At 71.5% G+C, this 55,209-nt stretch carries 54 protein-coding genes (2 of these 54 cut by a window edge); 28 read left to right on the forward strand and 26 right to left on the reverse strand.

Features of this window, described 5'->3' with window-relative positions; genetic code table 11:
* Positions 1-104: the end of a hypothetical protein gene (locus ACZ4TR_RS32395; RefSeq protein ID WP_465291336.1), read on the forward strand. 166 nt of this gene lie to the left of the window's left edge; the window shows 104 of its 270 coding nt (coding positions 167-270); its start codon lies off the left edge, out of view; the stop codon is at positions 102-104.
* Here ACZ4TR_RS32395 and ACZ4TR_RS32400 read toward each other — a convergent pair.
* Together ACZ4TR_RS32400 and ACZ4TR_RS32405 are read right to left on the reverse strand one after the other, a co-directional pair.
* Positions 85-312, reverse strand: coding sequence for a hypothetical protein (locus tag ACZ4TR_RS32400; protein ID WP_465291338.1), 228 nt, complete (start codon positions 310-312; stop codon positions 85-87). The genes ACZ4TR_RS32395 and ACZ4TR_RS32400 overlap by 20 nt on opposite strands.
* A 74-nt stretch (positions 313-386) precedes the next feature.
* Positions 387-1,130: a zf-HC2 domain-containing protein gene (locus ACZ4TR_RS32405; protein ID WP_465291339.1), complete on the reverse strand. Its 744-nt coding sequence runs from the start codon at positions 1,128-1,130 to the stop codon at positions 387-389.
* A 56-nt stretch (positions 1,131-1,186) separates the two neighbouring features.
* Here ACZ4TR_RS32405 and ACZ4TR_RS32410 point away from each other — a divergent pair, with 56 nt between their 5' ends.
* Positions 1,187-1,759 (forward strand): sigma-70 family RNA polymerase sigma factor, encoded by a 573-nt coding sequence (locus tag ACZ4TR_RS32410; protein WP_465291341.1) that lies wholly within the window; start codon positions 1,187-1,189, stop codon positions 1,757-1,759.
* Between the two features lie 178 nt (positions 1,760-1,937).
* On the opposite strand, the gene ACZ4TR_RS32415 is transcribed toward ACZ4TR_RS32410, so the two are convergent.
* Both ACZ4TR_RS32415 and ACZ4TR_RS32420 read right to left on the reverse strand, forming a co-directional pair.
* Complete coding sequence (locus ACZ4TR_RS32415) at positions 1,938-2,915, reverse strand: SMP-30/gluconolactonase/LRE family protein (RefSeq protein ID WP_465291343.1); 978 nt, start codon at positions 2,913-2,915, stop codon at positions 1,938-1,940.
* Between the two features lie 52 nt (positions 2,916-2,967).
* A complete protein-coding gene (locus tag ACZ4TR_RS32420; RefSeq protein ID WP_465291344.1) occupies positions 2,968-4,599 on the reverse strand; it encodes a PQQ-dependent sugar dehydrogenase in 1,632 nt (543 codons plus the stop codon).
* Between the two features lie 342 nt (positions 4,600-4,941).
* Between ACZ4TR_RS32420 and ACZ4TR_RS32425 the strand changes: the two genes are divergently transcribed.
* The 3 genes from ACZ4TR_RS32425 to ACZ4TR_RS32435 all read left to right on the forward strand — a co-directional run bounded on the left by ACZ4TR_RS32425 (position 4,942) and on the right by ACZ4TR_RS32435 (position 7,775).
* Entirely contained in the window at positions 4,942-5,514 is a 573-nt protein-coding gene (locus tag ACZ4TR_RS32425; RefSeq protein WP_465291346.1) for a TetR/AcrR family transcriptional regulator, read from the forward strand.
* Between the two features lie 340 nt (positions 5,515-5,854).
* On the forward strand, positions 5,855-7,126 hold the full coding sequence (locus ACZ4TR_RS32430; protein ID WP_465291348.1) for an MFS transporter: 1,272 nt from the start codon (positions 5,855-5,857) through the stop codon (positions 7,124-7,126).
* 94 nt (positions 7,127-7,220) lie between these two features.
* Complete coding sequence (locus ACZ4TR_RS32435; protein ID WP_465291350.1) at positions 7,221-7,775, forward strand: DUF305 domain-containing protein; 555 nt, start codon at positions 7,221-7,223, stop codon at positions 7,773-7,775.
* A gap of 124 nt (positions 7,776-7,899) precedes the next feature.
* On the opposite strand, the gene ACZ4TR_RS32440 is transcribed toward ACZ4TR_RS32435, so the two are convergent.
* Entirely contained in the window at positions 7,900-8,895 is a 996-nt protein-coding gene (locus tag ACZ4TR_RS32440) for a DUF1996 domain-containing protein (protein ID WP_465291351.1), read from the reverse strand.
* Positions 8,896-9,830: 935 nt separating this feature from the next.
* Positions 9,831-11,063 (reverse strand): hypothetical protein, encoded by a 1,233-nt coding sequence (locus ACZ4TR_RS32445; protein ID WP_465291353.1) that lies wholly within the window; start codon positions 11,061-11,063, stop codon positions 9,831-9,833.
* Positions 11,064-11,243: 180 nt separating this feature from the next.
* Here ACZ4TR_RS32445 and ACZ4TR_RS32450 point away from each other — a divergent pair, with 180 nt between their 5' ends.
* Positions 11,244-12,149, forward strand: a complete 906-nt coding sequence (locus tag ACZ4TR_RS32450; protein ID WP_465291355.1) for an NAD-dependent epimerase/dehydratase family protein — start codon at positions 11,244-11,246, stop codon at positions 12,147-12,149.
* Positions 12,037-12,555: an SRPBCC family protein gene (locus ACZ4TR_RS32455; protein WP_465291357.1), complete on the forward strand. Its 519-nt coding sequence runs from the start codon at positions 12,037-12,039 to the stop codon at positions 12,553-12,555. Before ACZ4TR_RS32450 ends, ACZ4TR_RS32455 begins: the two co-directional genes overlap by 113 nt.
* A 130-nt stretch (positions 12,556-12,685) precedes the next feature.
* On the opposite strand, the gene ACZ4TR_RS32460 is transcribed toward ACZ4TR_RS32455, so the two are convergent.
* On the reverse strand, positions 12,686-13,441 hold the full coding sequence (locus ACZ4TR_RS32460) for an MBL fold metallo-hydrolase (RefSeq protein WP_465291358.1): 756 nt from the start codon (positions 13,439-13,441) through the stop codon (positions 12,686-12,688).
* A gap of 17 nt (positions 13,442-13,458) precedes the next feature.
* Positions 13,459-14,244, reverse strand: coding sequence for an alpha/beta fold hydrolase (locus tag ACZ4TR_RS32465; protein WP_465291360.1), 786 nt, complete (start codon positions 14,242-14,244; stop codon positions 13,459-13,461).
* Between the two features lie 92 nt (positions 14,245-14,336).
* Between ACZ4TR_RS32465 and ACZ4TR_RS32470 the strand changes: the two genes are divergently transcribed.
* The 5 genes from ACZ4TR_RS32470 (at position 14,337) to ACZ4TR_RS32490 (ending at position 21,849) form a co-directional block, all read left to right on the forward strand.
* Complete coding sequence (locus ACZ4TR_RS32470) at positions 14,337-14,759, forward strand: MarR family winged helix-turn-helix transcriptional regulator (RefSeq protein WP_465291362.1); 423 nt, start codon at positions 14,337-14,339, stop codon at positions 14,757-14,759.
* Between the two features lie 165 nt (positions 14,760-14,924).
* Positions 14,925-15,713, forward strand: coding sequence for a CmcJ/NvfI family oxidoreductase (locus ACZ4TR_RS32475; RefSeq protein ID WP_465291364.1), 789 nt, complete (start codon positions 14,925-14,927; stop codon positions 15,711-15,713).
* Positions 15,714-15,998: 285 nt separating this feature from the next.
* Complete coding sequence (locus tag ACZ4TR_RS32480; protein ID WP_465291365.1) at positions 15,999-18,983, forward strand: hypothetical protein; 2,985 nt, start codon at positions 15,999-16,001, stop codon at positions 18,981-18,983.
* A gap of 11 nt (positions 18,984-18,994) precedes the next feature.
* Positions 18,995-20,845, forward strand: coding sequence for a LodA/GoxA family CTQ-dependent oxidase (locus tag ACZ4TR_RS32485; RefSeq protein ID WP_465291367.1), 1,851 nt, complete (start codon positions 18,995-18,997; stop codon positions 20,843-20,845).
* Positions 20,842-21,849, forward strand: a complete 1,008-nt coding sequence (locus ACZ4TR_RS32490; protein WP_465291369.1) for an NAD(P)/FAD-dependent oxidoreductase — start codon at positions 20,842-20,844, stop codon at positions 21,847-21,849. Before ACZ4TR_RS32485 ends, ACZ4TR_RS32490 begins: the two co-directional genes overlap by 4 nt.
* Before the next feature lie 50 nt (positions 21,850-21,899).
* On the opposite strand, the gene ACZ4TR_RS32495 is transcribed toward ACZ4TR_RS32490, so the two are convergent.
* Positions 21,900-22,160, reverse strand: coding sequence for a hypothetical protein (locus ACZ4TR_RS32495; RefSeq protein ID WP_465291371.1), 261 nt, complete (start codon positions 22,158-22,160; stop codon positions 21,900-21,902).
* Positions 22,161-22,938: 778 nt separating this feature from the next.
* Here ACZ4TR_RS32495 and ACZ4TR_RS32500 point away from each other — a divergent pair.
* Positions 22,939-23,289 (forward strand): helix-turn-helix domain-containing protein, encoded by a 351-nt coding sequence (locus ACZ4TR_RS32500; RefSeq protein WP_465291373.1) that lies wholly within the window; start codon positions 22,939-22,941, stop codon positions 23,287-23,289.
* 216 nt (positions 23,290-23,505) lie between these two features.
* Here the strand turns inward: ACZ4TR_RS32500 and ACZ4TR_RS32505 are convergent, their stop codons facing one another.
* Entirely contained in the window at positions 23,506-24,591 is a 1,086-nt protein-coding gene (locus ACZ4TR_RS32505) for an acyl-CoA dehydrogenase family protein (RefSeq protein WP_465291374.1), read from the reverse strand.
* A gap of 87 nt (positions 24,592-24,678) precedes the next feature.
* Between ACZ4TR_RS32505 and ACZ4TR_RS32510 the strand changes: the two genes are divergently transcribed.
* Positions 24,679-25,659 (forward strand): AraC family transcriptional regulator, encoded by a 981-nt coding sequence (locus tag ACZ4TR_RS32510; RefSeq protein WP_465291376.1) that lies wholly within the window; start codon positions 24,679-24,681, stop codon positions 25,657-25,659.
* A 216-nt stretch (positions 25,660-25,875) separates the two neighbouring features.
* Here ACZ4TR_RS32510 and ACZ4TR_RS32515 read toward each other — a convergent pair whose 3' ends face one another.
* On the reverse strand, positions 25,876-26,034 hold the full coding sequence (locus ACZ4TR_RS32515; protein WP_465291378.1) for a hypothetical protein: 159 nt from the start codon (positions 26,032-26,034) through the stop codon (positions 25,876-25,878).
* Between the two features lie 114 nt (positions 26,035-26,148).
* Here ACZ4TR_RS32515 and ACZ4TR_RS32520 point away from each other — a divergent pair, with 114 nt between their 5' ends.
* Positions 26,149-27,645 carry an MFS transporter gene (locus ACZ4TR_RS32520; RefSeq protein WP_465291380.1) on the forward strand — a complete coding sequence of 499 codons (1,497 nt, stop codon included), beginning with the start codon at positions 26,149-26,151 and terminating at the stop codon, positions 27,643-27,645.
* A 12-nt stretch (positions 27,646-27,657) separates the two neighbouring features.
* On the opposite strand, the gene ACZ4TR_RS32525 is transcribed toward ACZ4TR_RS32520, so the two are convergent.
* Both ACZ4TR_RS32525 and ACZ4TR_RS32530 read right to left on the reverse strand, forming a co-directional pair.
* Entirely contained in the window at positions 27,658-28,509 is an 852-nt protein-coding gene (locus tag ACZ4TR_RS32525) for a helix-turn-helix domain-containing protein (RefSeq protein WP_465291381.1), read from the reverse strand.
* A 55-nt stretch (positions 28,510-28,564) separates the two neighbouring features.
* The gene (locus ACZ4TR_RS32530) at positions 28,565-29,467 is read right to left on the reverse strand and encodes a LysR family transcriptional regulator (protein WP_465291383.1); all 903 of its coding nucleotides are present in this window, start codon (positions 29,465-29,467) and stop codon (positions 28,565-28,567) included.
* Positions 29,468-29,554: 87 nt separating this feature from the next.
* Here ACZ4TR_RS32530 and ACZ4TR_RS32535 point away from each other — a divergent pair, with 87 nt between their 5' ends.
* Positions 29,555-30,343: an SDR family NAD(P)-dependent oxidoreductase gene (locus ACZ4TR_RS32535; RefSeq protein ID WP_465291385.1), complete on the forward strand. Its 789-nt coding sequence runs from the start codon at positions 29,555-29,557 to the stop codon at positions 30,341-30,343.
* On the opposite strand, the gene ACZ4TR_RS32540 is transcribed toward ACZ4TR_RS32535, so the two are convergent.
* On the reverse strand, positions 30,294-31,244 hold the full coding sequence (locus ACZ4TR_RS32540) for a LysR family transcriptional regulator (protein WP_465291387.1): 951 nt from the start codon (positions 31,242-31,244) through the stop codon (positions 30,294-30,296). The genes ACZ4TR_RS32535 and ACZ4TR_RS32540 overlap by 50 nt on opposite strands.
* A gap of 119 nt (positions 31,245-31,363) precedes the next feature.
* Between ACZ4TR_RS32540 and ACZ4TR_RS32545 the strand changes: the two genes are divergently transcribed.
* From ACZ4TR_RS32545 to ACZ4TR_RS32560, 4 genes are all read left to right on the forward strand, one after another.
* Positions 31,364-32,071, forward strand: coding sequence for an SDR family NAD(P)-dependent oxidoreductase (locus ACZ4TR_RS32545; protein ID WP_465291389.1), 708 nt, complete (start codon positions 31,364-31,366; stop codon positions 32,069-32,071).
* A gap of 4 nt (positions 32,072-32,075) precedes the next feature.
* Entirely contained in the window at positions 32,076-32,423 is a 348-nt protein-coding gene (locus ACZ4TR_RS32550) for an SgcJ/EcaC family oxidoreductase (protein WP_364513936.1), read from the forward strand.
* A 13-nt stretch (positions 32,424-32,436) separates the two neighbouring features.
* Positions 32,437-32,736, forward strand: coding sequence for a muconolactone Delta-isomerase family protein (locus ACZ4TR_RS32555; RefSeq protein ID WP_364513939.1), 300 nt, complete (start codon positions 32,437-32,439; stop codon positions 32,734-32,736).
* 232 nt (positions 32,737-32,968) lie between these two features.
* Positions 32,969-33,565, forward strand: coding sequence for a hypothetical protein (locus ACZ4TR_RS32560; RefSeq protein WP_465291391.1), 597 nt, complete (start codon positions 32,969-32,971; stop codon positions 33,563-33,565).
* 15 nt (positions 33,566-33,580) lie between these two features.
* On the opposite strand, the gene ACZ4TR_RS32565 is transcribed toward ACZ4TR_RS32560, so the two are convergent.
* The 5 genes from ACZ4TR_RS32565 to ACZ4TR_RS32585 all read right to left on the reverse strand — a co-directional run bounded on the left by ACZ4TR_RS32565 (position 33,581) and on the right by ACZ4TR_RS32585 (position 41,317).
* The gene (locus ACZ4TR_RS32565) at positions 33,581-34,462 is read right to left on the reverse strand and encodes an aminoglycoside phosphotransferase family protein (RefSeq protein WP_465291393.1); all 882 of its coding nucleotides are present in this window, start codon (positions 34,460-34,462) and stop codon (positions 33,581-33,583) included.
* Positions 34,463-34,480: 18 nt separating this feature from the next.
* Positions 34,481-34,825 (reverse strand): hypothetical protein, encoded by a 345-nt coding sequence (locus ACZ4TR_RS32570; protein WP_465291395.1) that lies wholly within the window; start codon positions 34,823-34,825, stop codon positions 34,481-34,483.
* 30 nt (positions 34,826-34,855) lie between these two features.
* Complete coding sequence (locus ACZ4TR_RS32575) at positions 34,856-37,321, reverse strand: PEP/pyruvate-binding domain-containing protein (protein ID WP_465291397.1); 2,466 nt, start codon at positions 37,319-37,321, stop codon at positions 34,856-34,858.
* A 68-nt stretch (positions 37,322-37,389) separates the two neighbouring features.
* Positions 37,390-40,275, reverse strand: a complete 2,886-nt coding sequence (locus ACZ4TR_RS32580) for a helix-turn-helix transcriptional regulator (RefSeq protein WP_465291399.1) — start codon at positions 40,273-40,275, stop codon at positions 37,390-37,392.
* A gap of 112 nt (positions 40,276-40,387) precedes the next feature.
* Positions 40,388-41,317, reverse strand: a complete 930-nt coding sequence (locus ACZ4TR_RS32585) for an NADP-dependent oxidoreductase (protein WP_465291401.1) — start codon at positions 41,315-41,317, stop codon at positions 40,388-40,390.
* Between the two features lie 111 nt (positions 41,318-41,428).
* On the opposite strand from ACZ4TR_RS32585, the gene ACZ4TR_RS32590 reads away from it, so the two are divergent.
* Positions 41,429-42,211 (forward strand): AraC family transcriptional regulator, encoded by a 783-nt coding sequence (locus ACZ4TR_RS32590; RefSeq protein ID WP_465291403.1) that lies wholly within the window; start codon positions 41,429-41,431, stop codon positions 42,209-42,211.
* Here ACZ4TR_RS32590 and ACZ4TR_RS32595 read toward each other — a convergent pair.
* Positions 42,182-43,300, reverse strand: coding sequence for an FAD-dependent oxidoreductase (locus tag ACZ4TR_RS32595; protein ID WP_465291405.1), 1,119 nt, complete (start codon positions 43,298-43,300; stop codon positions 42,182-42,184). The two genes, ACZ4TR_RS32590 and ACZ4TR_RS32595, sit on opposite strands and share 30 nt — an antisense overlap.
* An 82-nt stretch (positions 43,301-43,382) precedes the next feature.
* Between ACZ4TR_RS32595 and ACZ4TR_RS32600 the strand changes: the two genes are divergently transcribed.
* Both ACZ4TR_RS32600 and ACZ4TR_RS32605 read left to right on the forward strand, forming a co-directional pair.
* Positions 43,383-44,093 carry a TetR/AcrR family transcriptional regulator gene (locus ACZ4TR_RS32600; protein ID WP_465291407.1) on the forward strand — a complete coding sequence of 237 codons (711 nt, stop codon included), beginning with the start codon at positions 43,383-43,385 and terminating at the stop codon, positions 44,091-44,093.
* 179 nt (positions 44,094-44,272) lie between these two features.
* The gene (locus ACZ4TR_RS32605) at positions 44,273-45,793 is read left to right on the forward strand and encodes an amidase (RefSeq protein ID WP_465291409.1); all 1,521 of its coding nucleotides are present in this window, start codon (positions 44,273-44,275) and stop codon (positions 45,791-45,793) included.
* A 291-nt stretch (positions 45,794-46,084) separates the two neighbouring features.
* Here ACZ4TR_RS32605 and ACZ4TR_RS32610 read toward each other — a convergent pair whose 3' ends face one another.
* A complete protein-coding gene (locus tag ACZ4TR_RS32610; RefSeq protein WP_465291411.1) occupies positions 46,085-46,432 on the reverse strand; it encodes a nuclear transport factor 2 family protein in 348 nt (115 codons plus the stop codon).
* 70 nt (positions 46,433-46,502) lie between these two features.
* Between ACZ4TR_RS32610 and ACZ4TR_RS32615 the strand changes: the two genes are divergently transcribed.
* A complete protein-coding gene (locus tag ACZ4TR_RS32615; RefSeq protein WP_465291413.1) occupies positions 46,503-47,306 on the forward strand; it encodes a MerR family transcriptional regulator in 804 nt (267 codons plus the stop codon).
* Positions 47,307-47,385: 79 nt separating this feature from the next.
* Positions 47,386-47,838 carry a hypothetical protein gene (locus ACZ4TR_RS32620; RefSeq protein WP_465291415.1) on the forward strand — a complete coding sequence of 151 codons (453 nt, stop codon included), beginning with the start codon at positions 47,386-47,388 and terminating at the stop codon, positions 47,836-47,838.
* Positions 47,839-47,996: 158 nt separating this feature from the next.
* Here ACZ4TR_RS32620 and ACZ4TR_RS32625 read toward each other — a convergent pair whose 3' ends face one another.
* Together ACZ4TR_RS32625 and ACZ4TR_RS32630 are read right to left on the reverse strand one after the other, a co-directional pair.
* Positions 47,997-48,467, reverse strand: a complete 471-nt coding sequence (locus ACZ4TR_RS32625; RefSeq protein ID WP_465291416.1) for a YdeI/OmpD-associated family protein — start codon at positions 48,465-48,467, stop codon at positions 47,997-47,999.
* 64 nt (positions 48,468-48,531) lie between these two features.
* Entirely contained in the window at positions 48,532-49,971 is a 1,440-nt protein-coding gene (locus ACZ4TR_RS32630; RefSeq protein ID WP_465291417.1) for an FAD-dependent monooxygenase, read from the reverse strand.
* A 117-nt stretch (positions 49,972-50,088) separates the two neighbouring features.
* On the opposite strand from ACZ4TR_RS32630, the gene ACZ4TR_RS32635 reads away from it, so the two are divergent.
* Complete coding sequence (locus ACZ4TR_RS32635; RefSeq protein WP_465291418.1) at positions 50,089-51,054, forward strand: Lrp/AsnC family transcriptional regulator; 966 nt, start codon at positions 50,089-50,091, stop codon at positions 51,052-51,054.
* 18 nt (positions 51,055-51,072) lie between these two features.
* Here the strand turns inward: ACZ4TR_RS32635 and ACZ4TR_RS32640 are convergent, their stop codons facing one another.
* From ACZ4TR_RS32640 to ACZ4TR_RS32650, 3 genes are all read right to left on the reverse strand, one after another.
* A complete protein-coding gene (locus tag ACZ4TR_RS32640; protein ID WP_465291420.1) occupies positions 51,073-51,216 on the reverse strand; it encodes a hypothetical protein in 144 nt (47 codons plus the stop codon).
* A 172-nt stretch (positions 51,217-51,388) separates the two neighbouring features.
* Positions 51,389-51,919, reverse strand: coding sequence for a hypothetical protein (locus ACZ4TR_RS32645; protein ID WP_465291422.1), 531 nt, complete (start codon positions 51,917-51,919; stop codon positions 51,389-51,391).
* A 113-nt stretch (positions 51,920-52,032) separates the two neighbouring features.
* On the reverse strand, positions 52,033-52,455 hold the full coding sequence (locus ACZ4TR_RS32650) for a zinc-binding dehydrogenase (protein WP_465291423.1): 423 nt from the start codon (positions 52,453-52,455) through the stop codon (positions 52,033-52,035).
* Between the two features lie 184 nt (positions 52,456-52,639).
* On the opposite strand from ACZ4TR_RS32650, the gene ACZ4TR_RS32655 reads away from it, so the two are divergent.
* Together ACZ4TR_RS32655 and ACZ4TR_RS32660 are read left to right on the forward strand one after the other, a co-directional pair.
* On the forward strand, positions 52,640-52,774 hold the full coding sequence (locus ACZ4TR_RS32655) for a hypothetical protein (protein WP_465291425.1): 135 nt from the start codon (positions 52,640-52,642) through the stop codon (positions 52,772-52,774).
* Between the two features lie 546 nt (positions 52,775-53,320).
* Positions 53,321-55,209: the 5' portion of an ATP-binding protein gene (locus ACZ4TR_RS32660; RefSeq protein WP_465291427.1), read on the forward strand. Its footprint extends 298 nt past the window's final position; the window shows 1,889 of its 2,187 coding nt (coding positions 1-1,889); the start codon lies at positions 53,321-53,323; its stop codon lies off the right edge, out of view.

The following is a 55,209-nucleotide window of genomic DNA, read 5'->3' on the forward strand; positions in this document are numbered from 1 at the left end:
CGGGCGCCCGGGTCGCCATGGTCGGCGTCGCGATGTCGCTGTCATCGGTCCTGGTGGTGTCCAACAGCCTGCGGCTGCGGTCCTTCAGCCGGCCGACGGAGTGAGGACCTTGTCCAGCACACCGGCCTTCACGTCCGCGACGAGCACCTCGAGCTGTTCGAGGCTCATCTCGATCCGCTGGCCGAAGTCGTCGGTGATGACGATCGCGCGCTCGGGCGGAGCGCCTTCGGCCACGTAGAGCTCAGGGCAGCCGCAGTTGCACTGGCCGCAGAAGGTCGCGATGTGACGGAGGTCAGCGGGCTGTGAGGTCATCGTCGGCTCCTCGGGAGTTGAGTTGCTCTCCCGGTAGTCGTCCGGCGAGCCGGGTTGGTTCCCGGCGATCACTATCAGGCCGCGCGACGACGGCTGGCCGGCAGGTGCGGGAACCGGTGGCGCCGGCCCTGGCCGCCGTCTTCGGCCCGAAGCTGCCGGCCGAGCGTGACCTCGTCGTGCGCCGCGGGCTCGACGCGGGTGCTCGGGCCCGGTGTCGACCTGCGGTGGTGCTGGCGGCGGACGCCGTAGAGGAGCCCGACTCCGGCCACGAGCAGGACGTGCGACAGCACCCGGGACACGGTGACCTGGCCGTCGAAGAGATCGATGCCCGACACGAGACCGAGAACGGCCACGAAACCGGCCAGGGCGGGCAGCAGCCCCGACGCCGTCGCCGGGCGCATCGCCGCCCAGAGCAAACCGAACCCCACCGCGAGGTTCCAGGCCGCGCTCTCGTTGCCGAGGTGCACCGCCATCGCCGCCATCCCGCCGTGCTCGGCGTGGCCCACGTCCATGCCGAGCAGTTCGGCGAGGCCGAGGCCGCTCTGGACGAGCGCGACGAGGGTCAGGGCGATGCGCAGGCCCCAGCGCTGCGCCGACGGGGCCGGGACCTCGGTGAGGATGCGTTCGGTCAGGTCCGGCACCCGCGGCGCTTCGCGGACCAGCATCAGCCGCCGCAGCCGGACGGCGTCGTCGTGCCAGGCCCGGCAGTGCGGGCAGCCCGCGCGGTGGCGGTCCACCACCGAGTCCGGCAGTGAACCCGCTTCACCGTCGATCCGGGCCGAGAGTGCTTCACGGAAGTCGGAGCAGTTCACGTCCACATAGTCGCGCGGAGACCCGTCGGAGTTCCCGGCGGCGTGGGTTACGGTGTCGTGTCGTGAACTCCAGCCGGGATCGTGACGACGAACGGATCACCGCCCTCGCCCTCGCCGCGGCGCGCGGTGACCAGCGCGCCTACGAGGACTGGGTGCGCTCGACCCAGGCCGACGTGTGGCGGTTCGTGGCCCACCTGACCGACTCGGCGGTCGCCGACGACCTGACGCAGGAGACGTACGCCCGCGCGGTGGTCTCGCTCACCCGGTTCGCCGGGCGGTCGTCGTCGCGCACCTGGCTGCTGTCGATCGCCCGGCGGGCCGTGGTCGACCACTTCCGGGCGCGCTCGGCGCGGCCGCGGCTGTCCGGCCAGGACTGGACGGCGGCCGTCGAGGAGGAGTCGGCCCGCAGCCGTGCGGGTTCTTCGGGGTTCGAAGAGGTCGTCGAGGTCGGCTTGCTGCTGGCGGGCTTGGACGGCGAGCGGCGCGAGGCGCTCGTGCTGACCCAGCTGCTCGGGTACACCTACGCCGAGGTCGCGGAGATCTGCGGCTGTCCGATCGGGACGGTGCGCTCCCGGGTCGCCCGGGCCCGCGACGACCTGCTGACCGCGCGCGACGAGCGCGGCAACGTCATTTGATGGTCCACAGTGGATTGATGGCTGCCAATCCGGGGGTGCGGCAACTGCGTCGGTGGCTCCGGCGACCGTGACGACACGGTAGCGCGCCAACGGTCGCGAGCAAGCACGCTGCGACGGACGCCCGGTCGAAAGGACGGAGATCGGCGCGAACTCGCCCGGGCTGCGCTGTCAGGCGCCTTCAGTACGGGTTGCCGGGCACGTTGAGGCGCACCTGGTAGAGGCCGAACCCGCCACCGGAAACACCGGAGGTGAGGTACAGGGTCCGGCCGTCCGGTCCGCCGAACGCCGCGTTGGTGGTGTTGCGGCCGGCGGAAATGGTGCCGAGCTGCTCGCCTGACGGTGAGAAGACGTGGACGAGCCCTTCGTCGTAGGAAGCCCAGTACAGGTTGCCCGCGCAGTCGACCGTCGCGCCGTCGGGCGTCCGCATGCTCGCGAACTTCGTGCGGTTGCCGGTGGTGCCGTCGGGGAAGACGGTGTACTTCATGATCGCGTCGGCGCCGGTGGCCCCCACGTAGAGCGTCTTGCCGTCGGGGGACAGGACGACGCCGTTCGGCTGCGGCAGCGTGTCGTCGACGAGGCCGACCACGCCGTCGCGGACGCGGAAGACGCTGGTGCGGCCGCCTTGCTCGTCGGCGCGGTTGCCGCGCTGGTAGTTCGGGTCGCTGAAGTAGGTGGTGCCGTCGCGGCCGGTGGTCAGGTCGTTCGGCGAGTTGAACGCGCGGCCGAGGTAGCCGGCCGCGACGGTCGTCCGGGTGCGGTCGGTCAGGCTGTAGGAAGAAACGGTGCGGTTGTCGTGGGTGGCGGCGAGCACCCGCGTGCCGTCGGCGGTGATCGCCAGGCCGTTGCTGCCGGAGTCGGCGATGAACGTCTCGAAGGTGGCCGGCGGCGTGTACCGGAGCACCGCCGACGGCTGGACGCCCTGGGGGCCGGTGGGGTTCTGCATGTTCGACAGCAGCAAGGTGCCCGTGCGCTCGTCCCACGTGGGCCCTTCGAGGAAATTGAACCCACTTCGGATGAGCTGGGACGCCACCGACTGGCTCGGCAACGGCGGACCGTAGGTCCCGTCCGGTGCGCACGGTGAGGTCGTGGTGGCGCCGGACGCGGCGGGCGTCACCACGCCCGTGATGACGATCGCCGCCGCCGTCACCGTCCACATGCGACGGAGTGTCCTGCGGTGAGCCATGACGGCTCTCCTTTCGTGAGGGGGTTCACCGTCCGAGCTCGACCTTGAAGATGCTTTCGTCGCTGTTGCCGGCGATGCTGTCCTTGTCGCCGTGGTTGCTGGTGGTCAGCCACAAGCCGCCGTCCGCGGACGGTTCCACCGTGCGCAGCCGCCCGTACGTGCCGTTGAGGTACTGCTGGACGTCGGTCAGGCTGTCACCGGAAATCGCGGCCCGGTACAGCCGCGCTCCGCGCAGGCAGGCGATGTAGAGAGCGTCGCGGACCACGGCGATGCCGCTGCACGAACCTTCGGCGACGGGGTAGGTGCGCTTGGGCGCGATGAAGCCGGCTTCGGCGCAGCTGCCCGTGGTGCCCTCGCAGCGGGGCCAGCCGTAGTTGCCGCCGCGGACGATCAGGTTGGTCTCGTCCATGACGTTGTTGCCGAATTCCTGTTCCCACAGCCGACCTCGGGAGTCGAAGGCCAGGCCCTGGGGGTTGCGGTGGCCGTAGCTCCACACCGGGGTGCCGAAGGGGTTGTCCGAGGGGATGCTGCCGTCGGGGTTGATGCGCAGGACCTTGCCGGCGAGGTTCGCGAGGTCTTGGGCCCACTCGCCGTTCTGGCCGTCGCCGGTCGAGATGTAGAGCTTGCCGTCGGGACCGAAGCGCAGCCGGCCGCCGTTGTGGTACTTGTTGCGCGGGATGCCGGTGAGCAGCACCTGCGGGGTGCCGGTGAGCACGCCGCCGGTGTAGCGGACGCGCACCACCCGGTTGTCGGTCGAGCTGGTGTGCATGACGTACAGCCACGGGTCGGCCGCGAAGCCGGCGGCCACCGCGAGACCCAGGACCCCGCCTTCACCGTCGGTGCCCGCCACGTCCGGCAGCCGCCCGGCCACGGTCTTCGTGCCGGTGGCGGGGTCGAGGCGGACGATTTCGAAGGCGTCGCGGCGGCCGTAGAGCACCTGTCCGTCGGGCAGGGTGGTCAGGCCCCACGGCAGGTCGGTTTCGGTGGTGACCCTGGTGACCGAGCACAGCGCCGTGGTGCAGGCGGTGCCGGTGGTGACCGCGATCGCCGTGCTCGGGGCCGAGCGGTTGGCCTGGGCGTCGCGCGCCCGCACCTGGTACCGGTAGCGGGTGTTGGCGGCCAAGCCGCTGTCGGTGAACGACGTCGTCGCCGCGCCGCTGGTGGACCCGGCGACTGTGCCGTCGCGAAGCACCTCGTAGCCGGTGACGCCGACGTTGTCGGTGGCCGGCGACCAGCGCACGGTGACCGTGGTGCCCGACGCGGTCGCCGTCACGCCGGTGGGGGTGCTGGGCGGCTCGGTGTCGGCCTGGCACTGCGGCACGCTGACGGTGACCGTGGGACTGGCCTGGGAGACGTTGCCCGCGGCGTCGCGGGCGTTGGCGTACAGGCCCCAGGTGGCTCCCGGCACGGCGGTCAGCTCGGCCGACAGCGCCGTGCCCGGCACCGAGGTCATGAGCTGCCCGTCGTGGTAGATGTCGTAGAAGGCCACGCCGACGTCGTCGGACGACGCCGACCACGAGAACGTCACGCCGGTGCACGTCAGGTTCGAGGTGCGGGGATCGGCCGGCGCGGTCGGTGGGGTGGTGTCGGCGTCCGCGGCCGACGCGGCCGGGGACGGAAGCACGACACCCAGGCCCAGCAGCACCACGGTGGTCACCGCCCGGAGGCCCGTGCGGGTCCTTCTCGGAGTAGCTCGCATGGTGTTCCTCTCTCAGGGACGCGAAGCCACTGGGAGCGCTCCCAGGCACCGTAGCGCACCCGGTTCGCCGCCGACAAGACCGGTGAGCGGTTTTCCAACCACAGTCAGATCCAGCCGCGTCGGGTGGCTTCCATCGCGATCCGGAACCGCGTCCGGGCCCCGGTCCGCTGTATCGGCTTGGTGACGTGGCGCTGCACCGTCCGCTCACTCCAGCCGAGCGCCCCCTTGTTTTGCGATACGATCGGATTGTAAAGAGGCGGCGGGTCGGTTCGCAAGCCGACCGTATGGGAAAGGGGACGTGTGCCGAAGGTCGTCGATCACGAGGAGCGCCGCAGGCGGATCGCGGCGACGCTGCGCCGCATCGCCGCCGAGGAGGGCCTCGAGGCGGTCAGCCTGGGCCAGGTCGCGGCGGCCGCGGGTATCTCGAAGGGGCAGGTGCAGCACTACTTCCCGAACAAGGACGAGATGCTGCGCTACGCTGTCCGGACGCTGCGCGACCAGGTCGAGCGCCAGGTCGCGGCGGGGACCTCGGACGCGCCACCGGACCTACGGGCGGTCCTGGTGGCGCTCCTGCCCCTCGACGACCAGAGCCGGACGGAAGCGTTGGTGGCCAACGCGTTCGTCTGGCGCGCGTTCAAGGACGACGAGATCGCGGCGTGGTTCCGCGCCGGGTACGAGCAGCTGCGCGAGGCACTCGCCGCCTTCGTGGCAGCCGAGCACGGCCTGACCGGCCTCGACGCCGCCCGCGAAGCGGATCTGCTCTTGGCGCTGACAGCCGGCTTGGCCGACGCGGTCCTGCTCGGTCACCGGACCGGCGAGGAGGCCATCGAGCTGATCGACCTCCAGCTACGGCGGCTCACCGATGGCGGTTGAGCTGCCTTGCTCCACCAACCGGGGTTCCGGCGCTGCGGCTGACGCAGCGCGAGCTGATCGAGCACTCGGCATCGCCTCTGGACCCCTGGCCGCCCGCACCGTCCGCGTTCGGGTCGGGACTGGCGTCGCACCGGCGGTCGGCTTGGGGTGCGAACGCCCCTACCCGGTGACGCACGAAAACCTCGGCGAGGACGTCGCGGACGAGCTGATTTCGCTGATCGAGCAACGGTCAATCGATCGACTGCGCGCACGGCGAGATAATGAACGCCGAGCCGGTTCTGAGCATCGGTGAAATTGGTTCCGACGTGTTCGGAACGCCTGACCGAAGGAAGTCCTGGAAGTGCGTACAGAGGAACAACAAGGTGACGCCAAGGTAAGACTCGGCGGCCGCTTCCACCGGCTCTTCGCTGCCACGCTCGTGTCGGCCACGGGCACCGGTATGCACGTGGCCGCGTTACCCCTGCTGGTCCTCCAGTCCACCAGCAGCCCGGTCGCGCTGAGCCTGGTGGTCGCGGCGGTCGAGATTCCCTGGGTGCTGGTTTCCCTGCACGCCGGTGTCGCCGTCGATCGGCTGGATCGCCGGCGGGTCATGGTGTGGGCGGACGCCGGCCGGTTCGCGGTCCTGACTGTGCTCGTGGTACTTGTCCTGACTGGGCGGGTGAATCTCGCCTGGCTCGTGCTCGCAGCGTTCATCCTCGGCGTCGGGCAGGTCTTCTTCGACATCGCCGCCCAGTCGGCCATTCCCGATTTCGTGTCACGGGACCCACAGCACCTGTCCGCCGCGAACGGGCGGATCGCCGCAGCGGACATCAACGGTGAGCAATTCGTGGGGCCGCCGCTGGGCTCCGCGTTGTTCGGCGTGTGGAGCGTCCTGCCGTTCGCCGGCAACGCCCTCTCCTTCGCCGTCAGCGGCGCGCTGATCCTCTCGATCCGGCCGGAGGCCCAGGCCAAAGAGGAGTCCGGCACTCCACGCAAGAGTATCCGGATGGAAATCGCCGAAGGCATTCGGTGGCTGCTCGGGAACCGCGTCCTTCGGGCACTGGCCGCGATCACCTGCCTGAGCAACGTCGTCGCGTCGGCTCAGTTCGCGATGCTGGCCCTCCTGGCCAAGCAGTTCCTCGGGCTACCGGACTTCGGGTTCGGCTTGTTGCTGACCGCCACCGCGATGGGTGCAACGGCCGGGGGACTGGCGAGTTCGGTCGTGAGCAAACGATTCGGCCCCGGCACGGTATTGCTCGCGGGGAAGGCCGGTGTGGGCATGGCCGTTCTGGTACTGGGACTCGTCGCCAATGCCTGGGTCGCCGCTCTCATGATGATGGCGACCGGTGCGCTGACGACCGCGCAGAACGTCGTGACCAGTACGCTGCGCCAGCAGATCGTCCCTCGTCGTCTCTTGGGGAGGGTGCTCTCGTCGAGTAGAATGGTGGTGATGATCGGGGGACCGATCGGCGCGATACTCGGCGGCGTTCTCGCCGGCGCGTTTTCCGTTCAAGTCACGTATGTTGCAGCCGGTGTCTTCCTCATCCTGGTGACGCTCGCGGCCTATCCCAGACTGAACAACCGAGCGCTGGCCGGCGCCGCCGACGAGTCGGCCGTGCCGCCGCGACGGTAGTCGCGGAGAACCTTCTCGTCCCATGTGCCGTCCTCGCACGCGGTAAAACAAAGACATGTTGACTTCGCCGGTCGGCATGGCATGTAATCAGTGCATGCGCATTTTTCTCGGATTGGGCATCCTGGGCATGATATGCGTCGGCGGCTGCGCCACCGGACTCCACAATCACTCCAGCGACCCATCCACAAGTACCTCCGTCCCCGTTGCGGCGTCGTCGTTCACTGCCACGGACCGCGCTTGGATCGAGATCACCATGGCTATGGACGAGCAGCTCGTTCCCCTGCTCGACCTTGTCGACAGCCACACCGGATCCGCGGCTGTCCGCGACCTCCGTAAAAAAGCCGACGCATCGACAAAGGCGGAGCTGTCGGAGCTGCGGCGGCTGCATGATCAGGCCGGCCTTCCGGCGGAAAACCCCCACCAGGGGATGGAGATGCCCGGGATGGTCTCCGCGAACCAGGTCGCGCGCGCCGGCGCTTTGCGCGAGGCGGATTTCGACGACTACTTCAAAAAGTGCCTGCGCGATCACCTGGCTCAAACTGGACGTTTGGCGCTCGGCGAGAAGTCGTCCGGCAAAGAGCCACAGACCGTGAGCCTGGCTTCGCGAGTCCTGCAAGAACAAGACCATCTCTCGGCGCTGGTCAAATAGCGCACCGGTGGGATGCGCCGGCGCGATCAGGTCGAACGGGAGTCATTCTCCGTGAAGTTCGAGACGAAGGCCGCCGTGTCGGCCGATCGGAACGACACGGCACGGCGGCTGCTCACCGTCGCTCTCAGCCGCCGGTGAAGCTCGGGGTGGTCCCGCACTTCGCGTTCTGGTTCAGGCAGGTCTTGACCAGTGCGGCCAGTTTGACGTGGTCCCAGCCGTTCATGAAGTCACCGTGCATCGACGACGCCATTCCCGACGACAACGCGAGGCCGTCGCCGCCCAGGATGTCGTAGTTGAGCATGTACGACAGGTTCGGCACCGCGACCGGGTAGTTTCCCTGGCACTTGCCGGCGACCGCGTCCCCCATGTGTGACTTGTGGTCGGGCGAGTCGATGTGCTTGCCGTCCCAGCAATCCTTGAACGTGAGCTGGTAGATCAGGTTTCCGCCAGGGGCGCAAACCGGCCAGTTCCCGTCGGCGCTCCGCCCGACCTCGGCGCTGCCCGCGCACCAGAACTGGTTTCCCTGCCCCTTCTGGGTGGGTACCTGCAGCTTGGCATCACCCTGCACCATCACCAGCCCGGGCGGGAACGGCCGGACGGCCGCCGGGTCGGGGAGCCGCGAACCGTAGTAGACGCGCATGCTCTTGAACGGAACGGCCACGCCGTTCCTCTGCAGTTGCGGCACCCAGTAGGCGGCGTTGTCGCCCGGGGAGTTGCACGTCGTCGCCCCGGCGGCGAGAAGCGTTTCCGTAGTCATGAAGGCGTCGTTCCTCGGCCCGAAGAACGTGTGCATGTGGGAGGCGCCGGGCAGGCGGGGGAAGACGATCGCATCGTCCTTGGCTTCGTTCGCGATCGTGCAGTCGGTGTGGAACTCGGGGACCCTCGTCGTCCCGGCCGGCACCGGTGGCGGCACGATGCCCTGGTAGTCGGCCAGTTCGCGCTGGTACCGGGCCTGGTCCACATCCACCCAGCCGGCCTCCGCCGCGACGGAGTTGCCCGAAGCTCCGGCGGCAGCGGATCTCGGTCCGTCGGTTTCGCTCGCGCCGGCCACGAAGGCCGTACTCCCGGCCAGTGCCAGAGCGAGGGCCGCGGTGAGGACGGCCCGGGTCCGAAGCCGCAACTGCCGAGGTCGACGACCAGCAGCCCAGTTCGACATATTTCGCATGTGAACATCCTTACTTTCGGCCGGCATTTCTTTGAAGCATGGGGACGTGTCACGAAATCTGAAGTAAGGCAATCGCGGAGACGTCGTAGTTGCCGGTGAAGTGCACGATTGCGCTGAGCAGCCGAACGCGTGCGTTCTACGCGTCCGCGGCCGCCGATCTCGCGATCGCCGCAGTAGGACCGGATCGTCTCGGACGCCTAGGCCGGCGCACCATTGTTCGCGGTGGAGTCCGCAGCCGCACAGGAGTCCCGGGGCAACGGCTCGATGCCGCGGACACGGGGCAAGACGCGGGCGGAGCGGGCGGCAGATACACCTGCGGCCGCGCTCGGTGGTGCTGTGGTCCGTCGTGGTCGGGAGAACGTCCTTGATCTCATCGAGCCCACCTGGTCAGTCGTGATCCATCGTGTCGCGCACTACGCGCGTCACGATGCGAGCGCACCGCTCGCATCGGCATTCGGATGATGTAGCAGACTTACCACTGAAACTTGGTCACGCCCCATCGGCGAACCGACGGGTATGACGTTCGAAGCAGTGGGGCATCAACCAACCCGAGATGCTGGAGTGGTCCAGGTGGCGGCCGCGGAACCGGTTCCATCGAGGCAACTGTCAGTAAACCGTGTCGATTGGGTGACGTCAAGACACGTGCCTGCAATTTCCCACCAAGAAGGTTCGCCGCGGACGTGTGCTGCCGTGACCGTGAACAGTTCGACGACCTCGGCTTCGGCTGCCCTGTTCACCGGTGCGGACCGAGAGCAGGTTCTCGGAACACGCGCCTGCTCGAACTGCTGCGCCGCAAGGAGATCACCGCGCCGGTCGATCGGGTGTTCCCGCTGGAGCAGGCCGCGTCGGGCAGTGCCCAAGCCGGCACCAGGGGCCCCGGCGAGCTGACCTCAGCGCGCGTCGCCGCTCTCCGGATCGCGCAGCCGGCTGTCGGACGACTGGAAGATCAGCACGTTGTCGATGTTCACCGTCCAGTCGTTGACGAACCTCTCCGGGTGGAAGTAGGACAACCGGATCTCCTGCATCCTCGCGGCGAGCATGCCGCCGGCGACGCCCGTGAACGCCGGCCGGCCGGGCATCACCTCGAGCAGTACCTCGTCCGCCAGGACCAGCCCGGGCCGCAACGACACGACCAGCGCGGGAGCCACGGGAAAGTCCGACCGGACAAGCACTTCCACTTCGAATCCGGGCGGCCGTGCCGGCACTCCGTCCTGCGGTGACCACGGCTGTGCCCGCGCGAGCTCGGCGGCGACCACGGCGGCCGCGGTACCGGGCTGCTGCGGCGCGGCCGATGACGGCCGGCTCGGAGTCGGCTTGATCTCGCCGAAGGCTACTGTCAACGGGCCGAACCGCACCGGTCCGGGCGTGGCCGGCCGGACGACCACCTGCGCGGTCCTGGCCAGCCGCTCGTCGTCTTCGTATCCCGCGGGCAGGAGCAGGTCCACGTCGGTTTCCGGCCCGAGGTCCTGACCGAGCCCGCGCGCGAGGGCCTCGGATTCGGCAAGCAGGTTGAGGGAAAGGTCCACCACGTCGTCGACCGCGTCGACGAGGTCGCTGGCCAGCTCGTCGATCCGCTCCTCGCGCCGGCCTCGCAGGCCCAGCCGGCTCGAGCGGGGGAGCTGCTTCCGGGCCTTCTCATAGGCTTTGGGGCCGAAGAGCGGAAGCGCCTCGGTCAGCGCCCGGAACGCCGCGTCGTTCACCGCGGCCAGCGCCGCGGGTACGGCGTCGGGACGGCCGGCGGAGAGGGAGCACAGCGCCACGTACCGCTCGGCCACCGCGATCTGCAGCGGGGACTTGGCCGAAGCGGCCGCGGCGGCCTCGCGGAACAAGTCACGCGCGCGGGCCAGCTCGGCGGCCCGCGAGTTCGGCTCGGGCGCGGTGCTCGCGTCGCGCAGCGCCCGCTGCCCGGCGCGCAGCGCGACCGTGTAGCGCTGGTCCAGCAACTCTTCGAGCTGACGGCCGATCCCGGCCAGCTGCTCGCTCAGGCGGTCTTCGCTGGCCACCAGTTCGCCCAGCAGCTCCGAGGCCAGCCCGCTGAGCTCGTCGTTCCCGGTCAGCGCCCGGATCAGCTGGGAAGCGCCGTACTTCGCGGCGATCGTGACGATTGCGGTCAGTGGCTCCACCTGTCTCACCTTAAGCCCACGACAGTCCGAGCCGACCCGGCCTGACAGAACCCGAGCTGCAGCCACCGTGGCCGAACCGGGACGGCTCGGCCGGGTAACGGGAAGTCGTCAGGCGCAGGTCGGCACGAGCCGGGCCTCGCCCCGGCACCTCACCCTGGCCATGGCCGCCCTCGACGGCTGATGCCCGTGTGGACGGCCAAGAGCGGGTATTCCGGCCAAGAATGGCTCGCATGCCGTATTCGTAGGGGGATCGCGGCAGCAACCTCGGTTGGCTTCGAAACGCGAATTCCGCGAGCGGGAAACCGTTTCGTGTCGGCGATTCCGGTCACGGCGGGAGCCGGCTTCAATGCTGGAGGTGCTGTTTTGCGCGTGTTCGTCACGGGCGCGTCGGGGTGGGTCGGCTCCGCGGTCGTCCCCGAGCTGATCGAAGCGGGGCGCGAGGTCACCGGGCTCGCTCGGTCCGCCGCCTCGGCCGCCGTGGTCGAGGCGCGGGGTGCCGCGGTCGTCCGTGGCTCGGTCGAGGATCTCGACCTGCTGCACGAAGCGGCCGAGAACGCCGGCGCCGTCGTCCACCTCGCCTTCCGGCACGACATCGCCCTTCGACGGCGGCTTCGCCGACGCGGTGGCGTCCGACGTCGCGGCGATCGAGGCCCTGGTTCGGGCTGCCGCCCGGCGGGGCGGGCGAAGCCCGGCGACCGCCGAGCTGGGCCGCCCTCGCCGGGCGCGGGCTGCGACCGTCGGTCGCGCGGCTGTCGCCGACCGTCCACGGTGAAGGTGACGCCGGGTTCATGGCCACGCTCGTCGAGCTCGCCCGCACCCGGAAGGCCAGGCCACCAGCAGCACGGCGAGGGCGCGGTGCTGGTCGGATGCTCTGACGTCGCCGGTCCGGTTTGGGGTGAAACCTCCCCGGGTGGGGTATTCGGGGGCGCGGTCACGCAGTGGTGGCCGTGCACGCCGAGGAGAGGAACTGCCTGTGGTCGAAGTGACGCGCACCTTCACCGTCGCGGCGGCACCGCACGAGGTGCTGAAGTACCTGAAGGACTTCGGCAACGCGACCGAGTGGGATCCCGGTACCCGGGTGTGTGACCGCCTCGACGAAGGCCCGGTCGAGGTCGGTTCCCGGTGGCGCACCGTCTCCAAGATCGCCGGTGTGGAGACCGAACTGACCTGTGAGCTCGTCCGGCTCGAACCCGGACGGGTGGTGTTCGCCGGCCACAACGACACCGCCACCACCACCGACGACATCGGCGTCGCCGCCACGGGCGGAGGCGGGAGCACCCTGACCTACCACGCCACGATCGAGTTCCACGGAACCGCGAAGCTCGGCGCACCGATCGCGAAAGTCGTCTTCGAAAAGATCGGCGCCGACACCGAGGACCGCCTTACCCGGGTCTTCGGCACCCCGGGGATGACGACCCCGGTCCCCGCGACCGCACCTGCCGCCGACGCGGACCGGCCGCACCGGCCCTCTGCCCGACAAACGGGAGGGTAGGTCGCCGGCCAGGGGATGGCGCGCTTCGACCTGCGCGCTCACCCTTGGCCGTCTTGTCCAGCCGCTCTTCCTTCGCCGGCTCACCGATCGCCATCCACGCCGGATCCCGGCACGCGAACCGCTGTTCGCTTTACGGGACCGACACGGTGGTTCCGGGCAGCACCATGCGGACGTCGATCTCCGGGGCGAGCCGGGCGACCGCGTCGGCGTAGTGTCGCGGGTCCTGGTCGCCCTTGGTGATCATCCGGTCGCCCAGGCGGCCACTGTGGAAGGCGTAGTGGTGCGGCACCGCCAAGGCGGGCTTCAGCGCGGCCGTCAGCCCGGCTGCTTCCTCGGCGTCCATGACCACCTGCGCGAGGTTCATCGGCCGGACGCACAAGCCGTTCGTCGGCAGGATGGCCAGGTCGACGGGCCCGAACCGGTCCGGGATGGTGTCCAGCTCCGGCACCCGCAGCGAGTCGCCGCCGAAGAAGACCGTGCGCCCGCCCTTCTGGAGGACGAAGGTGACTTCGTGGACGCCGTGCTTGCCCGGGGTCGCCGTCACGGTGAGGTCGCCGACCGTGGCGGCTTCCCACGCTTCGATGGCGCGGACGTCGCGGAAACCCTTGCCCCGCGCGATGGTCGCGACCGTGCCGGGACCGATCAGCGGGGTGTCCAGGTCGAAGCCGCCGGTGACGAGGGCGTCGAGGTCGCAGTGGTCGTAGTGCTCGTGGCTGACCACGACCGCGTCGACGCGGCCCAGGCCCTCGACCGTCGAGGCGACCGGTTCGCCCTGGTAGTAGGTGGCGGCCTGGGTGAACCACGGGTCGGTCAGGACGCGGGTCCCGCCGATTTCGATCAGCTGGCAGGCGTGCCCGATCCGGGTCACGGTCAACGAGGTCTTCATGGTGGCGTCTCCTGAGATCAGTTGCCGAGGTCCAAGAGCGCGCCCAGCAGCTCTTCGGGCGTCTCGACCTGCGGCAGGTGGCCGGTGCGGGGGAGCAGGGTGAACGTCGAGAACGGGATCGCGGCGGCGTAGGCCTTGCCGTAATCGGGGTCGACGATGCCGTCGCTTTCGCCCCAGAGCACGTGGACCGGGACGTCGAGGGCGCCGAGCCGGTCGGCGAGCGTCGGGTCGGCCATGGTGGGGCCGGTGTAGCCGATCAGCGCCAGGACGTCGGGGCTCGGTCCGGTGCCGCCGCCCGGCGGGACGGGGGCCTTGCCGGGGTCGTGGAAGGAGTGCGCGCGGAGCTCGGTGGGGGAGAGGCCGCTGACGTCGGTCGGCGGGTGGCCGTCGACCTCGATGCCGATCCCGTCGATGATCACCGCGCCGCTGACTCGCGGGCTCTTCTGCAGGGCGATTTCGGCGGCCAGCCAGCCCCCGAAGGAGTTGCCGATCACGGTGACGTCGGTGAGGTCGAGCTCCTCCAGCAGTGCGACGTAGGTCCGCGCCAGTTCGATGACACCGGTCAGGCTGGAGTCTTTCGGGGTGCCGCCGAAGCCGGGATGGGTGGGCAGCAGCACCCGGGAATGCGTGCGCTCGGCGAGCAGGTCAGCGAAACCGGCCATCGTGGCGACGCCGCCACCGCCGTGCAGGAGCAGGAACGGGCGGGTGCGGTCGCGGTCCTGGAGGGTCACCTCGACCGGGCCGAGCGTGCGGGTGTCGGTGCGGGTGGGCCGGAGCGAGCCGGCTGTGGGGCGAGTCGTCATGGGTCCTTCTCGGTCGTGAGCTCGTTACCTAAGCAACCTTATATAAGGTTGCTTAGATAAGCAACCTGACTTCGATCGGTTAGGATGCGGGCATGAAGTACCGCCCCGGTGATGTCGCGCTGGCCGTCAAGCGCCTGCAGTACCGCCACCACCGCGCGCTGAGCCGCGCGCTGGCGCCGCTGAACCTTTCCCTCGTGCAGTGGGACACGCTGCGGCACCTGCACCGCGAGCCGGATGCCTCGCTGCACGACCTGGCGGTGCTGACCTTCCAGACCGACCAGTCGTTCGGTTCCCTGGCCACGCGGATGGCCGAGCGCGGTCTGATCGAACGGGTCCCCGGACCGGGCCGGGCGGTCCGGCACCGGCTCACCGAGAAGGGGGCGCGCTTGCGCGTGGAAGGGCAGGAGCTCGTGGACGCCATCGCCGGGTCTTCGTTCGACAATCTGTCGGCCGCCGAGCTCGACCAGCTCGGCGAGCTTTTGGATCGTGTCCTCGGCCCCGACCCGACGGCTTAGGGTGCCCGGACCAGGCTGCTTCGAGAAGGTCGGCAAGGTCCGGCCGGCCGGGCGCGGGTTCGCGTAGGGCGCCGCAAGAGTTTCTTCGACGACGGCGCGGAGCTGGGGCCGGGCGACCCCGAGCTCGGCGAGGCCGGTGGGGGCGCCCAGCTTGGTGACCAGCTCGTGCAGGGCGGCCACGGCGGCGGGAGCGTCGAGTGCTCTGCGTGCGTTTCGGCGTGGGGCAGGTCCATCACGAACGCCCGGCCGATCCGCGAGGACTTTCGTCTCGACGTACAGGGGTTCGCGCTGGTCGAACACCGGACGAAGGTGCAGGACTTCACCGACACCGAAGAGGGGGAGCGGGTCTACCAGGCCGAACTGGAGGAGCTGGTCAAGGCGGCGACCGGGGCGGTGAAGGTCGTCGTCTTCCCCACGCTGGCGCGCTTCGAGGACGGCGAGAAGCGGGGCGAACGCCCGCCGGCGCGTGCGGCGCACGCCGACTACGACGGCGCGAGCTTCGAGGCCTGGATCCGCCGGGCCATGGGCGTCGAGGCCGACGAGCGGCTGTCGGGACGCTGGTCCGAGAGCAACGTCTGGCGCGGCATCCGCCCGGTCGAGCGGGTACGCCCGGACCAGCCGATGCCGTTCACCGGGCTGAACCTCGTGCACGACCCAAGCAGCGCTGGTACTACTTCCCGGACATGCAGCCGGACGAGGCATTGCTGTTCCGCCTCTGGGACACCGACTCTTCGGTGCCGTTCCCGGTGGCGCACAGCGCGATCGACGATCCCACATGCGCCCGATCATGTTGCTGTCCCGGCCGGGCGCTGTTTCGCCGTGGCCGAGCAGGGCGCCGGCGAGGGCGTTCTTCCAGACGACCTCGCCGAGGTCGGTGTGGATGCAGGCGGGCACGTCGTCGAGCCGGCTCGCGAGGGCTGCGGCGCCGGGTACCCGGCCAGGCAAAGCAGGTGAAGGACGCCACGCTCGCTCAGGTGGCCATCGCCTGGGTGGCCGCCCAGGGAGACGACATCGTCCCTGTGTCGGCTCGCGGCGGCCCGTCCTGGACGGTTGAGCCTTTCGGCCGGCCGCCGGCGGGCCACGAAATCCCGTAGTAAGAAAAAATACCCGGAAAGCACGATGTCGCTCCATGGTGCGGTTGATGGCGCGGCCTTTGGTGCGCGCGAGCCGGATTGCCCCGGTTCGTTGCTAGCTTCGCCCCAAAGGCCGAATCCCGCCCGAAGTACCCGGGGGAGCACCATGGACGAAATCTTCAGGCTGTTGCTGCTGCGCCCGCCCGCACCCGGCGTCGCCATGACCGTGACGCCGGGGGCGCAGTTCGCCGCCGCGCTCAGGGAAGCCAACCAGAGCGAGGATCCGAAGGCGGGACGCCGGCAGGCCGCGACCACGCTCGTCGAGTCCGCACGCGGGTTGAAGACGATCACCGATCTGGCGCTGGGCACCAAACTGGTGACGATGGACGCGCTCATCACCGGCACCACCCCGCCCAATCCCAGTGCGCTTCCGTCGGTCGTCAACCAGATCTTCGGAATGTCGCCGAACCAGGTCATCGGCGCGCCGGAATTCACCGCCGACCGGGATCGGATCGCCGACAACCTGATCGCCGCGGTGATCCTCTCCGCCGACGGCCCCCTTTCCGCGGTCCGGCTGGAGGACCTGCTGACCGTCCTCGTCGTCGTCGAGGCGACGGCGAAGCAGGACCCGGTGCTCGCCAAGCCCGACGGGCTGCGCGTCCTGCTCGCCCGGCCGGCCGTCATCGCCGCGGGCGTGCTGCCCGCCATCCAGGCCGTCGCGGCGGTGCGCCCCGCGGACGACCAGGAGCGCCGGCTGGAAACCGAGGCGGGCGACGGCCGGGAAGCGGACCTCCGCGCCCGGGTCGACGACCTGCTCGCCCTGAACCACGCGCTCGCCGCCGTCGCCCCCGAGGACATCGCCGTTCCGCGGGCCGGGGAACGGCCGGCGCCGGAAGGACGGGACACGGCCGGCACGGACCCGGTCGCCGTGCTGCGCGCCCGCCTGGTCGAGCAGCTCCTGGCGGGCGAGATCGACGAACCGCCCGCCGCGTTCTCGGCCAGCCTCGGCGTCCTCAGCGCCACCGCGACGGCGAGCGCGCTCCCCGTCACCCCGGGCGGTGCCGGCCCCCGGCTCGTGCTCACCGCCGGTGCCGTGGCCGCCCTCGGCCCCGGGAACCGGGCCACGGCCGAGTCCCTGGGCCTCGACCTGACGGCCGTCCCGCTGCCGACCGCGGTGGCGCGGGTGCACACCGAACTGTCCTCGAACTACACCGAGCTGGCCGAGTTCGCGCCGGCCGGTGACGTGTACGCCGTGGTCGGCGGGACGGTCCAGCGGTTGCCGGAACGACCTTCCCCGGCCCTGGCGCCCACCGCGGTGCCGACGACGCACGGCACGCTCAAACCGGTCGGCGTCGGCGACCTGCTCGTGGTGCGCCAGCAGCTCAAGCGGTACGAGGGTGGCGAGGTCGGCCACGTCGAGAACGTGTTGCGCGGCGAGGCGAAGAAGCGCACCCACCTGCGCTCCCGCACCACCGAGCAGACTGACACCACCGAAGAGGTCCTCGAATCCACCGAGGAGCGGGACAACCAGAGCACCGAGCGCTTCGAGCTGAAGCAGGAGGCGGCCACGGTCCAGAAGGAGGACTCCACCTTCAAGGTCGGCCTCTCCGTCTCCGGTTCCTACGGCCCGACGATCGAATTCAAGGCTTCCACGGACTTCTCGCTCAACAAGTCCAAAGAGGAATCCGCCAAGACGGCCACCGGCTACTCGAAGGAGATCTCCAACCGGGCCGCGTCGAAGGTCACCGAGAAGCACCGCGAGGAACGGATCCTGCGCACGCTCGAGGTCTTCTCCGAGACCAACGAGCACGGCATCAACAACGCCACCGGCAACGGTCCCGTCGTCGGCGTCTACCAGTGGGTGGACAAGGTCTACGAGTCGCAGGTCTACAACTACGGCAAGCGGATGATGTTCGACCTGATGATCCCGGAGCCGTCCGCGTTCTGGCAGTACGCGATCACGACCTACCCGAAGCCGGGCGCGACGCTGGTCCGGCCCGTGCCGTTCACGCTCAAGCCCAAGGATCTCAACAAGGACAACTACGGCGACTACGTCCAGCGCTACCAGGCTGCCGGGGTGAACCCGCCGCCGGAGGAGTTGCAGACCGTCGCCAAGACCTTCGAGGGCACGTCCTCGCACGACGAACACGTCCTCACCAAGACCGTGGAGCTGCCGCTGCCCGCCGGCTACTCGGCGCTGACCGGATTCGTGGCTGCCACCGGTTCCATCTGGGACGACTGGCTGGACAGCTGGGGCGTCGACGTCGTGCTCGGCGATCGGCTGGTCTCCTGGAAGAAGCAACCGCTCGAAACCCAGCACGTCACCATGGGCACCGAAGAAGGCGCTGTTCCGCTGACCGTCTCGGCATTCGGCTGGGCCACGCTGACCCTCGCGGTCGAGGTCACCTGCAAGCGGACCCAGCGGGCATTCGACGCCTGGCAGCTCGCCACCCACCAGGCGATCACCCAGGCCTACCTCAAGCTGGACCGGGACTACCAGGACGCGCTGGCCGCGCTGCAGGTGCAGACGGCCAGCCAGATCCTCGGCCGCAACCCGATCGAGAACCGGCTGATCGAACGCACCGAGCTGAAGAAGCACGCGATCGCGGTGTTCACCGCCCAGCACTTCGGCGCGTTCGGCGCGGTCCAGTCGTCGGTGCCGGAGGGCTACCCGGAACCCAGCCTGACCGAGGCCGAGCTCCAGGGCCGTTACGTGCGGTTCTTCGAGCAGGCCTTCGAATGGGAGCACATGACCTACCTGTTCTACCCGTACTACTGGGGCCGCAAGGCGAACTGGGCGGCGCAGGCCGTGCTGCAGGACACCGACATCCAGTTCTCCGAGTTCCTGCGGGCCGGGTCGGCCCGCGCGGTCGTCCCCGTGCGGCCGGGGTTCGAAAGCTCGATCGCGCACTTCCTCAACACCGGCGAGATCTGGAACGGCACCGAACCGCCCACGATCACCGACCCGACCTACGTCGGCGTCATCACCGAGATCAAGGAACGCGACCAGGCCAAGGGCCTCGAGGTCGCGCAGGGCGATCCGTGGGACGTCCGCCTGCCGACGACCCTGCTCCGCCTGCGCCCGGACGGATCGCTGCCGCAGTGGCGGAAGAACCCGGACGGGACCTGGAGCCCGGTGGGCGACAACTGAGCGGAGGAGAGATGGCCAAGCCGCCGCGCTACCGCATCCACCCCGCGATCGGCGTCGCCCGGATGGGCAACGCGCCGAGGGACCAGTTCTTCGTCGGTCCCGAGGTGCCCTACCAGAACGCGACCGGAGCCGCCGGGATCGGCACGGCCGTGCCGCCGTTCAAGGCCGCGCCGGGCGGCGAGCTCAAACCGCAGGCCGCCCGGTTCCGGGTCTTCGAATACACCGAGTCCGGCGGGAAGTACACCGTGTCCCGGGAAATCACCCTCGACGGGAAGGACGTCGTCGAGCTGACCTGGCAGGTGCACCTGGCCAACCGCAAGGCGTCGTTCTTCGAGTTCAACGGGCTGACCGGCTCCCCGCTCGTGCCGAAGGCCGGTGCCCGCCGCAACGCCGCGCTCAGCGGGACGAACCCCCGGACGCTGGAGATCGATCCCGGGCCCCGGAAGATCACCGGCCGGGCGAAGGGGCCGGTCACGTTCACCAAGGGAACCTCCTCGAACCCGGCGAAGGAACTGTGGCCGGACCCGCAGCCCTCGCCGCCGATCGAGTACCTCGGCGAGCTGCGCACCGACGGCGCCGGGCGGCTGGTGGCGCTCGGCGGCAAGGGCGTCGCGGGCAGCCGGGCCGGCGCGAAGATCAAGAGCTACGCCAACAACGACGGCTGGTTCGACGACGCGTCGGACGGGCCGGTCACCGCGGTCCTCCGGCTGCGGGGACCGGACGGGAAGCCACGGCCCGTCCCGGTTTCCGGCGCGTGGCTGCTCGTCGGGCCACCGGACTTCGCCCCGGCCGTCCAGACGCCGGTGACGTTGTACGACGTGCTCCTCGATCTCGCGGCCACGCGGCTGCCGATCCCCGCCGACGAGACGGTCTACGACACCGAAGAGTCCTCGCAGCTGCGCGCGCTGGCCGCGGACCTGGCGGGTGGCGGCACCAAGCTGACGAAGTTCAAGGTCGACTTCGACCGGGACGTCATGCCGATCCTGCGGCGCTCGGTCCTGGCCACGTGGACGTTCGGGCCGCTCGCCGACGCGCACACGCAGCTGGGCGCCGGACCGGGGCTGACGGCGATCTGGCCGCAGCTGGCCGATCCCGCCCAGCCGAACAACCTGCGTGCGACCATCCTCGCCTACCTCCGAAAACCCGGCACGCCGGGACTCACCGGCAGCGACACCATGCCCAAGCTGCTCGGCGACGACCCGTACAACTCCCAGGGCACCGGCCGCTGGGGCCTGACGCTCACCGGTACCCAGCTGGCGATGCTCACCGAGTGGGCGAAGGGCAACTTCATCGCGTCGGCGCTGGGCCAGGGCCACTTCACCTCGCCGGTGCCGCCGCTGAACGTCACCCCGCACGGCCTCGACCGCGCGGCGCTGGAAGCTTGCTCCGGCGGCGCGTTCTACCCCGGGATCGAGGTGGGCTGGCAGATCCGCGCCCCCGAGCTGTTCGCGGAGCCGTTCCGCGTCAAGCACGGCGCGCCCTCGACCTACGTCGGCGACCCGGGGGTGACCGTCCGGGCCGGCCACTTCAGCAGGCAGATGGCCCTGCCCTGGCACGCGGACTTCCTGCAGTGCAAGAACGAGCAGCAGCGGGTCTCGAGGGACGAGTACGGGTGGTGGCCGGCGCAGCGGCCGGACGCCGTCTACCCGACCGTCGCCGAGGCGGAGAAGCGGGACGCGAGCGGTGCGCGCACCGGCACGATGCTGCCGTGGAGCCGGCCCGGTACTCCGCCGTGGCCGGGCCAATCCGGTGTCGTGCCTTCGTACGACCAGATGCTCGCGAACTGGTGGAAGCTCGGCTTCGTCGTGATGACCCCCCGGGGGAGCTTCACGGAGTCGGAGCGCCACGGCACGATCCCGTGACCGCGGACGTGTGCGTGGTCGGTGCGGGTCCGGCGGGCGCCGCGGCGGCCATCGCCCTCGCGCGGACCGGCGCCCGCGTCGTCCTGATCGGGGCCGCGAAGGCGCCGCCGGCCGGCACGCTGGAGCTGCTGTCCGGGCACGCCCGCCACTACCTGGACATCCTCGGCCTGACCGGCACCGTGGCCGCGCGGGCGCCGGTCTGCGCGGCGACGATCTCCCGGTGGGGCGGCGCGGACTTCGCGGAGCGGGCCGGCATCCTCGATCCGGCCGGTCCCGGCTGGGTGGTCGACCGGCACTGGCTGAACCCCCTCTTCCTGGCGGCCGCGGGTGCGGCCGGGGTCCGGCACCTGCCGGCCCAGGTGACCGGCGCGGTCCGGGACGGGCTCGGCTGGACCCTGCACTGCGCCGACGGTGCCGCCGTCCGGCGGATCACCGCCCCGCGGGTGATCGTGGCGTCCGGCCGGACCGGCCGGGTCGCGGCGCGTTTCGGCCTGCCCCGGACGACCGGGCACCGGATGGTGGCCATGACGGCCTGGCTGCCGGGCGATCCGCTGCGCCTGGGGCACCGGCTGCTGGTCGACCACGGCCCCGGCGGCTGGTGGTACGCGCTGGGGGACACCCGGGGGACGTCGGTCGTCCACTGCACGGACGCGGATCTGCTGCGCCCCGGCACCTGGCGTGACGCGGCCCGCGACGTCGGCTGGGCGGCGACGCTGCGGCCGGCTCACCGCCCGGCGCTGCGGGCCGCCCCGACCGGGCGGGCCGTCGCCGCCACCGGCCCCGGCGTCACGCTCGCCGGGGATGCGGCGCTGGCCGTGGATCCCCTCTCCGGACGGGGTCTCACGCTGGCCCTCGAGACGGCGCTGGCGGCCGCGCACGACGAACGCGGCTACGGCGACTGGCTGGCGGAACGGACCCGCGCGCACGCACGGCAGTCACGCGCGGTCTACGGCCTGGCCGGCGGCACCCGCGAGTTCTGGCGGCGGCGCGCGGTGCCGGTGTGACGCTCGGGATCGTCGCCGGTCGACCCGGCCGGCATCGCGCTGCCGGCCGGTCAGGCGCCGAGGCGGCTGTAGATGCGGCTGGCCAGGGACGCGGCCAGCTGGTTCAACGCGGCGGGGGGATCGAGCTGCGCGAACTGCCCGAGCAGTTCCGCCGCGGCGTAGGCCTCCGCTTCCGACAGCACCGCGGCGCACCGCTCCCGGCGTCCCCGGTCCAGCAGGCGGCTCAGGGCCTCGGCGTATTCGGCCAGGTCACGCACACCGGCGAGGCCGTAGCGCTCGTCGAGCGGACTCTGCGTGGCTTCGTCACCCATGGTCGTGCGCCCTCTCCTCGTCCGTCCGGCCCGCCACGAAAATCTATGTCGGCCGGGGTAGACATTCAACGGCGGGTGTGTGTAGTGTTCTTCTCGTAGCGAGAGAGACAACGTCAAGCAGGCGCGGGAGAGGACGTAACTACCCGCGAGGTGAGACAGGACGGTCAGGCAGCACGGAGCCGATCAAGGGAACAAGGTTTCGGCTGGTGACCGCGAGCAGTACTCCAGGGCCGGGTCGTGAAGAGGTTTGACCAGGTAGTACCGGTCTCGGAGCGGTAGTGCAGGACCGGGCGGAGCAGGTGCGCCCGGGAAGATCGGCAGTGTGCAGTTGTAGTTGCTGTTGTTTGTGTAGTGGTAGTTGCAGGACCGGTCAGGTGGCCGGAGCTGATCAGTGAACGGGGCTCCGGGCAGTGACCAGCGGCGTCAGGCGTGCTGGGACCGATCAGTGGAAGGGTTCCCGCCGGTGGCGTTCGCAGCAGGTGAAGTAGCAAGAAACGCAGTAGCAGTACCGAGTAAGTGGAAAACACCGGAAAGAAGGGAACGGGAGCATCATTGGATCGCCCGCAGCGGTTGGTCTTTGCCGCGCGGGTGCCGCAGTCCCATCGAGTTCGGAGGTGGTGCTCGGTCACGAATGAGCGATCCCCGCGTAGACCGGTTTTCGGCCGGACGCGGGTGCAGGACGCCGGCGGTCGCGCCGGTGGACAATGGTGAAACCCAACCCTTTGAGGACCCCGGGTGCCGCAGTGGCACCCGGGGTCCTTTGTGATGTGGAGGCCGAATGATTCCTGACCAAGAAGGACCCGGCACGCCGAGCGCGGCCGACAAGTTCGACGACGAGAACTACCCCGCCTACACGATGGGCCGGGCCGCCGACATGCTCGGCACCACCCAAGGTTTCCTGCGCAGCCTCGACGAAGCCGGCTTGATCACCCCGCAACGTTCCGCCGGCGGGCACCGCCGGTATTCCCGCCACCAGCTGCGCTTGGCCGGCCGGGTGCGGGAACTCGTCGACCAGGGCACCCCCATCGACGCCGCCTGCCGCATCATCACCCTCGAAGACCAGCTCCACGAGGCGCAACGCCTCAACCGGTCGCCTCGTCTCGATCCCGAGAGCAGCACCGCCGACTGACGGCACGCGGCGTCCGGGTGGGACGCCGCGGACGGCTTCGTCCCCTGACCGGCCCGCCGGCCGAATCGTCCGGCGGCCGGGCACCAGGTGGTGACCCGCTTCGTGGCGGCCTTGGCGCATATCCGCCCGAATCCGCGTAGCCGGCGGAATTCCCGAGAGACGTTGCCCACTCCCCGCGGTGATCCGGCTCGGCCACGCCGAAGCGGACCCCGCGCTCTAGGCCGAGGCGGGTTCCCGGTCGAGGGGCGCGGTCAGTGCCGTGCCGGCGGCCTCGACGGCGAGGTACCCGTTCAGGTGCGGGTGACGGCTGCCGACGGCGACGTCGCGCCAGAACCGCTGGAGGGCGTTCGCCGTGGCGAAACCGCTCGCGCCGTGCAGATCGAGCATCCGGTCGAGCGCGGCGCGGCAGTCTCGGGCGGCGTCCGCGAGCGCCATGCGCAATCGGGGCGTGTCCTCCTCGGCCAGCTCGCTCGCGTCGGACTCGCGCGCGACCATGAGCATCGTGTTTTCGGCCCGGTCCACCAGGTGGGCGGCCTCCGCCAGCCACTGGCGGGCCCCGGGTGACTCGCCCATCCGGGCGTACCCGCTCATGAACGGTTTGCGGTCCGAGGCGAACATCGCGAGGGTCGCATCGAGGGCGCCGCGGGCGGCGCCGACCACCGGGCCGAGCACCGTCATCGAGTACAGCATCAGGCTGTTCACGGGAAAGGGTTCGGCCGCCACCACCCGTTCGGCCGGAACGAAGACGTCGTCGGCGACGAGGGTGTGGCTGCCCGTGCCGCGCATGCCCGCCATGCTCCAGGTTCGCTCCACGGTCAGCTCCGCGACCGGGACGACGGCGAAGGAGAACACGCCGTCGACGAGCAGGGCGACCGCGGCCCACGTGGCGTCCTCGCACCCGGAGGCGTTCGGCCAGCGGCCGCTGACGTGCACGCCCTCCGGCCCCCGCCGGCCCTGGGCACCGGGGACGCCCGATCCGCAGAACAGCGCGTCCGGGTCGCCGAAGAACTCGGGCGACCGCGCTCCGGCGAAGCAGCGAGCCGCGATGTCCTTCGCGGTCACGCACGTCCCGGCGACCCAGGCCGTGGCCGGGCACGCCCGGCCCAGTCCGGTGAGGCACCGGGCGACGGTTTCGGCGCCGGCCCAGGCGCCGCCGTGGTCCCGCGGCGTCCGGAGGGCGAAGATCCCGTGCCCGCGCAGCGCGTCCAGGCTTTCCGGAGCGGGCCGGGCGCCCTCTTCCGTCTTCTCGGCGTAGGTGCGCAGGGTCTCGGCGGCCGCGTCCGCCGTGGTGTTCTCGTTCACGCCGTCGACCCAACCAGCGGCCGGGGGTGGCCGGCCATACGCGAACCGCGCCGGTTCATACGCGGCTGTGCGCCTACCATCGAGCGCATGGACTTGATCAGTGAGGTCATTCGCGCCGTCCGGGTCGGCAGTGCGAACGCCCGCCTGATCCGGCAGGCCGATCGCCGCGGCGTCCGGTTCCCCGCCTTCGCCGGCAGTGGCTTCCACATCGTCCTGCGCGGTACCTGCTGGCTGATCACCGAGGACGCGGAGCCCGTCGCTCTGCGCGCGGGCGACATCGTGCTCACCTCGACCGGCGTCGAGCACGGCCTGCACACGTCTCCCGGCGCGTTGGAAAACCTGCCGGCCGTGACGATGGGCCCGTTCCCGCCGGCCGACGGGCCCGCGGCGTTCGAGTTCCTGTGCGGCGCCTACCGGCTCGAGCACGGCCGCGTCCCGCAGTACCTGCGTGCGCTGCCCGATCCTCTCGCCGTGTCCCCGGACTACGACCGCGACCCGGAGATGCGCACCCTCGTCGACCTCCTCGCCGCCGACGTGTCCGAAAAGCGGCTGGGTGGGGGAGCGACCCTGCCGGCGCTGCTGGACCTGATCCTGGTCAAGGTGCTGCGCCAGTGGCACGAACAGCACGACGCGTACGGGTGGCCGCAGACCGACGACCCGGCGGTCGCCGCCGCCCTGCGGCGAATCCACGAGAACCCCGAGCGGCCGTGGACGGTGGCGGGGCTCGGTGCGGCCGTGGGGCTGTCGCGCTCGGTGTTCACCAGGCGCTTCACCGCGGTGGTGGGCCGGCCGCCGATGAGCTACCTCACGAGCTGGCGGCTCGACCGCGGCGCCGGCCTGCTGCGCGAGACCGACGCCTCACTCGCCACGATCGCCCGCCGCGTCGGGTACTCGAGCGAGTTCGCGTTCTCCGGCGCCTTCCGCCGGGAGTACGGGATGTCGCCGGGCCGCTTCCGCCGCCCGCCGGAAACCTCCCGTGCCTCGGTATCCGGACGTCCGGACGACGCGCCCGGCTCCACATCGGACAGTGCCGGGCCGGGCCTTCGCCGGCCCGCGAACATTTCGTAGCTCGGTATCCGGCCACCCGCCGTTCGGCGGCCGGCAGCTAGCCGATCATGACCGGTCACCACGGCACGGGCTCGCCGTGCCGGTCCATGAACCGCAGGCCGGGCGCGCCGGCCTGGGCTTCGAGGACGTCGACGGCCGCCGGGACGCTCTTCTCGGGGCGAGGGGCGCGTCGGGGCCGCCGAGCCGCGTCCGGTTGTGGCCGGGTCGATGAGCAGCTTAGTCCGCCCGTCGCCCGCGGTTCGCGTGGCGTAGCTGCGCATCAGCTGGTTGAGCGCCGCCGATCCCGGCGACCAGGATCGCGAAGGACAGCAGGCCGGTCCCGGCCCGTGACTTGGCCGGCTGCGGCTGCGGTTCGGGGCTCTCCGGGTTCGACATGCCGGACAGTCAACATCATCATCGTCGAGAACCGAGACGGGACCCGGCCCCGAGTCTCGGTACCCGGACGTAACGTCGGGGCGAGACCGGTGTCGCGGACGAAGGGCGAGGTGCGTGCGGGCGGAGTCCGAGGTCACCGACGAGGCCGTGCTGTCGACCGGCCGCCGCGCGTGGACGGTCGGCGTGATGTGCACGGCGGTCGGCCTGGTGATCGCCATGGTGACGATCGTGAACGCGGCGCTGCCCGCGCTGGCCGCCGACACCGGCGCGAGCCAGGCCGGACAGACGTGGATCGTCGACGTCTACACGCTGGTGCTGGCCGCGCTGGTGCTGCCGGCCGGCGCGCTGGGGGACCGGTACGGACGCCGCGGCGTGCTCGTCGCCGGCCTGCTCGTGTTCGCGGGCGGGTGCGCCGCGCCGGTCTTCCTCGACACGTCGTCGTGGATCATCGCGGCCCGGGCCGTCACCGGGCTCGGCGCGGCGATGATCATGCCGGCCACGCTGTCGATCATCACCGCGAGCTTCCCGCCGGAACGCCGCGGCCGGGCCATCGGGACCTGGGCCGCGGTGGCCGGGGTCGGCGGGCTCGGCGGGCTGGTGCTCGCCGGGGTGCTGCTGCAGCACTTCGCGTGGCACTCGGTGTTCCTCGGGCCGGCGGTGCTGTCCGTGGTCCTGGTGGCCGCGAGCCTGACGGTGCCGACTTCGCGCGACCGCCGTCCGCACGCCTTCGACGTGGTCGGCGCGGTGCTCAGTGCCCTGGCGATCGGCGCGGTGGTGTTCGGCATCCTGCGCGTCGCCGATCTCGGCTGGGGCCACGGCGTCGTGCTCGGGTCGATCGCGGGCGGGCTGGTGCTGGGCGCGCTGTTCGTGGCGTACGAGCTGCGGCGCGCGTCCCCGCTGCTGGACGTCCGGCTGTTCGGCGACGCGGCCTTCGCGGCCGGGTCGGTTTCAGTGACCGTCCAGTTCACCGCGGCGTTCGGGATGTTCTACGCGCTGGCACAGTACCTGCAGCTGGTGCAGGGGTACTCGGCGCTGAAGTCGGGGCTGGCGCTGTGGCCCGTCGCGGTGACGCTCTTCCCGCTGTCGCTGGCTTCGGCGCCGCTGGTCCGCCGGTTCGGGCTGCGCGCGGTGACGTGCGCCGGGCTCGCGGTCGTCGTCGCGGGCATGGTCCTCATCGGACAGCTGGACGCCGGAAGCGGTTATGCCGCCTTGGCGATCGCGGTGTGCGTGCTGGGCGCGGGCACCGGGGTGACGGCCCCGGCCGCGACGAGCGCGATCCTCGACAACGTGCCACCGTCGCAGTACGGCGTGGCCTCGGCGGTCAACGACGCGACGCGCGAAGTCGGTGCGGCGCTGGGGATCGCGCTCACGGGCAGCGTCCTTTCCGCCGGTTACACGGATGCGGTCCGCTCGGCGACGTCGGCGCTGGCACCGCCCGCGCGTGAGGCGGCGGAGGGGTCGCTGGCGGGCGCGCTCGCGGTGGCGGCGGATGGGCACTTGGCGTCGGCGGCGCGGGCGGCTTTCGCGCATGGCATGGGGATCAGCATGCTGGCGTTGGCGGCTGTGGTGGTGGCGGGCATCGTCGCGGCGGCGGTGCTGGTGCGGCGGTAGCGGTCCCGCTGGTTACCCGGTGACAGGCTCGGCGGTCCACGAAGCCAGGATCCGCAACGCTTCGTGGGCCGGCGAGCCCGGTTCCGCCGTCAGGACCATGAGCCGCTGGCCGCTGCCGTCCGGGCTCTCCCACATGTCGCAGTCCAGCGTCAGGTCGCCGACCACCGGGTGGTGGTAGCGCTTGACGCCGTAGCCCGTGCTCGTCACGTGGTGGGCCGCCCACCACGTGCGGAACTCCGGGTGCTGCACCGCGAGCTCGCCGACGAGGTCCGCCAGCTCCGGCGCGTCCGGGTCGCGCGCGGCCTCCAGGTGCAGGGCCGCCACCGCTGTGCGGGCCGCCTCTTCCCAGTCGGTGTGGAGCGCGCGCACCGAAGCGTCCGCGAAGAGCAGGTACACGTAGTTGCGGCGGTTCGGCGGGTAGCGGCCGAAGTCGGTGAACAGCGCCGCCGCCGCCTCGTTCCACGCCACGACGTCCAGCCGCCGGCCCAGCACCATCGCGGGCGTCTCCGCCAGCTGGTCGAGCAGCCGCTTCATCGCGGGGCGCAGTCTTTCGGCCGCCCGGCGCCGCGGCCGGCGAAAGGGCTTGCCGGCCAGTTCGTACACATAGGACTGCTGGTCGTCGCTCAACCGGAGCGCGCGGGCCAGGGTGGCGAGCACCGACGAAGAGGCCTGCACGCGCCCCTGTTCGAGCCGCGTCAGGTAGTCGACGCTGATCGCGGCGAGCTGCGCGACCTCCTCCCGGCGGAGCCCGGCCACCCGGCGCGGTGAGGCGGGTTCCGGCAGGCCGACGTCGTGCGGGCTCAGCTGGGCGCGGCGCGCCTTCAGGAAGTCGCCGAGCTCCTTCGGCTGACCGGTGGGCTCCATGCCCCGATTCTGCCTCGGGCCGGCCGGTCCCGGGTGGGCAGGTTTCTTCCCCCGATCAGCCGCGCAGCTCGGCCGCCTGCTCGCGGAGGGCCTCGACCACCGCGGTGGCGCCGGCCGAGCGACCGTGCCGGGTGACGGCGACCGCGGCCCGGCCGCGCCAGGCCGGGTCCTCGACGGAGACGACCGCGACCCCCGCCGGGACCGACGCCGCCGCCACGCCCGGCAGCAACGCGATGCCGAGGCCGGCCGCCACCATGCCCAGGCGGGTCGTCCAGCCGCGGACCGCGTGGCCGACGCGGGGCTCGGCCAGGGTCGGCCACGCGCCGAACTGCGGCTCTCCGCGCCCGCCGCGGCCGACGATCCACGTCTCGTCGCGCAGGTCCGTGACGTCCACGAGCCGCCGGTGGGCGAGCCGGTGCCCGGCCGGCACGGCGACGCGCAGGTCGTCCTCGGTCAGGACGTCCTGGTGCAGGCCCGCGAGGTCGTACCCGGGCAGCCCGTCGCCGACGCCGATCACCACGACCTCGGTGCGCCCGCCGCGGAGCCGGGCGAGCAGCGCCGGGGTGGCCCCTTCCTCGAGCGTGACGGCCAGCCCGGGGTGCCGGGTGCGCAGCACCGCCAGCGCGCGGGGGACCAGGACCGCCGCCGCGGCCGGGAACGCGCCGATCGCCAGGCGCCCCGCCAGCCGGTCGCGCAGCCCCGCCAGTTCCTGCTCCGCGGTGTCGACGACCGCCAGCGCGGTGGTCGCGTGCCGGGCCAGGAGCGCCCCGGCCGGGCTCGGCCGCACCCCGCGGGCGTGCCGCTCGAACAACGCCGTGCCCGCGGCGGCTTCCATCATCGCCACCTGCCGCGAGATGGCGGACTGCGTGTACCCGAGGGACGCGGCCGCCGCGGTGAACGAGCCCGTGGCCGCCACCTCGCGGATCACCCGCAGGCCGGCCAGCGTCACTTCCGCCATGTCGCCAGCCTACCCATGAGCGATCCGCACAGCTCATGTGCGAAGACATCGCTGGTGCGCATGCCCGTCCGAGCGCAGCATGGAAGCATGATTTGGTTCATCACAGGATCTTCGAAGGGCTTCGGCCGCCACTGGACCGAGGCCGCCCTCGAGCGCGGTGACCGGGTCGCCGCGACCGCGCGAAACCCCGCGCAGCTCGAGGACCTCGTCGAAAAGCACGGCGACGCGGTCCTCCCGCTCGAGCTCGACGTCACCGACCGCGCCGCCGCGTTCGCCGCCGTCCGCCAGGGCGCGGACCACTTCGGCGGCCTCGACGTCGTCGTGAACAACGCCGGCTACGGCCACTTCGGCCGGGTCGAAGAACTCACCGAGGACGACGTCCGCGCCCAGCTGGAGACCAACTTCTTCGGCGCGCTGTGGGTCACGCAGGCCGCGTTGCCGATCCTGCGGGCGCAGCGTCGCGGGCACATCGTCCAGGTCACCAGCGAAGGCGGGGTGATCGCCTTCCCGGGCATCGGCGCCTACCACGCGTCCAAGTGGGCGCTGGAAGGCCTTTCCGAGTCCCTGGCGCGGGAAGTCGCCGAGTTCGGCATCCACGTCACCAACCTCGAGCCCGGCCCCTACGCCACCGAGTGGCTCGACGTCGGCTCGCGCCGGAGCACGCCGAACCCGGACTACCCGGCCGCCGGCGAGGGCCACTGGGACGTCGGCGACCCGTACGCCACCCGGGCGGCCGTGCTCGACCTCGTCGACGCCGCCGACCCGCCCCGGCGGATGTTCCTCGGCAAGTCCCTGGCCGCGGTCACCGCGGAGTACGAGAACCGGCTCAAGACGTGGAACGACTGGCAGGACGTGGCGGTGCGGGCGTTCGGCTGAGGGCCGCGTGCGGGTCGTCGGCGGGCAGCCACCCGAGGTCCGGCGAGCCGACGTCCCGGGTGAGCGCCGCGATGGTCGCGAGGACCGGCGCGCGCGTCTCGTCCCGCCGGGACACCAGCGACCACGTCCAGAACGGCGCCGGATCGACCACCGGCCGGCGCGCGAGGTCCGGCGGGGCCGGCGTGGTCTGGCCCTTCGGGTTGTTGAGCACCGGGCGCCGCAGCCGGCGGACGTGGTCGAAGAACGCCGGACCCGTCGACCCGCCCTCCTCGACGGCCACCACCTCGGCGCCGGTGGCCGCGGCGAACTCCTCGGCGTAGGCGTTCCACGACGCCCAGCTGGCGGTGTCGGCGTCGACGAGCACGACGACGTCCTTCGCCCGCACCTCGGCGGTCCGGGCGCCGGTGCCGAACGCGTGGAGCCGGTCCGCGCCGAGCAGGCGGGCTTCGAGGCCGTGTCCGGCCAGGTCGGCGGCCCGCGCCCAGCAGATCGCCAGGTCGATGCTCCGGTCGGCGACCCGCTTGAGCTGGGCGTGCGACGGCAGCACCCACGTGTCGACGTGCAGGTGCGCGACGCCCGCGACGCGGTCGGGCAGATCGGCCGGGCGCCAGTTGACGTAGCCCAGCCGCACCGGCTCGCGCGCGCCGATCCCGGCAGCCGAGCGGCGGAGCTCGTCGGCCTGCTCCAGCAGCGCGACCACCTGCGGCAGCAGCGATTCGCCGCATTCGGTGAGCGTGACCGAGCGGCGGTCGCGGTCGAACAGACGGACGCCGAGGTCGCGTTCGAGCGCCTTGATCTGCTGGGACAGCGAAGGCCCGGCGATGCGCAGCCGCTCGGCGGCCCGGCCGAAGTTCAGTTCTGTGGCGACGGCCACGAAGTACCGAAGCTGGCGTAGCTCCATACCGGGAGCTTAGTGCGGTGGGAGTCCAGGCCTTCCAGGTGAGAGCGAACCGGTCGTGGCGAAGCGGGTCCGCCCGGCACATCCTCGGCTCAGGAAGCACAACTCACCAGGAGGTTTTCATGAGCATCCAGAAGGTCGCGGTCGTCACCGGAGCTTCGCAGGGCATCGGCGCGGCCGTGGTCGAGGCGTACCGCAAGCTCGGCTACGCCGTCGTCGCGAACTCGCGGTCCATCTCCCCGTCGGGTGACGCCGGGATCCTGGCCGTCGCGGGCGACATCGCCGACCCGGCGGTCGGCGCCCGTGTGATCGACCAGGCCCTGGCGACGTTCGGCCGCGTGGACACGCTGGTCAACAACGCCGGCGTCTTCATCGCGAAGCCGTTCACCGAGTACACCGCGGCCGACTTCGACCTCGTGACCGGCGTCAACCTGCGCGGCTTCGTCGAGGTCACCCAGCGCGCGATCGCCGCGATGCTGGAGGTCGGCGGCGGGCACGTCGTCAACGTCACCACCAGCCTGACCGACCACGCGAACAGCGCGGTCCCGTCGGCGCTGGCGTCACTCACCAAGGGCGGCCTGAACTCGGTCACGAAGTCCCTGGCCATCGAGTACGCCACGCGGGGCGTCCGCGTGAACGCCGTGTCGCCGGGCATCATCCGCACCCCGATGCACCCGGAGTCGACGCACGAAGCGCTCGCCGGCCTGCACCCGGTCGGGCGGATCGGCGACCCGGGCGACATCGTCGACGCGGTCGTCTACCTGGAGGGCGCGCCGTTCGTCACCGGCGAGATCCTGCACGTCGACGGCGGCCAGAGCGCGGGACACTGACGTCATGGACATCCTCACCGGGGTACTGGACGCCTGGAAGTCCGCGGTCGACGCGCACGACCCGAAGCGCGTGGCGGCGTCGTTCACCGAAGACGCGATCTTCCAGGGCCTGCACCCGTACAGCGTGGGCCGGGACGGCGTGGCCGCGTACTACGACTCCCAGCCGAGGGGCATGACGGCGGAGTACCGGATCGTGGAGACCCGCCGGCTGGCCGACGACGTGCTCCTCGGGTACGCGAGCGTCGACTTCGCGTTCACCGACCGGGAGACGATCTCGGTGCACCTCAGCGTGATCGTCCGCCGGGTGGGCGACGCCTGGCTCATCGCCCACTACCAGGTTTCGCGGCTCTGAAAGGAGCAGGACCATGGAGTTCCTCGTCGACATGAGGACGACCGTCCCGCCGGGAACGAGTGCCGAGACGGTCGCGGACACGCGGCGTCGCGAGGCGGCGCGGAGCGGGGAACTGGCGGCGCAGGGCCACCTCCGGCGGCTGTGGAAGCCGCCGGAGGGGCCGGGCGAGTGGCACACGATCGGGCTGTTCGCCGCCGCCGACGAACCGGAGGTGCGGCAGGTGCTCGAGTCGATGCCACTGCACGCGTGGATGGAGGTGACGGTGACGCCGCTGAAGCCGCACCCGAGCGACCCGGGCACGGGACGGCCGTAGCCGCGCCGGCCCGTGTTCCGCGGAGCGCTGTCATCGCCGTCCCAAAAGGATTGTGGTGGCGCGGTTTCGCGAACCGCGCGGAGCGAAGGGCCGGGTCCGGACGTTCGGCCGGCGACGGTGGCGAAAAGGGCAAGCTTCGCGCGGGGCGGTTGACGTTTCGGCCGTCTCACACCATGCTCCGGGCCCACGAACGCCCGCAGCCGGACATCCGGCTCAGTCAGGAGGAATTTCCGTGACGATCGCCCCGACGGTGCCCGCCCGGCGAACCAAGGCGAGCTGGTTCGTCCCGATGCTGCCGGCGGTGGTCATGGGCTTGACCGCGTGTGGCTCGGCCGGGGTCAGCGGGTCGGCGGCGCCGGTGGCGAGCGCGTCCGCTTCGCCGGCGAGCGCTTCCCCGCAGACGTCCCAGGCACAGCCCGCATCCGGTGCCGGGACCCCCGAGGCCGCCCTCGAGCGCTGGGTGACCCAGGTCTTGCAGGAGCAGTACAAAGAGGCGTGCCTTTCCGGCGCACCGGTGCTGCCCGACGGCCAAGACGCCGAAACGCTGTGCGCCAACCCCAAGGCGCTCTCGAGCGTCAAGTCGCTGCACGAGGCTTGGGCGAAGCCGGGCGTCAAGCTGCCCCCGGAGGGGAAGGTCGAGGTCAGCGAGGTGACGGCGAAGGGGAACGAGGTGACGGTGCCGGACACGGCGGTCAAGGTCGACGGCCGGACGCTGCGCAGCCTCGAACTGATCGGCGCGACCGGGGACACGGGATCGTTCAGTCTCAGCTTCAAGATGCAGAAGCACGAAGGGGCTTGGTACGTCCAGGACTTCGACCTCAAGTTCTGAGCCGTTCACGGGGGACTACCGGGTCAGCGCGAGCAGTGCGTCGATCGCCGGCGCCGGACCGCCGTTCCTGAGGTGCGCGACGGCGAACATCGGGGCGATCACCCGGCTCCAGGCGTACAACCGGTCCCCGTCGAGCCCGCACGCGGTCGCCACCCGGTGACATCGGGTGGCGACCTCCTCGTGCCCGGCACCGGACACCACGTAGTCGACGGCGTCGAAGCACGGATCACCCAGGCACGCCTTCGGATCGATCGCGACCAGACCCCGTGACGGACCGCCGTCGAGGGCGTTGCCGAGGTGCAGATCGCCGTGCAGCAGCACGATCCTGCCCTGCGTGTCCAGCAGCGCCTCGCAGCGCCGGATCGCCCGCTGCCACGTGCGGCGGTCGATCCGCGCGCCGACGACCGGCTCGGAAAGCCGTCGGCCGATCCGGGCGAAGGCCTCGTCGCACCGGCCGCGCAGGTCCCGCGGCCAGTGCGGGGGCGGCGGCACGGCGTGCAGCGCGGCGAGCAGTTCTCCCCACCGGTGCGGCAACGACTCCGGGGGCAGGTCCCCGGCTTCGGTGCCGGGCCGGATCTCTTCCAGCACCATCGCGCCGGCTTCGGCGTCAACGGCCAGCAGGGCCGGCACCCGGCCCGAAGGCGCGAACACGCGCAGCATCTCGGCTTGCGCGGCCACCAGGGCGCGATCCGGGCTGAGCTTGAGCACCGCCGGCGTTCCGTCTCGCCGGCGACAGCGCAGGACGAGAGACGAGGCGCCGCTCGCGAAGAGCTCACCGAGCACGACCCCCCACCGGGAAGCCAGCCGCGCGGCGAGGGCGGGAACCTCGGCGAGCCACGTCTCGGTTCCGGGGCCGAACCGATCCACCACCGGCGCGCCGGCTTCTTCGATGTCCATCCCGGCAGTCTGCCGTGCTCAGGCCACCTGGAAGACGCGTCCTTCGCTTTCCCAGGTGGACCTGCTGCCCGGGTGGTCGAGATCCACGGTGTCCCCCTTGAGGAAACCGAGGGGCGGCGGCGTGAAAGGACCGTGCGACAGGACCCCGGTGTACTTCCCCTTCGTGCCGTTGTTCCACGCGATCACGATTTCGAAGTTCGGTCCCCGGACGGATCCGACCGCCGTCAGGCTCTGCACCGATCCGCCGGAGTGCGAGGCGGACGCGCTCAGCCGGTCCTGGTCCTGGCTGATGTCCACCAGGACCCGGAACCCGTTGCGCTGCACCATTTCCCAGCGGCCGCCGACTTGCAGGAACGGTCCCATGACTACCTTCTTCCCGATCGGGCGCTCAGGTCACCGGACGATCCGGACCTGGCCTTGCGTGCCGTCCACGGTGACGACCTGGCCGTCGTGCAGCCGCGTGGTGGCGTCGCCGGTGGCCACGACGGCCGGCACGGCGTACTCCCGCGCGATGATCGCCGGGTGGGACAGGGTTCCGCCGGCGTCGGTGACCAGCGCGCCGACGCTCGGGAACACCACCGACCAGACCGGCGAGGTCATCGGGCACACCAGCACTTCGCCGGCGCACAGCCGGCCGAGCCCGGTCTCGTCGTGGATCACGCGGACCACGCCCGTGTAGCTGCCGGGTGACGCGGCGATCCCGCGCACCACCGCCTCGTCGGTGCCCGGCTCCGGCGCGGGGGCGAGGATCAGGTCGAGGGTCCAGAGGAACGCCTCGTTGGCGAACCGCGCTTCCGCGGGCAGGGAGGCCAGCGACGGCGGCGGTGGGGGAGGGGTGCCGTAGCTGGCGGGACCGGGGTGGGCCATGGCCCGGATCCGCTCGCCGGCCCGGCGCGCGGCCGGCGCGTGCCGGTCTTCGCCGAGCCGCAACGCCGTCAGCAGCTCGGTCGGGCGCAGGTGGAAGGCGGCCGCGGGCTCGGGGAGCAAGCCGCGGCGCGTCAGCCGGTCGCCGACCTCCACGACGGCGCGGCGCACCAGCGCGCCCGGGCCGCTGATCGTGTGGAACTCGTTGTCCTCGCGCACCGGGTACGCCGTGAGGGCGCGGGTCAGGGCGGTTTCGAAGCGCTCCCGGGCGGCGACGTCGTGGCCGGCGAGCGCGGCCCGGGCTTCGGCGGCGGCCGCGGCCCGCCGCCCGGCCAGCTCCTCGTCCCGCGCCCGCGGGTCGTAGCCGGCGGCCAGCTGGTGGCGCAGCAGCGCGAGAACCAGGTCGGGCCGCTCGTCGATGGCGGGCTCGGCGAATTCGTAGCTCAGCGTGCGGCAGCAGTACCGGCGCAGGTAATCGGCGAACCGCGCGGCGAAGCCCGGGTCTTCGGCGAGGACGTCCGACGCCGGGTCCTCGACGAGCCGGCGCAGCCGGGGATCGGCGGCGACGTGGGCGGCGAGCTCCGCCAGGGCGCGGGCCGGCTCGGTGGAGCGCACCGAGGTGCCGGCGACCAGCCGCAGCCACGCCCGGTCGTCCCAGCCGAGCAGCTCGCGACAGGCGAGTGCGAGTTCGCGCAGCACCATCGCCAGCGCCAGGTGGAGCCGGAAGTGGATCGACAGGCCGCAGCCGAACAGCCGCAGCGTCGACTCGGCGTGCCGCGCGAGCGCGTCGTCGTCGAGGAGACGGAGGTCGATGTCCCGCAAGGTGGCGACGCACGACTCGAGGCGGGGGCGCCACTCACCGGTCCACCGGTCGACGTGGCGCATCGGGACGTCGGCCCGGATCGCCGCGACGCACTCGCGCACGCGCCGCCGCAGCACCGGTATCAGCCGGAAGGCGAGCGGCACGGCCCAATCCGGCAACCGGATCGGCTCCCGGCCCCCGAGCGGGACGATCCGCAGGTACTCCAGGCCGCCGATGTCGCGCAGGTCCGCCCCCTCGATGAGCAGGCCCAGCTCGCCGACCGCGTCCCGGACCGCCGTCATCCGCGGCTGGTAGGCCGCGCGGGTCAGCCTCGTCCACGGCAGCGGCGCGTGGCTGCTCTCCCGGGTCCAGTAGCCGGGCGGTACTTCGACCGGCAGCGGCGCCGGAGCGGCGGGCAGCGCGGTCACCGGTCGCGACTGCAGGAGTACCACTTCGCCGTCCGCGACCGCCCACTCGACGTCCTGGGGCGCGCCGCGCCACCGCGCCGCCGTGCGGGCGAGCTCGGCGACGGCGAGCGCCGAGCCGGGATCGAGCGCGGCTTCGGCCCCGCGCTCGCGGTGGGCCCGGCCGCCGCGGACCGTCCACCGCTCCGGCGTCACCTCGCCCGCGACCATCCGCTCGGCCAGGCCGGGGACGGCGTCGAGCACGACGACGTCCCGTTCGCCGGTGACCGGATCCGCCGTGAACGCCACTCCCGCGGCGGCCGCGGCCACCATCGGCTGCACCAGAACCGCCATGGCCGGCCCTTCGCCCACCCCCCTCGAGTAGGCGACGACCCGGTCACCGAAAGCGGACGTCCAGCAGCGCAGCACGGCCGCCCGCAGCGCTTCGGTGCCCCGCACGGACAGCACGGTCGAGTACTGCCCCGCGTAGGAAGCGCCGGGCAGGTCTTCGTCGACGGCGGAGGAGCGGACGGCGAGCGCGACGTCGCCCCACGGCCGGACCGCCTCGGCGAGCGCGGCGAGCACGTCGCCGGGCAGGGCGAGCCGGGTGGCCGGCGGCTCGCGCGCCGCGGCCACCGACCGCGCGAACACCCCGGCCGGGATCACCACGCCCGGGGGCACCGGCATCCCGTGCGCCGCCAGCGCCGCGAGCGTGGCGGCCTTGGTGCCGGCGACGCGGCGGTCGGTGGCCTGCGGCAGGGGAAGCAGAACGGCCTGGGACGTCGTCATCGTGGACTCCTCGCGAATCGGGTGACCCCACCGTCGCCGACTGAGCAGGGAGCGCGGCATCGGCCGGACTACGTATTTCCGGGCAGCCGCTCGAGTACGTAGCGGGTGAGCGCCGTGCGGGAGCCGAGGCCGAGCCGGCCGTAGATGTTCTGCAGGTGGGTGGTGACCGTCCGCTTGCTGATGAACAGCCGGCCGGCGACCTCGGCGTTGGACAGGCCCTGCGCGACCAGCCGGGCGACCTGTTCCTCGCGTTCGCTCAGCTCGCTCGGCCTGGCCCGGGCGGGCCGGGACACCGGGGGCTGCCCCAGCCGGCGCAGCAGCTGCCTCGCCCGGTCCGCCTGCGGCCGCGCGCGCAGCCCGTCGAGCACTTCGACGCACCGCGTGAGGTCGGCGGCGGATTCGGGCCGGTCGGGTCGCAGCTCCACGCGGTCCAGCCGGGCAAGCACCTCGTCGTAGACCATCCCCGCGGCGGCGAAGCGGTCGACGGCCGCGGCGAGCGACGCCGGGTCGCGGGTGATCCGGCCCCGCAGCCACCGGGCGAGCGCGGCCGGGTACCGCACCTCGTCGCCCAGCGCCTCGAGCCGGTCCGCCGCCGTTCGCGCGGTCGCGACGTCTCCGGCGCCCAGGGCGGCGTGCCCGAGCGTGGCCAGCGCGACCGGCAGGAGCGCGGGCCGGTTCGCCACCAGCGCGGTGGCCGGGCCCAGCGCGGCCGTCGCGCCGTCGCGACCGAAGACGACCTCCACGCTCACCTGGCCGAGGACGCCGGCCACCCGCCGGTCGACGTCCGGCCAGTGCCCGTAGCCCGCCCGGGCCTCGGCGATCCGGCTTTCGGCGTCGTCGAACCGGCCTCGGCGGGTGAGCAGCATGCCCTGCAGCGCGAGCCCGAACGCCGCGCCGCGGGCCATGCCGATCCGCTGCGCCAGCTCCACGACGTCGAAGGAGCGGGCCATCGCGTCGTCCCAGCGGCCGCCGAACAGGTCCGCGAAGCAGAGCAGCAGCAGGGGGACGACCTCGAGCGTCGGCACGCCGGCCTGGCGGGCCCCGGCGAGCGCCTTGGTCGCGTGGGCCCGGGCCAGTGCGAGGTCACCGCCGTTGAGCAGGAGCATGAAGACCGACCGGGTGGCCAGCTCCGTCAGCACCGGGTCCCGCAGCTCGTCGGTCTTGCGCACCACGGCATCGACCCCGGCCAGGCCGGTCCGGAAATCGCCGCCGGTGAACGCCGACGCGACCCGGTGGACGTCCGCGCTCACCCGGTCACGCCTCGACCCCGTCACCTCGACGAGGCGATCCAGCTCGCCGATCAGCTGCCGCTCGGCCGCGGTGTCGCCACGGCGTCCGGCGGCCCGCACGCGGGCCTCGGTGACGGTCAGGTGCTCGGGGCCGGGCGGCACGCCGGCGAGCGCGTCGGCGGCCAGCGCCAGGTGCGCCTCGGCGGCGTCGACGTGGCCGCGTTCCCACTCCGCCATGGCGGCGTTCGCCAGGCACCGCGCCCGGGTCCGGACGTCGTCACCGGCGAGGTCGGCCGCGGCCAGCCACGCGGTCCGGGCGTCCTCCGGCCGGCCGGCGAGCTGGCTGGCCCCGGCGAGCAGCCGCGTCAGTTCGCCGAGCACCTCGGTGCGGCCGAGCCGGGTCGCCGCGGTGAGGGCAGCGCGGGCGTTCGCCGCCGCCTCGTCACCGCGGTTCTCCGCGATCGCTTCGCGGGCCGCGCGATCGAGGATGTCGAAGGCCTGCGCCGGCGCCAGTGCCTCGCCGGCGGCACGCACGTGGAACGCCAGTGCGCGCAGGTCACCGGGAGCGGTGCGCAGCACGGCACGGGCGGCCGCCGCGTGCCGCTCGCCGCGGGCGGCCGCGGGAAGCAGGTCATAGGCCACCTCGCTGAGCAACGGGTGCGCGACCCGGTACACCACCGCGCCGTCCAGCACCTGCTCGTCGGCCAGGTGCGCGGCCCGCAGCCGGGCGATCCCGCCGGGCAGCAGGGCGTCGTCGGCGACGACCTCGCGCAGCAGCGCGTGGGTGACCTGCCCGCCGAACACGGCCAGGACGTCGAGCACCGGCCGGGCGGCGGCCGGCAGGCTTTCGATGCGCCCGCGCAGCAGATCGCCGACCACGCGGGGCAGGGGAGCGAGGTCGCCGGCGCCGAGCACCCACCGCTCGCCGGAGCGCACCAGCGCGCCGCTGTCGACCAGGGCGCCGACGAGTTCCTTGACGAACAGCGGGACCCCGCCGGCCCGGCCGGTCAGCGCTCGCAGCAGCGCGGCGGGAGGCTCGTCACCCAGCAGCGCCCGGACCAGCGAGCCGACCGCGTCCTGTCCCAGTGGCCGCAGGACGATCTCGGTCAGCACGTCGCCGCGCCGCAACGCGGTGAACAGCTCCTGGACCTCCCGCCGCGGCTCACCGGTGCGGCAGGCGAAGACGAACAGGACCGGGCGGTCGGCCACCCCGCGGACCAGGTAGTGGAAGACGGCGAGGGAATCGGAGTCGGCCCACTGCAGGTCGTCGACCAGCACGGCCAGCGGCCCCCGCCGGCTCGCCCGGCGCACCAGGCCGCACACCGCCTCGAACAGCCGGGTGCGCTCCAGCCCCGCGTCGCCGAGCGGACCGGGGCGGGCGACGGGAAGACCGTCGAACAGCCGGGCCAGGTCGCCCAAGCCGTCGACGAGCGCGGCGACGTCGGCCGTGGGCCCGTGCACCAGCGGCCGCAGGGCTTCCACCACCACGGCGTAGGACAGGTCGCGCTGCAACGGCGCCCCGCCGGCGCACAGCCCGGTGAAGCCGTCCGCGCACGCCCACCGCAGCGCGGCCGTGGCCAGCCGCGACTTCCCGATCCCGGCCTCGCCCTCGACGACCGCCACCGCGGCACCGCCGGTCCGGACGCGGCCGAAGCACTCGACGAGCCGGCGCAGTTCCCGATCCCGGCCGACCAGCGGAACGTCCGCGTGCACGGTGACGGCCACGGCGATTCGCCTCCGCTCGGGGTTCCGGGCGGGTAACACGATCACACACCGGCCCGGCGATGCGGTGGATCGTCACCGCGATTCCCCTGGTTGGCCGAAGATCGCGCGACCGTCAGACAGTGAGGACGACCTTGCCCCGGAGGTGCCCGCGTTCGATCAGCCGGTGGGCGTCGGCGATGCGCTCGAACGGGAAGGTCTCCTGGACGTGCACCCGGAGCCTGGCCTGGTCGACGAGGTCGGCGAGTCCGCGCAGGGCGACCGGATCGGGGTCGACGGCGATGCCGCTGAAGCGCCGGCCGGCCGCCTCGAACCGGGCGGCGAGTTCCGTGTCCTCCTCGGCGACCGCCGTCACCAGGTGACCCCCGGGGCGGAGCACGCCGAGCGAGCGTCCGGCGGTGTCGCCGCCGAGCGTGTCGAGCACGACGTCGATGTCGCCGGTCGCCTCGGTGAAGTCGACGGCCGTGTAGTCGATCACCTCGTCGGCGCCGAGCCCCTCGACGAACTCCCGCTTGTCCGTGCCGGCGGTCGTGATCACGTGGGCGCCGAGCGCTTTCGCGAGCTGGATCGCGAGGTGGCCGACGCCACCGCCACCGCCGTGGACGAGGACGCGGTCGCTCTCGGTCACGCCGCCGAGGTCGACGAGGCCCTGCCACGCCGTCAGCCCGGCGACCGGCAGCGCCGCCGCCTCGACGTGCGAGAGCGACGCCGGCTTGCGCGCCAGGTGCAAGGCCGGCGCGGCCACGAACTCGGCGTACGCGTTGGCCGCCCGGGGGAACAGCGGCATCCCGAACACCTCGTCGCCGGGCCGGAACCGCCACGTCTGAGGCGCGTCTTCGACCACGCCGCTGATGTCCCAGCCGAGGATGAACGGCGGCGGGCCGAGCAGCGGGAATTCGCCGGCGCGCAGGCGCGGTTCCAGGGGGTTCAGCCCGATGGCCTCGACCCGGACGAGGACCTCGGTCGGCAGGACCCGGGGCGTGGGCGCGTCCACGATGGTCAGGACCTCCGGGCCCCCGACGGTGTGCTGGGTGATGGTTCGCATGACTCCGACGATGGAGGCGAAAACGCACCCGTACCACCGGTGTCACGCCAGGAAATGCCGGTTACCCGCCACGCCCGGGGGGACTCGTGAACGCGGGCTACGGTGGAGATCGTGATCGAACTCGTCCCCGAGCCGGTGTCCTCGACCGAGGATTCGGCGGCCTGCGAGCCCTTGGCCCACGGCGAAGGAATAGCCCCGCACTTCCACGACTTCGGTCAGCTCAGGTACGCCGCCTCCGGAGCGCTGGTCACCACGACCGAGGCCGGCACGTGGGTGGCGCCGGCGAACCGCATCACGTGGGTGCCGCCGTTTTCCGTGCACAGCAGCCGTTCCCACGGCGAGACCGACGTCCGGCTGCTCCGGGTTCCGGCCGCGCCGGCGGAGCGGCTGCCGGCGGAGCCCTCGGTGTTCGTGGCCAGTCCGCTGATGCGCGAGGCGTATCTGGCGAAGATGAGCGAATCGGCCGACAGCCCCCGCGGGCGGCTGCTGCTCGAGGTCGTCATCTCGGAACTCGCCCGCGTTCCGCGGGAACCGCTGCGCCTCCCGGAGCCGGGGGACCGCCGTCTGAAGGCCGTCACCGACCTGCTGCACGCCGACCCGGCCAGCCCGGCGACGCTGGCGGAGCTGGGGCACCGGACCGGCTCGAGTGAACGCACCCTCAGCCGGCTGTTCGGCAGCGAGCTGTCGATGAGCTTTCACCAGTGGCGCACGCTGTTGCGCGTGCAGCGGGCGCTGCTCGAGTTCGGCCGGGGCACCTCGGTCACCGACACGGCGATCCGGCTGGGCTGGGCGAACCCGAGCAGCTTCATCGAAGCGTTCACCGACCTCGTCGGCCGGACACCCGGCCGCTACCGCGCCGCCGGGTCAGGGGGATTCCGGTACCAAGGCGGGTAGTGCGTCGAGGCTGTGGCGCACGGCTTCGGCGCCGTAGGCGAACATCTGCCGCTCGTAGTCATCGACCGCGCCGAGCAGGTCCTGACGGCCCTCGGCGGCCTCGGTCAGGCAGCGGCGCAGCAGATCGGCGTCGCGCAGGGCTGTGTTCGCGCCGTTGCCGCCGGTCGGGGAGGTGGCGTGGATCGCGTCGCCGAGGAGCGTGACCGGACCCGGCGCCCAGCGCTCGCGGGGTTCGACCACGCGGATGCTCAGGAGGGTGCTGTCGTCCGGGTCGGCCTGGGCGACGAGCGCCCGCAGGTCCGGGTGCCAGCCCCGCATCCGGGACAGCGCGGCCTCCTGCGGGGTCGAAGCGCCGAGCGAGCCGTCGGGCGGGAGGATCATGGCCCAGCGCACGTAGTCACGGACGTCGGGGAGCGTCACTTCGGGGGCCAGTTCCTCGGCCGCTTCCTTCGGCGGGACGCGGAACCGCATCGCCCCGAGCAGCAGGCTCACCCCGTCCCCGGCGATCTTCCCGCCGTACGCGGGGGACAGCCCGGCGAACTCCCCGGTCAGCGGGGTGCGGCCGATGACGAACCGGACGCCGGTGTCGGCTGGGGTCGTCCGCGGCGACAGCACCGAGCGGATCGCGGAGCCGACCCCGTCCGCCCCGACGAGCAGATCGGCGGTGGCCGGGTCACGGTCCGCGAACCGGGCTTCGACCTGGCCGTCGTCCAGCACGTCGTAGCCGGTCAGCGCGGCGCCGGTGTGCACGTTCAGGCCGGTCAGCAGCAGGTGCCGGAGCACGTTCCGGTCGACCACGAGGCCGCTCCTGGCCGGGCCGAGCTCGCCGATCCGGGTGAGCCGCGGGTCCAGGACCAGCCGCTCGACGGAGGTGTCGTCGACGACCGCGTCGAGCAGCGGGTGCCAGCGCGAGGGCAGACAGGCGCGCAGTGCCGCGAACCCCGTCGGGTTCAGGACGAGCCGGTAGCCCTGGAACCGCGCTGTGATCGCCGGGTCCCGCTCGTACACGTCGGTCTCGATCCCGGCGCCACGCAGGCCCTGGGCCAGGCACAGACCTCCCAGGCCGGCTCCGACGATCGAGACTCGCACCGCGTACCTCCAGGCGTTCGAACTTAGTTCGGTCGTGACGAACTAAGTTCTACGCGGCGAACTTAGTTCGTGTCAAGCTATAGTGACCGGCGTGCCTTCCGATCCCCGACAGCGCCGAGCGGCCCGTCACGCCGGGGACTCGCCGCCCCCGCGCAAGAAACCCATCACCGTGGACCGGATCACCGACGCCGCCCTGCAGGTGGTGGCCACCGAGGGCTACGAGGCGTTGACCATCCGCCGGATCGCCGCGGTGCTCGGCGCCGGGCCGTCGTCGCTGTACGCGCACATCCTCAACAAGGAGGACATCGACGATCTCCTGGTCGGCCGGCTCTGCTCCGAGATCGTGCTGCCCGAACCGGACGAGACCAGGTGGCGCAAGCAGATCCTCGACGTCTACACGCAGATCCGGGACCAGTACCTGAGGTATCCCGGAGTCTCCCGTGCGGCGCTGGGGACGGTTCCCACCAACCTCGACGCGCTGCGGGTGCGTGAAGGACTCTTGGCGATCCTGCTCGCCGGGGGAGTCGAACCGCGGACCGCCGCCTGGGCGCTCGACGCCCTGTCTCTCTACGTCAGTGCCTTCGCGCTGGAACAGTCGCTGGTCCAGCAGCGGCGGAAACAGCCCGATCAGGAATGGGTCGTCAGCCGAGACGAGCTGCTCCGCCGTTTCTCCGCGCTGCCTGCCGACGAGTTCCCGCATACCCGGCGTTATGCCGCCGAGTTGACGTCCGGCACCGGACACGACCGGTTCGAGTTCACCCTCGGCCTGATCATGGACAGCCTCGAGAATTGAGACATCCATCCCGTTGCGGGATGCGGTGCTTCATGGCCTGTCGGGGTCGGGCTGACTCGCCGTCGGGCTGTGACCTGCGGCGGGTCGTCGTCGATGGCGGAAGCTCGCCGCTCATTCGGTTTCTCGTTGCGCGAAGGGGAATTTTATGGCTCCCGCGGCGGGTGGATAGCTTCCGATTCATGGAATGGAGCTTTCGATCAGCCGAAGAACTCGTCGCCGCATTACGTGCCGGTGCGGTGACATCCGTTGAACTGACCGACGACGCGATCGCCCGGATCGAACGCGACGACGAGGTGGTCAACGCGATCTGCGTGCCGGACTTCGACCGTGCGCGGGCCGCCGCACAGAATGCCGACCAAGCACGCGCCCGTGGTGAGGACCGGCCGCTGCTCGGCGTTCCGGTGACGGTCAAGGAGTCCTACGACGTCGCCGGGCTGCCCACGACGTGGGGCATGCCGCCGCACCGGGACTTCAGGCCGGCGGAGGACGCGGTCCAGGTGTCGCGGCTCAAGGCCGCGGGCGCGGTGGTGCTCGGCAAGACCAACGTGCCGTTGGGGCTGCAGGACATCCAGAGTTTCAACGAGATCTACGGCACCACCACCAACCCGTGGGATCCCGGTCGCACGTCGGGCGGGTCCTCCGGCGGGTCGGCGGCGGCCCTGGCGTCCGGGTTCGGCGCGCTGTCCATCGGGTCCGACATCGCGGGTTCGCTGCGCACGCCGGCGCATTTCTGCGGCGTCTACGCGCACAAGCCGACGCTCGGGCTGGCGGCGAGCCGCGGTATGGTCGCGCCGTCCGAGCCGGCGTTGCCGGTCGACCTGGACCTGGCCGTGGTCGGGCCGATGGCGCGCACCGCCCGCGATCTCACGCTTCTGCTCGACGTCATGGCCGGACCGGACCCGCTGACGTTCGGCGTGGCGCACCGGCTGGCATTGCCGCCCGCCCGCCACGAGCGGCTCCGCGACTTCCGGGTCCTGGTCCTCGACGAGCATCCGCTCCTGCCGACCGGGTCCGCCGTGCGGGCGGGCGTGAACCGGGTGGCCGCCGCGCTCGCCGATGGCGGCGCCCGCGTCGAACGGCACAGTCCGCTGCTGCCGGACCTGACCGAGACGGCGACGCTCTACATGCAGTTGCTGATTTCGGGCTCGGTAGCGCGGTTTCCCCTCGATGCGTCCGAGCTTCGGATCCGCGCGGACGACCGGAGCCTCGACGCCGTACGGCTGCGCGCGCTGCAGTTCAGCCACCGCGACTGGCTGGAGGCGAACAGCCACCGCGAGCGACACCGCCAAGGCTGGCGGCGGCTGTTCGCCGAGTTCGACGCGGTGGTGTGCCCGATCACGCCGACGCCCGCCTTCCCGCACGACCACCACCCGAACCCCCTGGAACGGCACATCGACATCGACGGCGCCGAGTACCCGTACTTCGACCAGCTCGTCTGGGCGGGGTTGGCCACCATGCCCGGCCTGCCCGCCACGGCGGTACCCGCGGGCCGCTCTCCCGAGGGCCTGCCGGTCGGAGTGCAGCTGATCGGCCCGGCGTTCGAGGACCGCACGCCGCTCAGGCTGGCCGAACTGCTGGAGCAGAAAATCGGCGGCTTCCAGACACCGGAGTCAGCGACCGCAACGGTCCGCACGTTTCCAGGGCCAGTCCGCGGCGAGCCAGCGTGCGACGGCGTCGGCGAGCGGCACGTCGAACAGTGAAGGTGAAACCGGCGCCCCGCGCGAAATCGCCGGTATGGCGGCGAAGGTCGGCGAGGTTCGCCTCGAGCGTCATTCCGCCGCGGGGTGGCCAGTGGCCGCCCCGGAATCCAGGAGTGGAACCGATGTGTTCGATGCTCGACGTCCAGGCGGCATGGTCGGCCGGATTGTGCTGCGGTCCCAGCGGTTCGAGCTGCGACTGGCGGATCGACACGGACCTGGTCGCGCCTGGATGCACCGGTGCTGAAGGCGTGTGGAGCGACGACTCGCTACCCTGCACCGTGCTCCCGTCCTTCACGGTTCGATCACCAGTTCGGCGATGCGGTCACCGTCCAGGGTGAACCGGAACCGCAAGTCGGCGACCCCGCCGGGGAAGTCGCCTTCGAGGTGGTGCACCGCCACGTAGTGCTCGTGGTCGGCGCGGTGGGCGGCGACGAGCGTCGTGGTGTAGGTGTACTGGCTCGCGGCGCGGCCGAGCCAGTCGCGGATCTCCTGCTTGCCGCGGTGGGTCCGGCCCTCGTCGGTGACGACGGCGTCCTCGGTGTAGCAGGCCAGCGCGGGGTTCAGGTCGCGGGCCTGGTGGGCGGTCAGGTAGCCGGTGATCACCGCGGGCAGCTCGCGCGTGTCGATCGCTTCACTCATGCCGACCACGGTGGGGTCTCCCGCGGGGAGAGGGTCAAGCGCGCCGGGGGAGGTGGTGCACAGTGGGGGGATGTTCCGTGGTCTGACGATCGGCGAGTTCGCGCAGTTGACGCATCTGAGCGTGCGGACCCTGCGCCGGTACCACGAGTCCGGGCTGCTGGAGCCGGCCTCGGTCGACCCCGCCAGCGGCTATCGGTACTACACCGCCGACCGGATTCCCGCCGCGCAGGTCATCCACCGGCTGCGGGAGCTGGCCGACGTGGCCAAGATCCTCGCGACCGAGGACGCGGCGGAGCGCGCGGACCTGGCCGGCGGGCACCTGCGGCGGCTGGAGGAGAAGCTGGACCGGACCCGCGCCGCGGTGGTGTCGCTGCGGCGGCTGCTGCGTCCCGCCGACGGTGGGCTGGACGTAGAGCTGCGCTCGGTGGCGGCGAGGCGGGTCGCCGCGGTCGAAGGCGTCGTCGACCACGACGAGGTCTTGTCCTGGTACGGCGAGGCGATGGCCGAACTCGACGCCGCGGTCGCCGGCCTGCCCCCGCTCGGGCCGCCGGGCGGCCGCTACGCCAACGAGGTGTTCACCGGCGGCCGGGGAGCGGTCCTGGCCTACCGGCCCGTCGCGGACCCGCCGTGCCGCGGCCGGGTGCGGCCCGTCCACCTCCCTCCCGCGGAGCTCGCGGTCGTCGTCCATCGCGGACCCCATGACGACATCGACGTCACCTACGGCCGCCTCGGCGCCTGGGTGGTCGACCACGCCCTCGTCGTGGACGGCCCTGTCCACGAGACGTATCTCGTCGGCCCGCGCGACGATCCGGATCCGGCGACCTGGCGGACCGAGATCGGCTGGCCCGTGTTCCGGCTCGCGTCCTCGTCGTGACCGCTCCGCTTTCCGGCAGGCCGTCCGTGCGGCGGCACTTCATGCGCGGCCGGGGATCCAGGCGAAGGAACGAGCAAACATGCCGCGTCTGATCGCCGCCGTCGACGACACCGTCGAAGCGGAGTACGGCCAATTCGTGCTTCAAGAGATCCCCATGACCCGCAACGCGCTGATGCTGCCGGTCCCGGCCGGCCCCTGGATCGCCATCGGCGGCGACGGCGGCCTCCTCCTTCACAGCGGCGCCACCGACCATTACCCCGCCATCCGTCTCGAGGTCTGGGATACCACCCCGGCTGGTCACGGCGAACACGAACGCTGGGACCACGTCGTGAACCTGACCTGCGACCTCAAGGCCGAAGCCCGGCTCCAGTCCGTCACTGCCACCCCGGGTAACCACACACTCCGGATCCCGCAACCCGGCTTCCATCAGGCACGCGTGCACGTCGGTAACCAGGGTGACTCCGCCGGGCTGGGCGAAGGCAGCTTCGAGGCCGGTGTCGAACACTGGCTCATCCAGATCTGGCCCGGCTGACGCCGCTTCACGATCCGCCGCCGCAGCACACCCGCCTCCCCATGACGTGACCCGCGCGCAGCCTGTTCATCTGTTCATCGGCAACGGGGACCGGCGTTGATCCGGTGGGGGCGCGCGGTGGCCGCCATTCCGGCTGCGGTCTCGGCGTGGAGTTGCCGTCACGGCCGTGGGCGCTGCTTGACCCCGGCCGCAAGCAGGTCGACCACTTCGGCGATCCGGGCCGCGCGGAGGTCCGGGCGGCGGGTCGTTGCCTCGATCCAGCGGAGGTAGGCCTTGCGGTAGAACTGCGCCAGCGTGTCGAAGAATGCCGCGGCGGCGGGGTTGCCGGCCAGTGCCGCGGCGATGTCGTCCGCGAGGTCTTCGCGTTGGGGGCCTTCCGGGGCCAGCTCGACGGTCACCTCGTCGCCGATCGTCACGCCCGTGTCGCGCAGCCACATCGGCGTGACCGTCAACAGCCATTCGCTACCGGCCCGCGACAGTCTCCCGCGGACCCGCCTGCCCTCGATCGTGCCGCCCACGGGATGGTCGGCCTTGGCGCCCCACTTCTCGTCCGGGTCGAACGGCACCGCGATGACCGCGCGGTCGCGCGGACCGGCGGCGATGACGGCGCGGAACTGCTGCGGGCTCACGTCCGCGATCGTCGCACGGTTTCCGTGGTCGTAGAAGGGCGCACCCGCGACTCCGGCGCCTTGCTCACCGCGGCTCGCCGAACCAATGCCCGAGCGCCGGTTCGAGGCCGGCCGGGTTGCCGGCCCAGCACACGTAACCGTCCGGCCGGATGAGCATCGGTTCCGTGCCGGCGCCCTGGCCCGCGCGGTCGATGCGATCCGACCTGCCGGCGGCGACCTCGGCGAACCTGGCGGCCGGGTCGATCAGCAAGCCGCGGCCGGAACGCAGTAGCTCGTGCGACCGGACCGGGCCGAGATCCAGGTCCGGTGCGGGCAGGCCGACGAGCGGGTGGGCTTCAGCGTCCGGCATGGGATACCGAATGCCCATCCCGGACAACGTGTCGTCGAGGTGGTACTGCACGTCCCGCAGCTGCGCCAGCGCCGTGAACAGGTCCTTGACGGCCATCGTGTCCGGGTCGCGGGTGCCCTGCTGGTCCATCAGCAGGCTCTGCGCCTGGACGTTGCGCAGCACGGCGGCCGCGACCGGATGGCGCTCGCTGTGGTAGGTGTCGAGCAGGTGCTCCGGCGCCCAGCCGTGCACCGCGGCACCGAGTTTCCACCCGAGGTTGAGCGCGTCCTGGATCCCGGTGTTCATGCCCTGCGCGCCGATCGGCAGGTGGACGTGGGCGGCGTCGCCGGCCAGGAACACCCGCCCGTGCCGGTACCGCGCGGCCTGCCGGGCCGCGTTGGTGATGCGGCGCGCGTAACGCAGTTCGAGCAGCTCCACCCGCGAACCGAAGACGGCACGCAGCCCCTCGCGGATCTCGTCCTCGGTGACCGGGACCTCCCGGGGCTTCGACCGGCCGGGCCCGCCCAGCGAGAGCCGGCGCAGCGGCCTGCCCCGCGGATCGGTGCCGAGCGGGAACATCAGCGCCCAAGCCCCGTCCTCGCTCCTGGTGTGCGTCACCGCCTGGTCGTCGCCGCTCACCCGCACGTCGGCGGCGACCACGGTCGTCGTGCCCGGCCGGCCGGGAAATTCAGCCCCCAGCAGGCACCGCACGGTGCTGCGCCCGCCGTCGGCCGCCACCAGGTAGCGGGAGCGGACGGCTCCGCCGTTCGCGAAGGCCGCAGTGACCCCGTCCTCGTCCTGGGCGAGGCCGGTCAGTTCGTGGCTGCGTCGCACGGGGATGCCTTGGGCGGCAAGGTGCTGCTCGAGAAATCCTTCGATCACCACCTGCGGGATGGACCGCCACGGGTGGCGGTGCCGGTCCCGGGTGAGCGGGAGCGTGACACCGGCGAAGTGGGCGGTGCCGGTCGGGTGGTTTCCGGTGGCCAGCAACGGTTCCAGCAAGCCGCGCTGGTCGAACGCCTCCTGCGTCCGCGACTGCACGCCGCCCGCCTTCGACAGCGTGCTGCGCTGCGCCAGGTTGTCGGCCACGACGACCGAGACCCCCGCCAGCCGCAGCTCGTTGGCCAGTGTCATCCCGGTCGGGCCCGCGCCGACGACGAGCACATCGGTGTCCATGAGTTCTCCCTCGGTGGTGTGTCGATCAAGACGAAAGCAACGCTCGCCCTGCCGACGCAAGCGCGCCAGAAATCGGAGCTACCGCGTCGGTATCCGACACCGATTACGCTCACAAGGGTGGAATCCGACTACGACGAGCTGGATCGCCGGCTCGTGCACGCCTTGCAGATCGACGGCCGGGCGCCGTTCAGCGTGATCGCCGAGGTCCTCGGCGTGTCGGATCGCACCATCGCCCGCCGGTACGCGCGGCTGCGGTCGGCGGGGGCGGTGCGGGTGCTCGGCGGCGTCGACCCGACCGCGCTGGGCGCGGTGCTGTGGTTCCTACGGGTCCGCTGCGCGCCCGCCGCGTCGGTCCCGGTCGCCGATGCGCTGGCCCGGCGGCCCGACACGTCCTGGGTGAGCATCACCTCCGGCGGCACCGAGATCACGTGCACGGTCCGCACCGAAAGCGAGGCCGACAGCGAAGCGCTGCTGCTGGCCAAACTTCCCCGCACCCCCCGCGTGGAGGGCGTGACCGCGCATTCGGTGCTGCACGCGTTCTACGGCGGCCCGGACAGCCTGGTCGCCAAACTGGGGTCGCTGGACGAGGAGCAGCGGGAGCGGCTGCGCCCGGCCCCGCTGCCGCACCGGCCGGGACCGGTGCGGCTCGACGACGGAGACCGCAAGCTCCTCGCCGCGCTGGCCACCGACGGCCGGGCCGAGCTCGAGCGGCTGGCCACGGTGACCGGCTGGTCCCCGACGACGGTCCGGCGCCGGATGACCGAACTGCGCGAACGCGGGGTGCTGTACCTGGACATCGACATCGACCCCGGCCTGTTCGGTGTCGGCCCCCGAACCATGCTGTGGCTCTCGGTCGCCCCCGTGCACCTGGAAGAGACGGGCGCGGCGCTGGCCGGGCATCCGGAGATCGCGTTCGCCGCCGCCACGACCGGGCCGACGAACCTGTACGCGAGCGTGGCGTGCGCGGACCAACGGGCGCTGTACCGGTACTTGACCACCCGGGTGGCGATGCTGCCCGCCATCACCCACATCGAAACCGCACCGGTGATCAGGACCGTCAAGCGGGCCGCGAACCGAACGTAGCGACTGTTCCTTTGCGGTTCAGGACGGCAGATCGGCGACGACGACCATCCGTTCGTGGTCCGCGGTCAGCGGCCGGCCATCTTCGCCGTAGCCGGTCACGTCGTCGTCGCGCGCTGCCACGACGCGCGAGGGCGAGTACGCGGTGAGGTAGTCCAAGTCCATGGCCAGCCGGCCGCCCGGTCGCAGTGCGCCGGCGATGCCCTGCAGGACAGGCGCGGTTGGTCGTGTCGTCGAAGTACCCGAACGCCGTGGACCAGTTGACGACCCGGTCGAACCGCGCCGTCCGACAACGAGATTGTTGCGCGTGCAGGCGATGTCGTCTCGGGCACGTCAGCTACTGCTGGTGATGCCCGTGCGGGGGTTGAGTCGTCGGGAGAGTCGAGCGCAGCGGCCGCGCGAGGGCCTCGACGACGGGGGCCGGCAGCCGCAGCGTCGGCAACCGTCGCAGTTCCGCTTCCCAGCCCGGATCGATCTGGACGCACCCGCAGTCCAAGTACTCCTCCACACCGAAGCATCGGTTGGCCAGCTCCGACTCGAAGTCCGGGGGCGCGAGCCGGGCGAGCAGGCGGATCATCGGCGCGGTGACGGAGGCAGGCCGGGCACGGAGGTCGTCCGCCATCAGCCGGGCCAGGAGATCCGTGGACTCGTCCGTGCCGGGAGCGGAGACCGCATGCCGCTCGTACGCGGCGGTCACCAGCGGTTCGGTGTCCCATCCGTTCACCCGGCGGTTCAGGCCGGCCAGTTCGGCGATCTCCGGATCTTCGTTGCCTTCCAGCAGCAGGCCGACCGCGACGTCCGGCCAGTCGCCCGGTTCGAGGCATCCGTGGCGTTCGGCCGCCCTGGCCACCGAGAGGGCCCTTCGCACCGAAACATCGTCCACCCGCCGACTCCAAGCGCTCAGGCGGTCCGTCCTTCCTGGTGGTCGACAGCAGAGCCAGGCGGGTCAGAACATCATGAGCGGAGGTGGGACGAGGTGGTTCAGCCGAGGTCTTGGGGGTGCAGCACGATGCGCCCGTGGGTCTTGCGGTCGGCCAAGGCCTGATAGGCGTCTCGCGCGGCGGTGAGCGGGTACGTTGCGGCGATGGGGATGTGCAGGTCGCCGGTTGCGGCGAGGGCGGCCAGTTCGGCCAGTGCCGGGAGGCCGCCGGCATCGGTCGTCCCAAGGGATTTGACGCCCTTCTCCTTCGCCCCGCGGTAGTCGACGACGGTGTTGATGCGGTTTCTCGGAACGCCGAGGTCGATAACGAGGTCGAGGTAGCCGCCACCGACGGTGTCGATGAAGGCATCGGCTCGGCCGGTCGTGGCGAGGATCCGTTCCTGTTCGCCGTCGCCGTACCGGACGGGCTGGATGCCGTGGTGGCGGAGCAGGTCGAAATGCGCGTCGCTGGTCAGGCCGATCACCGTCGCTCCGGCACGGAGTGCGAGCTGAGCGGCGGTGAACCCGACGCCCCGACCGTGCACCGGCTGATGCTGGAGCTGACCGACCGCCAAGCCACCGCCCTGGCCGCGGCCATCAGCGACACCACCGCCGTGACGCCGGAAGACGCCGGAAGTCGCCGGACTCCAAGGCATCGCGCTCGCCGCGGTGTTCCAGATCATCATCAGCGACGCCGGCCGCCGCACCAGTGAAGGCCGCAGCCAGGCCGAGATCGCCCGCGAACTGCGCCCGATGGTGGAAAACCTCCTCGACGAACTCCACCGCTGGCTCAGCGTCACGTAACCCTCGGCACGCCGTAGATTTCCGCGACAGCAGGTTCCGACGCGCGTTGCCGACCTCGACCCGAAGCCGGCAGGGCACCGCCCTCGACGGCTGACGTCCGCTCATCGGCATGAGCGTGCGTCACGGCGGACAACCGGTCAGCGGTATGACAGGAGGTGCCAGCTGCCTCAGGCGAGTACGCTCGATCGACTCGTGCCGAGTTACCAGGCTGATGACCACCAGGGCGCTGTGCATCGCAGGTGCGGGGTCACGCACCTGGCCTATGTCCGGTCACCTTGCGATGCGTCGCCGACTTGAGATCTATTTCTCGTAGCCGTATCGTTAAAGTGGTTGGCCTTCGAGCGTACGAGATTGTCATCCGATTCATGGCCAGCCAAATGGCGGCCAGTCAACCTGGCGCCGATCATGCTGTTCCGACGGCGAGTACTCGGCATGTTTGTCTTGCGCGCCATGTCTCAACCGGAGGAGTGTCTTCGTGTGCTCCGTGTGGGTGGACCTACGAGCACAGCCACGCCGGCGCATCGAGGTAGCGGCACACTGCCTTCTGTGACAGATGGCGCGGGTGTTCGAGGTGACGCTGGAAGTTGTGAAGCGGGCGCGCTGGCGCAGGTCGGGTCGGTCCAACAGGGGTCACCGGCCAGGGCCTCCGATATGCAGGCGCAGGACACGAAGCTAGCGGTGCCAAGGCAATTGCCGCTAGCGACCAAGGATTTCACCGGCCGCACCGAGCAAGTCGCGCTCCTGGACACGATTCTGTCTGCAAACAATGATAGCAGTGGTGCGCGAGCGGTGGTGATTTCAGCAGTCGACGGCGCCGCAGGCATCGGGAAAACTGCGCTGGCGATATGGTGGGCGCATCGCGTTCAGAGCCGGTTTCCAGATGGAACTTTGCATGCGAACCTGCGTGGCTACGGGCCGGGAGATCCGGCCACTCCCGGCGAGGTGTTGGAGGGATTCCTGCGGGCGCTAGGCCTGCCGGCCGGGCAGATCCCGGTGGGCGTTGACGTTCAGGCGGGGCTATTTCGGTCTTTGCTGGCTGGGCGACGGATGTTGATCGTGTTGGACAATGCTAACAACGCCGATCAGGTCCGTCCGTTGCTGCCGGGAACACCGGGATGTGCGGTTGTCGTGACCAGTCGACAAACCTTGACCGGGCTGGTCGTGACCGAGGCCGCGACCCGCATGGCACTGGACGTGCTGTCGGAGGCAGAGGCGATGGAGCTGATGTACAGGATCCTCGGCGCAGCCTGTGCTGCCGCCGAGCCGAGCGCGGTTCGCGAATTGGTTCGGTATTGCGCCCGGTTGCCTTTGGCGTTGCGGATTGCCGCCAGCCGCGTGACCGTCCCACATACGACCGTAGGCGACGTGGTCACCGAGCTCGCCGACGAGCGGTATCGCCTAGACGCCTTGAGTCAAGGAGAGGACGAACGGGCGGCAGTACGGGCGGTTTTCGATTGGTCCTACGAGCAACTAACTGCTGAACAGGCTCGGGTGTTCCGCCGCCTTGGCCTGCATTCCGGCGGGGAATTCTGCGTGGAAGTGGCTGCTGCGGTGGCCGATCTTGCCATACCCGATGCACAGCGGGTTCTCGCGGCTTTGGCACGAGCGCATTTAATCGAGCCAGCGGCCGGCCGGTACCGATACCGATTCCACGACTTACTGCGTGCCTACGCCGACGATCGCTCCCAGCGTAACGACACTCCCGCCGAGCGGGAACGCGCCCTGAGGGTGCTGCTGATGTGGTATGCCCACCACGCCAAGACGGCACTTCAGACGCTGTTTCCAGCACATCGCGACTGGGACCCCGCTCTGCGTGTGCCTACTCGTGCTCGTCCTGAGATCCAGCTGGTCGGAAGGGAAGAGACGTGGGCGTGGACTGACCTCGAAGTGGACAACCTCGTTGCTGCTACGCGAGATGCCGATCAGCACGACGAGACGTCACTGACACTCCTCCTCGTCACGACCACCACGATGATATTGCATCGACGAGGACGTTGGGAGGACCTGTTCGACCTGTACTCGCGAGCTCTGCGAGCCACGCGCCGCAGCGGTGATCGCCTCGCTGAGATCGAAGTTCTGATCAATCTGGGCGAGACCCTCAAGCTGCTCGACCGATGGCCGGATGCTGTCGGCGTGCTTGAGACTGCCTTGGGCATGGCACGTGAGTTGAAGGATTCGGGGAGGGAAGCGTCTGCGCTGCTGGAACTTGGTCATGGCTGTCTCGTGCAGGGTCAGTGCGTCCAAGCTCGAACCTACTTGCTGGAGGCGTTGCCACTGGCCTCTGGCGCGCAGCATGGACGCATCGAAGCTCAGGTCGAGATGGTCTTGTCGGCGGTTTGCCGTCGGCTAGGCGAACTCCGGGAGGCACTCCGCCATGCAGGCCGTGGTCTCGTTCTCAGTAGGCAAGCCGGTGACCGTGAAGGGGAAGCCGGCTG

The sequence above is a fragment of the Amycolatopsis sp. NPDC028719 genome, from assembly GCF_055565395.1.

Excerpts from the sequence above, each read along its gene's own strand:
- ACZ4TR_RS32400 (WP_465291338.1), bottom strand. The coding sequence starts at position 312 with ATGACCTCACAGCCCGCTGACCTCCGTCACATCGCGACCTTCTGCGGC.
- ACZ4TR_RS32415 (WP_465291343.1), bottom strand. The coding sequence starts at position 2,915 with ATGTGGACGGTGACGGCGGCGGCGATCGTCATCACGGGCGTGGTGACG.
- ACZ4TR_RS32435 (WP_465291350.1), top strand. The coding sequence starts at position 7,221 with ATGCGCATTTTTCTCGGATTGGGCATCCTGGGCATGATATGCGTCGGC.
- ACZ4TR_RS32450 (WP_465291355.1), top strand. The coding sequence starts at position 11,244 with ATGCCCGTGTGGACGGCCAAGAGCGGGTATTCCGGCCAAGAATGGCTC.
- ACZ4TR_RS32460 (WP_465291358.1), bottom strand. The coding sequence starts at position 13,441 with ATGAAGACCTCGTTGACCGTGACCCGGATCGGGCACGCCTGCCAGCTG.
- ACZ4TR_RS32465 (WP_465291360.1), bottom strand. The coding sequence starts at position 14,244 with ATGACGACTCGCCCCACAGCCGGCTCGCTCCGGCCCACCCGCACCGAC.
- ACZ4TR_RS32470 (WP_465291362.1), top strand. The coding sequence starts at position 14,337 with ATGAAGTACCGCCCCGGTGATGTCGCGCTGGCCGTCAAGCGCCTGCAG.
- ACZ4TR_RS32480 (WP_465291365.1), top strand. The coding sequence starts at position 15,999 with ATGGACGAAATCTTCAGGCTGTTGCTGCTGCGCCCGCCCGCACCCGGC.
- ACZ4TR_RS32485 (WP_465291367.1), top strand. The coding sequence starts at position 18,995 with ATGGCCAAGCCGCCGCGCTACCGCATCCACCCCGCGATCGGCGTCGCC.
- ACZ4TR_RS32495 (WP_465291371.1), bottom strand. The coding sequence starts at position 22,160 with ATGGGTGACGAAGCCACGCAGAGTCCGCTCGACGAGCGCTACGGCCTC.
- ACZ4TR_RS32500 (WP_465291373.1), top strand. The coding sequence starts at position 22,939 with ATGATTCCTGACCAAGAAGGACCCGGCACGCCGAGCGCGGCCGACAAG.
- ACZ4TR_RS32510 (WP_465291376.1), top strand. The coding sequence starts at position 24,679 with ATGGACTTGATCAGTGAGGTCATTCGCGCCGTCCGGGTCGGCAGTGCG.
- ACZ4TR_RS32515 (WP_465291378.1), bottom strand. The coding sequence starts at position 26,034 with ATGTCGAACCCGGAGAGCCCCGAACCGCAGCCGCAGCCGGCCAAGTCA.
- ACZ4TR_RS32525 (WP_465291381.1), bottom strand. The coding sequence starts at position 28,509 with ATGGAGCCCACCGGTCAGCCGAAGGAGCTCGGCGACTTCCTGAAGGCG.
- ACZ4TR_RS32530 (WP_465291383.1), bottom strand. The coding sequence starts at position 29,467 with ATGGCGGAAGTGACGCTGGCCGGCCTGCGGGTGATCCGCGAGGTGGCG.
- ACZ4TR_RS32535 (WP_465291385.1), top strand. The coding sequence starts at position 29,555 with ATGATTTGGTTCATCACAGGATCTTCGAAGGGCTTCGGCCGCCACTGG.
- ACZ4TR_RS32540 (WP_465291387.1), bottom strand. The coding sequence starts at position 31,244 with ATGGAGCTACGCCAGCTTCGGTACTTCGTGGCCGTCGCCACAGAACTG.
- ACZ4TR_RS32545 (WP_465291389.1), top strand. The coding sequence starts at position 31,364 with ATGAGCATCCAGAAGGTCGCGGTCGTCACCGGAGCTTCGCAGGGCATC.
- ACZ4TR_RS32550 (WP_364513936.1), top strand. The coding sequence starts at position 32,076 with ATGGACATCCTCACCGGGGTACTGGACGCCTGGAAGTCCGCGGTCGAC.
- ACZ4TR_RS32555 (WP_364513939.1), top strand. The coding sequence starts at position 32,437 with ATGGAGTTCCTCGTCGACATGAGGACGACCGTCCCGCCGGGAACGAGT.
- ACZ4TR_RS32565 (WP_465291393.1), bottom strand. The coding sequence starts at position 34,462 with ATGGACATCGAAGAAGCCGGCGCGCCGGTGGTGGATCGGTTCGGCCCC.
- ACZ4TR_RS32570 (WP_465291395.1), bottom strand. The coding sequence starts at position 34,825 with ATGGGACCGTTCCTGCAAGTCGGCGGCCGCTGGGAAATGGTGCAGCGC.
- ACZ4TR_RS32575 (WP_465291397.1), bottom strand. The coding sequence starts at position 37,321 with ATGACGACGTCCCAGGCCGTTCTGCTTCCCCTGCCGCAGGCCACCGAC.
- ACZ4TR_RS32585 (WP_465291401.1), bottom strand. The coding sequence starts at position 41,317 with ATGCGAACCATCACCCAGCACACCGTCGGGGGCCCGGAGGTCCTGACC.
- ACZ4TR_RS32605 (WP_465291409.1), top strand. The coding sequence starts at position 44,273 with ATGGAATGGAGCTTTCGATCAGCCGAAGAACTCGTCGCCGCATTACGT.
- ACZ4TR_RS32610 (WP_465291411.1), bottom strand. The coding sequence starts at position 46,432 with ATGAGTGAAGCGATCGACACGCGCGAGCTGCCCGCGGTGATCACCGGC.
- ACZ4TR_RS32615 (WP_465291413.1), top strand. The coding sequence starts at position 46,503 with ATGTTCCGTGGTCTGACGATCGGCGAGTTCGCGCAGTTGACGCATCTG.
- ACZ4TR_RS32620 (WP_465291415.1), top strand. The coding sequence starts at position 47,386 with ATGCCGCGTCTGATCGCCGCCGTCGACGACACCGTCGAAGCGGAGTAC.
- ACZ4TR_RS32630 (WP_465291417.1), bottom strand. The coding sequence starts at position 49,971 with ATGGACACCGATGTGCTCGTCGTCGGCGCGGGCCCGACCGGGATGACA.
- ACZ4TR_RS32640 (WP_465291420.1), bottom strand. The coding sequence starts at position 51,216 with ATGGACTTGGACTACCTCACCGCGTACTCGCCCTCGCGCGTCGTGGCA.